The sequence below is a fragment of the Marinobacter sp. genome, assembly GCF_048266785.1.
Taxonomy (GTDB): domain Bacteria; phylum Pseudomonadota; class Gammaproteobacteria; order Pseudomonadales; family Oleiphilaceae; genus Marinobacter.
Map to the genome: position 1 here is coordinate 57,672 of NZ_JBLWYX010000009.1, position 56,607 is coordinate 114,278.

Consider the following 56,607-nt stretch of genomic DNA (forward strand, 5'->3'; position numbering starts at 1 on the left):
GGAGAGGTTATGAAATCCGGAAATACGGGAACTTGGGGTAGACATGGAATCAATCTCCGCGATTAAGGAATCAGGAAACCAGACGCTGGGACAGCTGATTTGGCAGCCAGGTCACCAGGTCCGGGAACAACATGAACAGAATCAGTGCCATTATCTGCAGTACGAGGAACGGCAGGATTGCGCGATACACGGTCTCCATTCCTATACCTGGCGGCAGTACGCCTTTGATGTAGAAAAGGGTGTAACCGAATGGCGGCGTTATGTACGCCATTTGTGCGGTAATCAGGAACAGCACACCAAACCACACCGGATCAAAGCCAAAGGCAGAGATGATTGGCATGAACACAGGTACACACAGCAGAATGATGCCAATCTCATCCAGGAACAGGCCCAGCAGAACGAGAATGCCCATCATCGAAAGCAGCACCAGCCAGCGGTTAACCTCGAGGTTTTCGATAAACATCAACAGTGAATCGGCGCCACCGGTTCCGGTGAATATCGAGACAAAGATCTTGGCACCGATGGTGATCCACATAATCATCGTTGTTACGCGGAGCGTATCCATGGCCGCATCGCTGAGATTTGCAGTGGTGAACTGGCCCTGCAGCATTGCCGACAGCATAGCCCCCACTACCCCAACCGCTGCGGCTTCCGTCGGCGTGGCGATTCCGGCGTAGATGCTGCCCAGAACACTGAACACAATCAGAGTGGGCAAGAACAGAGATTTGAGTGACCCGAACATCTCGAGCCAGCCTATTTCGATGTTGTCCGGAGCAGGCGCAAGGCTGGGTTTAAGCATGGTGCGGATCACTACGTAACTCACGTAAAGACCGGATAACACCATGCCCGGCACTATCCCGGCGGCAAACATTTTGCCTACGGATATCTGCGCCGTAGCGGCGTAGACGATGGTGATTATCGAAGGTGGAATCAGAATGCCCAGAGTGCCGCCGGCACAGATTACTCCCAGTGCCAGCTTCTCATCATAGCCACGACGCAGCATGGACGGTAGCGCAAGAATCCCCATGGCGGCGACTGCAGCCCCAACGATGCCGGTCATGGCGGCCATCACGGTGCAAATGGCTATAGTCCCGACTGCAAGGCCACCGGGCAGACGCCGGAACCAGAGCTCCATCGCTTTGTACAAGGCTTCGATAATTCCGGAACGCTGAAGAATGCTGGCCATCAGCACGTAGAGAGGAATTGCAAGCAACACATCAGACGTCATGACGTCGTAGGTCTGTAAAACCGTCAGCACCAGTGCGTCCAGCCCCCACAACAAAATGGTGAACAACACGGCAAGCGAGATCAGCACAAAGGCGAGGGGCATGCCACTCAACAACAGGAGCAGGAGCGAAAAAAACATGGCGGAGAAAACAAGTGTGGAGCTCATGCTCTTGCCTCTTCGCGACCGCCGATACGTTGAATTGCGGTAAGCAACTCAGCGATGGACTGAAGCAGCAGCAGGCTGAATGCCACCGGTATTACAGTCTTCACAGGCCAGATAGCCGGGTTCCAGGATGAAAACGAGGTTTCGCCGGAATCGATGGAGTTTTGAGCGATTGGAATGCTCTGATAGATAAGAATGCAACTGATCAACACAATCACGGCGTAAATGCCTGTGTCTGCGATCGCTGCTATACGTGGTGACAATTTGCTATACAGAATGTCGACGTTCACATGGCCGGCGGTATGCAAAAAATGGGGCCCAGCGAGTAGAAAGTAAGGGCCGAGCAGCAGAGTTGATAACTCCAGTGCCCAGATCGTTGGCGCATCAAAAAAATAACGAGCCACGACTTCATAGGAAATAACGGCGACCATTATGAAAACCAGCGAAGACGCGGCAATGGCCAGCCAACGGTTCACCTGCGTAACAGTTTGGCAGTAGCCGTCAAGAATCTGCATAAGGAAGCCTCAAATGGAGGGAGCATCAGCCCGGCTGATCCGGGCTGATCAAAGCACATCTGATCTGGAGCGCTACTTAATAAGGCCCAGTTCCTTCATGAAGTCGATCTGACTTTGCAGTACTTTGTTGGCGAGTTCATCATCGCCTGCTGCTTCCTTCCAGGCTTCCATGGCGGTTGGGCGGGCACTGGCTATCACAGCCGGGTCAAGATGGATTATTTCAGCACCCTGCTCCTGGAACTTTTTCAGTGCTATCGCATCCTGCGCAATAATGTGTTGCCGCAGCGAACCCGAGATTTCCCTCGCGGACACTTCAAGAGCCGCTTTGTAGGAGTCTGGCAGCTTGTCGTAGGCTCTCTGGTTTGCCACATAGCTGGTCGCGGTCGTGGGCTGATGGAAGCCAGGCACAATGACGTACTTGGCCACTTCTCCCAGGCCTGCTTCCAGGTTGGCAGTCAGATCACCCCGGTCTGCAAAATCGATCACGCCCTTTTCAAGCGCCTGGTATACCTCGGCAGTCGGGAGTGGCGTAACGGCAACACCAAATTTGCTCATCACTGTGCTGGCAAGTCCGACAAAACGGCCTTTCTTGCCTTTTACATCATCAGGCTTGTTTATCGGGAATTTTGAGTGGATCGGCTCTTGGCCATAAACGGTGGGAGCAATGTAAAAGAGCCCTGCCTGGGCGTAAGCTTCCCTCGCAAATTCCAGACCGCCTTTTTCGTAAAACCAGGCTTCATACTGGTCCGACTCGGGAAAACCAAAAGGAATCGTGCTGGTGAAAGCAAATGTTGGGATAGCACCCGCTTTATACCCGTCGAAGGTCTTCATCATTTCAAAAGCACCGCCCCGAACCGCTTCAAACGCTTGTGCTGACGGAGCCAGCTGGCCGCCGCCGAACAAACGGATGGTGAACTTGCCATCGGTAAGTTGGGAAACTCGCTCCACAAACTTCTTCTCGTATTCGTAGGGTGTTGTGCCAGCATCCCAGAGGGCCTGCATGCGCCAGTTTACGTTAGGCTGTTCTGCTGCCAGGGTAACGCCGGAAGCAAGCGCCGCCGCTACTATAACGCCGCTTATCGTGCGCCGGATGTAACCATGAGCCTTGGGTTTTATGTGCAGTTTCATCTCGCTCTCCAATTTTGTTTTTATGTACTCATTGACGTTATTCGCCAAAAAATCCACCGCATTATTTTGTTTAGTGTTGCCTGTACAAACTAGGCCAGACAATTAGAATCAACAAGGGACAGTTAGCCGATGTGTACCACGGACTGTACCAGTGTGATAGCTGGTACACTTTTAAGGTTGATATAAAAGTGAGCATTTCTCGCGGACAACAAATTGCAGACAGCCTGATTCAGCAAATTGAGTCTGGCCGGTTACTTCCAGGTGCCCGTTTGCCTCCCATACGTGTAGCGGCCGAAGGTCATGGGGTTTCCAAGAATACCGTTACCGATGCCTACGACCGGTTGGTTGCAACCGGCTACATTCACCCTCGTCGCGGTTCCGGGTTCTATGTACAGTCGGCGAGCTTTGCCCCGTCCATTTCCCGTTCCGAACATGTGATCGAGGCAGTAGATGTGGTGTCTTTATTGCGGGAACAACTCAACCAGCACTACGAAGTGCGTGCCGGCGATGGGCGGCTGCCCGCCACCTGGATGGAAAGCTCCGAAATTGGCAGGTATCTGAAGCGCACTTCCAACGCCACCGATTATTCTGATGATTTTGAATATGGTCGGCCACAGGGCCTTGAGGTACTGCGGGAGGATGTGGCCCGGGCTTTGAACGACCGATCGATCAACACCAGCCCGGACCAGGTGTTGATGACCTTTGGCGCAAATCATGCTCTGGACCTGATTGTTCGGCATTTTGTGCAGGCGGGCGATACGGTTCTCGTCGAAACACCGGGCTACTACCCGATGTTCAGCAAACTGAAGCTCCAAAAAGCGAAAGTTGTGGGCGTAAACCGGCAATCGGACGGACCGGATCTGGACATGCTGGAAGAGAAAATCCGTGCCCACAGGCCCAAGTTGTTTTTCGTACAGCCAATGGCCCATAACCCGACCGGGACGTCCATGTCGCTGCAAAAGATGCACCGGTTGCTTACTTTGGCAGAAAAGTACGACCTGGTGATCATCGAAGATGACCCTTTCGCTGACATTCTGCCGAAAGCGACACCACACCTTGCGTCACTGGACGCACTCAACCGGGTTATCTACGTGGGTACGTTTTCAAAAACCCTGTCAGCGAGCTTGCGTTGTGGCTATATCGCGGCGAGTCCGGAACTTATCGCGTCGCTGACAGATATCAAAATGCTGACGGTAGTAAGCAGTTCGGGTATTACCGAGCGACTGGTTCATGAAATGATTGTTCGCGGGCGTTATCGCCGACACTTGAAACGTCTCAGAGACAGGGTTGTCAATGCCAGTATTGACGCCGTATCTGCCCTGCACGGGATAGGGCTTGACCGGGTGGAAAGCCCTACCGGAGGCTATTACATCTGGTGCCCGCTGCCCGAGGGTGTCGATTCCATGGAACTGACCGTTCAGGCTGCGCGGCAAGGCATCTTCCTTGCGCCGAGCCGGCTATTCGAGCTGACCAGCAGCGCAGGAAACGAAGCGCTGCGGGTCAATATTGCCCACGCCAATAATCATAAGTTCCTGAACTTCATGAAAGGCGCACTGGGTATTTAATATGGATCAGGTTGTTTCATTAGCCTTGATGATTTTGGCCTGATGTTCCTCAACCAGTTCTTCCAGGCTCATGTACTCGCACTCTTTAGTAGCGATAAAGCTGTCTGCGGAGTCAATCAATATGTTGTCATCCCTCATGAACCTGCGACCGAGTAGCACTGGGTAGGAAAAGTTGCCGCGATCTGTCAATGAGAACTGGGTTTTGTGGCTGGTGCCGGAAATGCAGAAATCCATGATCACTACGTAGCGTCTCTGTGATGGCGCACCTTTGCGCTTTATGAGGACAGTGCGCTCTACCGGCCGCTCAAGCTCAAGAATGATTTCTTCATGGTCAATGTCGCCTTCCGACGGTTGGTCCTTGTGATCCGCCAGCGGAATCTGGAACTTCACCCATTTCTGGTCATCCTTCTTGAATCCCTCCACGTTAACGGCGTGCAGAGATGAGGTTTTTGCGCCGGTGTCCAATCGCGCTTTAAGCCTCAGGCCCGTATCGTTCATCACAACCCACTCTACGAAGCCGAGCGTCTCGGGAACCGAGGCCTGGTTTTCTGGCGCTGTTTCTGCCAATGCTGCTGTTGGGAAAATGAGCGCCGTAGCCAGTGAAAAAGGGATCAGAAACTTCATTCAATTCCTCCTGCAAATTCCTGTAAATCAGGGAAAAATGATAAAAAATGTGCTTCAAGCTCGGAACGCAATGGGCGTATTTCGTGAATAATTCCGGCAAACGAATTCTGGAACCGAATGCGCGCTGCGACCCTGTCCAGCGCATAACCGATGTTGTTGAGATCGCGGTAGGATCCAAACCAATCGTGAGAAACCATGTGTCGTGTGGTTCTGCTCATATCAGGCGTCATTAATGCTTCGTTGTCCTGCAGCTCCGAATAGACCCTGGTGATAAACGTGCTTTGGTCGGCATCGGTAAATTCGGTCCAGTGCTGGAGAAGAAAATGGTCGTACAAGACATCCAGCGCAACGCCCGCGAACTTACGGCGTTGGCCTGAGAATAGCCGTTTGCTGGCCAGAACATCCGGATGCTTGTCGGTGTAACTGTCTACCGCCAGATGGTGGCGAACGCCCAGCCTTACGGAATATGGAAGTGCTGCGAGATCCACGCCACGGGTAAAATCGCCCAGAAGGCTACCGACTCGTGCCTCGGGCGAGTCAGGAGCAAGAAACAGATGGGCAAGATGATTCAACGTAGAGTTCCCGGGTCGGTCAATTTGTTTGCTATGAGTTACTGAGATTGCATTAATCTGTATCGCTTTTCCACATTCAGAACCGTGATTACGCCTTTACTGACGGTGTTTTAATGCCTGTGTAATATAGCGGCAAGCCACTTGTAACCTTGCGGTTGGGGGTCCCCACAGGTATTCTGACGCCCTCTCTCGGTTCAGCTAGCTCGAGCATTCATTGAGAAACCTTTATCCAGTTATCTTTATTGTAAGCATCATGTTTGTGCTGTTAAGCATATTCATGACGCTACCGATATTTCTCCTGCTTGGCTCGGAAGCGCCGAATACTGTGTCGTTTGTGGAGTCCGCTGCGATTGTTTTCGGCATTGGTGTGTTTGGTATTGTTTCCACCTACCGGAAACCCAGGGATTTGAAACCGCGCTACATGTTCGTGCTCACGGTGTCCTCCTGGTTCATTATCTCCCTGCTATCCGCACTTCCTTTTTACCTTAGCGACCATGGCATTTCTGCTGCGGATGCGTTTTTTGAGGGTGCGTCAGGCATAACAACCACAGGTGCGACGGTATTCAGTGGCCTGGATACCATGGACAGAGATTTACTCCTCTGGCGTTCTATACTGCAGTGGATCGGCGGGATCGGGATAATCGGTATGTTCGTAGCCGTGCTGCCGTTCCTGCGAGTTGGTGGTATGCGGCTATTCGCCACAGAATCATCGGAATGGACAGATAAAGCCCTCCCCAGAATGAAAACCCTGAGCCGCGGCCTGCTCGTTGTGTACGTGTTTTTCTCCGTCACAGCAGTAGTAACTTACTGGTTTTCGGGAATGACACTGTTTGATGCGTTCAATCACGGCTTGACCAGTATCGCCACCGGCGGTTTCTCAACCTCTGATCAGAGCATGGGCAAGTTCAATGATCTGATCCTGGCGGAAGCTTCGTTTTTCATGATGATCGGCAGCTTGCCGTTCTTTCTCTTTGTACGCGAACTCCACGGCCAGCGTGGGGTGTTATTCAGAGACCAGCAAGTAAGACTGTTTTTAACCATCCTGCTTGTCATACCTGCGCTGCTCACGCTGTACCGCTGGGCTGTGTCCCCTGTGCCTTTTGACCCGGCCCATAACTACGTAGCCACCTTGTTTAATGTTACATCTGTTGTAACGACTACTGGTTACGCCTCTGAGGATTATTCAGCCTGGGGGCCGTTGACGTTCGTGTTGTTTTTCTTCCTTATGTTTATCGGTGGGTGTTCCGGATCAACCTCCGGCGGCATGAAGATTTTCCGGTTCCAGTTGTCCCTGATCATACTTCGCGAGCAAATGATCCGGTTGCTGCACCCACGAGCCGTGTTAACCCGGAACTACAATGGCCGTGCAGTCAGTGACGATATTATCGCGTCCATGATTGCTTATACCTTTATCTTCCTGCTCTGCCTGCTGTTAATTACTGTATCGCTTGCCGCCATGCAACTGGACTTCGTCACCTCTTTGTCCGGTGCGCTTACCGCGTTGACCAACGTTGGGCCAGGGTTGGGTGACATCATCGGGCCGGCTGGAAACTTCGGCCCCCTGCCCGACCCTGCCAAATGGATTCTGGCGGTGGGCATGTTGATGGGGCGTTTGGAGATTCTGAGCGTGGTGATCGTACTCTCTCCGGCATTCTGGCGCAGCTGAACGCCGCAAATGCCCCCTATTGGCCGGCCTGAATAGAGGCGATGGAATCAACCACATGACGTGCTGCCGAATTGATCTTTGCGACGATTGATTTAACGCTGCTAACCTGCCCTTGCCCTTCTTTGGCCACATCAGCGACTTCTTCAATTCGCCAAAGCACCTCAGTCGACAGTTTAAGATTGTCGTGAATCACCGTTTCGATCTCAGAGGTTGCTTCACCGGTACGGCTGGCAAGTTGTCGTACCTCATCAGCGACAACTGCGAAACCGCGTCCCTGTTCGCCAGCGCGGGCCGCCTCTATGGCAGCGTTCAGCGCGAGAAGATTCGTTTGTTTGGCGATACTGGTGATTGTTCCCACAATTCGCTCGATATTCTGGGATTGGTCGTTTAACTGCTCGATGACCTGTCGGGCATGTGTGACTCTTTCCCGGATCTCCTCCGATGTGGCCATTGACTTGGCGAGAGAAGCTTCGACTTCCTCAACGCTCCTTGCTGTTTCCTGAGCCGTTGAGTAGGCAACATCAGCTGCTTCAGTGGTGCGCTCGCTTTGTTTAATACGATGGGTGATATCGCTGGCGAACTTGATGATCTTGAGCGTTTTCCCGTGTTCATCAATAATCGGGTTATAGGATGCTTCTAGCCAGATAACGGTGCCATCGGCGGCTATGCGTTTGAACTGACCGGACTTGAAATAGCCGTTCGCCAGATCTGACCAAAAGGTTGGATTGTCCGCATAGAATTCGCCCGGGCAAAGCATTTTGTGATGTTTACCTTTCAGGTCTTTAAGGCGATAGCCCACCGCGTCCAGGAAATTATCGTTGGCGGATAGAATGAAACCATCAGGACTGAATTCAATGACCGCCATGGATCGACTTATCGCATTAGACACGGCGTACTGGTCGGTAATGGTTTCATGCTCTTTGGTAACATCTGACGCAATTTTCAGAATTTTGAAAACCCGACCGTCAGCATCCTTGACGGGAAAATAGGTCGCTTCCAGCCAGATTTTGGATCCGTCTTTAGCAATTCTGGAGAAATGACCTCTATGGCTTTTGCCACCCCGGAGCTGGCTCCAGAAGTTGAGGTACTCATTACTCTTGCGGTAACTGGCTTCGCAAAATAAGCGGTGATGCTTCCCCTCGATCTCAGAAGCATCGTAGCCGATGGTTTCAAGAAATCGACCGTTGGCTGCCAGAATTAGACCTTCAGGTGTAAACTCAATGACAGCGAGTGATTCATTGATAGCATTGAGTGTCGAGTTCAATTCTACGTTCTGCTTTCGGTACAGCTCGACTTCTTGCTTGTACTTGCGAAAAATCATTACATATTTGCCTTGTGGACGTTGATGTTTTGGTGAAAAAACAGTCACTCGGCAAATATACGATCAGTGCATACCGTCGGATTCAGAAAAATAGTCAAAAAATGTTAAAAATTCTCTTTGGATCAATCTAAACTATCGAGCCTGGAGTCTTATCAGCGTGTTTACAGGGCGTGCTTTCGGATGAAACGCCCGATTTCCTGAACTTCTTCAAGGCACACGCTGTGCTCCATGGGGAACGTCATATAAGCCGGCTCGAAGCCCATTTCCTTTAACGTCTCCACACTACGAACACCAAGCGCCTCCGGCACCATCGGATCAAACGTTCCGTGATAGATATTAATTGGGATGCCTGCGTTTGCTTTCGAAGGCTGCACCGTTTTCGCAGTGGCGAAGTAGGTTGAAAGCGCCAGAATCCCGGCGAGCCGTTTCGGGTAGGTCAGGCCGATTTCAAAAGCAACCGCCCCACCCTGTGAGAACCCGGCAATAACGATGTTTTCGGAAGGAATGCCGCGTTCGATTTCCCGGTCAATCAGTTTTCCAATAGCGCGGGCAGAATCCATCAACTGCTCGGTGTCCACAATCCGGTCAATGTCCATCGCTTTGATGTCATACCAGGCTGGCATGGTCATACCGCCATTGATGGTAACCGGCAGGTTAGGGGCGTGCGGAAATATAAAGCGTACGGCAGCGTCGTCTGGTAAACCGAGCTCCGGAACGACAGGTTCAAAATCGTGCCCACTGGCCCCGAGACCGTGCAGCCAGATTACGGCGGCTGTCGGGTTGGCTCCTGTTTCCAGCTCAATGTATTTAAGATCCTGCACGCGATACCTCTTTTTTGTGAAAATGATTGTCCGGATTAATCCGGAGTGTTTTGCCTGGTGTTTGCATCCAGCGCGGTCTGAACCGGGTTGGCGTACATGTCCAATAGGTAGGGGCGAATAGCAGGATCGCCAGCCTCCAGCCTTTGTTCCATTTCCAGGCGGGCGATCTGTATGTCTTCCGCTGACCAGTTTCCAGCAGTCACTACGGAGTCGCGGATCGCTTCAAGGCCGTTAACCTCCTGCGCAGAGTCGTGCGCAAAAAGGAGCCCCCGTTTTTCATAAGCTATGAGATTGGATGCGTGCAGGTGGTAATTGGCGTGCACTTCCCTGTCGATCCGCGTTGCAAGCTCTTTTGCGTTTTCGGGAGCATCGGTAATGGGGGCGCCGAAGTGCACATGCACATGGCCTTTGAAGCCCGTGAGGCCTTTCATTATCTGTTCAGTGTCTTCACCTTCTGCTTTCTTGTAGCTGCCAGCACGGGCCTTGGTTTCCAGCTCACGGGCTTTGTCACCGTCGCACGGGTCGTACTCGTAGGATATGGAAACCGGAACAATGCGGAGCTTGTTCATTGCTTCAGCAAAGCTAAGACCGCTTTTTTTGCAGCTCATGTAAAACATCTTGATGATCGCGGGATCGGTGAAATCCAGGCCATCTTTGGCGCGCCCCTCACGCTGAGCGATCCAGATATTTTCATTTTTGGCAACGCTGTGATTGATAAAGCCCGAAAGCGTAATGTAGGCGTCACGCATCTCACGAGGGCTGGTCATGTTGCGACGAACAATAAAGCTCTTGTTCAGGCGCATCATTTCAGCAAACACCCGATTGGCAAGCAGGTTGTCGCCAATGGCTATTCTTGTAGTGCGCAAGTTGTTTCGAAACAACAGGTAATTGACCACCATGGGATCAAATACAATGTCCCGGTGATTAGATATAAACAGGTAAGCGCCCTGCTTGCTGAGGTTTTCTACGCCGCTTGTTGTAACGCGCGTGGTGGTGCTTTCAATCAGATCACCAATGTACCCGGAGAGCCCGGCCTGCAGGTCGTCCACCTGTGTGAAGTGGCCAAAGTGGCCAGAAAGCCAGCGGCGGGTGTAAAAACGCAAGAGTGCTGGCGCCCAGCGTGCCAGTGTCGGCGACTTGAAGCGCCCCACCATGTCCAGAAACTCCTGATCGTTGAGCAACCGTTGAATTGCGGGTCCGGTTTCTTCGTCCGAATAGGGACGGATGGTGTCAAATTCCTGCATGGATACCCTGTTCTTGTAAGTAACGAATATGATGAGCCACGAAGCGGTGGCCTAAAGGCGCAATATTGTATCGTTTCTTCCCCCGCTTTGCCTCCCAAAAGACAGCCTGTGCGGCCATTCCTTGCGTTGAATCTGGTATGATCCGCTACCAGATTTCACCTCAGCTTAGCGATTAACCGGTTAATCTATGTATCCCGACCAGGACTTTGAACAACTTTCTGCTCACCGACCAACCACCTCAGGCAGAAGCCCCGAGCAGGTTTTGCATGAGGTGTTCGGGTATGAATCCTTTCGACCGCTGCAGGGGGAGATTATCCACGAGGTAGCCTCCGGCGGTGATGCGCTGGTGCTGATGCCCACTGGCGGCGGTAAATCGCTTTGCTATCAGGTTCCTGCGCTCGTTCGCTCGGGCACGGCCATCGTAATTTCCCCATTGATTGCACTGATGCAGGACCAGGTTGCGGCGCTCCGGGAGCTGGGTGTCCGCGCTGCGTTTCTGAACTCGACCATGGATTTTGAGCAGGCCCGCGCGACCGAGTATGCCCTGAGTACAGGCGAACTCGACCTCTTGTATTGCGCGCCAGAGCGGTTGATTCAGCCTCGCACTCTCGAGCTGCTGCACGATGCTTCCATCTCGCTGTTTGCTATTGACGAGGCCCACTGTGTTTCCCAGTGGGGGCATGATTTCCGTTCAGATTATTTGCAACTGGCAGTGCTGGCTAACGAATTCCCGTCGATTCCCCGAATTGCACTGACGGCCACTGCCGACGAGCGCACCCGCAAGGAGATCGCCGAAAGGCTTTCGCTCACAGAAGCACGGCACTTTATAAGTGGTTTTGACCGCCCGAATATTCAGTACCGTATTGCACCAAAGACCAATGCAAACAAACAGTTGTTAGACTTTATTAAAGCTGAGCACGAAGGCGACTGCGGCATCGTATATTGCCTGTCCCGCAACAAGGTTGATGCCACAGCAAAGATGCTGGCACAGAAAGGCTATACCGCACTGCCCTATCACGCTGGGCTGCCGTCCAACGATCGCGCTCACAACCAGGAGCGTTTTCTTCGGCAAGACGGAGTGATTATAGTTGCGACTATTGCTTTTGGCATGGGCATTGATAAACCCGATGTGCGTTTTGTGGCGCATCTGGATCTGCCTAAAAGCCTGGAAGCCTATTACCAGGAAACCGGCCGTGCTGGCCGTGACGGCAAACCTTCCACCGCGTGGATGGTTTATGGCCTGCAGGACGTCATCAAGCTGCGGCAGATGCTGGAGGCATCCCAGGGGAACGATCATTTCAAGCGGGTAGAACGGCAGAAGCTGGACGCCATGCTGGGCTTGTGCGAAGTGACAAAATGCCGCCGCCAGGTTCTGTTGAACTATTTCGGTGACGAGCTTGAGGTTCCCTGCGGTAACTGCGATACCTGTCTGAATCCGCCTGAAACCTGGGATGGCACGGTTGCCGTGCAAAAAGCACTGTCCTGTGTGTTTCGTACCGGCCAACGGTTTGGCGTCACTTACCTGATCGATGTTTTGCGGGGCTCGGAAAACGAGCGGGTTCGGCAATCGGGGCACCATCAGGTTTCGACCTATGGCATTGGGATAGAGCTCTCCGTTACCGAATGGAAGTCGGTATTCCGGCAACTGGTGGCAAATGGCTACCTGCGAGCAGACCCTGAAGGCTATGGTGCGTTGCAACTGACCGAGCAATGCAGGCCATTGCTGAAGGGCGAACATAAGGTTGAACTGCGAAAAGATCCGGTGGTTAAAAAATCAGCAGGCCGGTCGTCAGGTGGTCGAACCGGCAGTGCGGTCAAAGATCAGGTTACAGACCGCGTTGGTTGGGAGGCGTTGCGGGCTTGTCGTAAGGAGCTTGCAGACAAACAAGGGGTGCCGCCCTACGTAATCTTCCACGACACCACTCTGTTCGATATGCTTGAACGCAAGCCGCAAACGCTCGATGAACTTGCTGGCGTAAGCGGCGTGGGCGCTGCCAAGTTGGAGAAATACGGGGAGCTTTTCCTCGCTGCCATTGCCCGGCTGAATCAGGCATAAGGGCCTGCCTTCTGTCATATTCTACACTGCAGGCTGAAAACCTTTCTTGCGAACCCGGTACTGCGCGATGGATGTCGCGACGTGGTTACCCTCCATGTCACGCAACTCCCCCTCCAAAGTGAACTTTGCCCGACCGGTGGCGTCGGCATCTACGAGAATTGCAGCAACGTCTTCCGGTGACAGGGAGAACTCCACGGTGACATCGGAATTGGCGGGCTGCAGAAACTGAAGGGTCATTTCCTTCAGGATCGGCGTGTACGCCGGGCCCAGATCAAACAGTGCTAACACCCCTCCGGGAATTTCCGCCACGAGAAAATATGCACCTGCATACAGGCTGCCAAAATGATTCTTGTTGCCTTTGAGCCGAATGCGGGCGCGTACGTAGCCGGGACGAACTTCCTCAACGCTGAACCGGTTTCGGGGTGCGAACGGGATAGACAGCCCTATGATGCGGTTGACAGCCGCATAGCCGCCCATTTTTTTTAACCACTCCACCGGTTGTGCCAGTGTCGCCTTGGGGTCAGTGGATGAAACCCACTGCCCGGTTGCCCCGATAATGCGGTCAATTAACGCCATCACTCCGCTCCTGGATTTTCGTAGAGCCGGATCATTACAACGCCCGGCCCATATCGCAACACTCTCTTACAATATTTTTGAAGGATTAACATTCATGGGATTCATTCTGATCTAAAGTAATAGGGTTTTCGAATGAACAGGCAGCAATGGTGCTTTGGAATAGAGAGCGATGACCATGCAGTCATGCTGACAGGCTGCAAGAATGGATTCGGAGAAGACAGACAAAAGGATTCGGAAATTGCGATATACCGACGGCTCATTAATGTGTTTCAACACGAGTTTCAGGCCGTTGGCCTATCTGGGTTTTTTGCTCGTGTTTTTATCAGCGCCGCTATGGGGCCGCGTTGATGAGATAGATGATGCCAGCGATATCATTGAAGTGCCCTCGATACCGCAAAATTCCTCTGCCTTTCCCGTTCCGATAAATCCCCCTTCCCAGGACTATGTGCTTTGGTACCGGAATTACGACAGTCCGCCAATTCACGCCTTGGTTAGCCTTGCGCTGGAGAAAACACCCGAGTATGGAGAATTTCGCATTCTTCGAAGCGGGGAACTCAGTCAGGGGCGTGCCCTACGTGAGCTCGCGCGAAACAGCAATCGCATGGTGGATATCGCCAATGTGGCTACATCGGTAGAGCGCGAGACCTTTCTTACGTCGATACCGATTCCCGTGGATGGCGGGTTACTCGGTTTTCGTGTGTGCGTTGTTACACCTGAAAGCCTTCCATTGTTTGCTGACATTCTTTCTCTTGAGGATCTTCGCGATAGCGGCGTGAGAATTGGTCAAGGTACGCACTGGCCCGACACGTTGGTTTTGAAAGAGAACCACATCCCGGTGATAACCCATTCACGTTATGAAATTCTGTTTGGAATGTTGAGGAACCATCGTTTCGACTGCTTCGCCAGGGGCGTGAGCGAGGTTGTGAATGACCTCGCGGTGGAGAACGACTCGGAGCTGGTGATAGAGCCAAGCCTGGTACTGGCTTATCCCATGCCTTCGTATCTGTTTGTGGGGCCTGATGATCATCTAACCGCCCATCGACTGCAACTGGGGATGGAGCGCGCCATCCGGGATGGCAGTTTTGGTGCTTTTCTCCAACGGTATTACGGTGCTGCGGTTGAAGCTCTGGATCTGGATAAACGCACGGTGATCGTTCTGGAGAATCCTTTCCTGACGGACGAGTCCGCCAGCCTCGGGCGCCAGACACTGAACAATCTGCGCAGGCGCCTTGAGTTACTTAATCGCTGATTATCAGCCCATAAAAATCAGACCCGGAAGCGTGATACGTTGCCGTCGAGGGTTTGTCCGATCTGCTCGATTTGGCCGCTGTAAACATCGTTTTCACTTGCCGCAGCTGCAGCCTCCTGGCCCAGGTCAGCAATCCGGGTAATCGAGGAGTTCAGCTCTTCCGTAACCGACGTTTGCTCTTCCGATGCCGTGGCAATCTGGGATGTCATCTGGCTTATCGAAGTGATTGCGTCCGCAATCCGATTCAGCGACTCCATCGCATCCTGTGCCTTCTCCATACTGACATTGGAGACAGCAGTGGACGCTTTCATAACGTCAACGGCATCTTTGGCGCCTTTTTGCAGGCGTTCAATCATGTTATTGATTTCTTCAGTGCTGCTTTGAGTGCGTTGGGCGAGGTTTCTCACCTCATCAGCAACAACCGCAAACCCCCGCCCGGCATCACCGGCTCGAGCTGCTTCAATCGCCGCATTCAGGGCCAGCAGGTTCGTCTGCTGGGCAATGCCCTGGATGACTTCGAGCACGGACGTTATGGACGTAACATCTCTACCCAGTGTGTCGATTACCTCTGCAGCGGCACTGACTTCATGGGACAGTTTCTGGACGGCATCCCGCGATGCCGCAACAGTTTCCAGAGAGGCGCGGCTGTCTTCATCGGCCGTATTCGCCGCGTCAGCTGTTTGCTGGGCGTTCTGGGCGATTTCGTTGGCGGCTGCGGACATTTCGTTAATGGCCGCAGCGACCATATCCACTTCCGCCTGCTGGCTATCAACACTGTTGCGGCTGGTTTTCGCCGTATTTCGAAGTGAAGTTACGTTTGTTGCCAGCTCTGTGCTGCCCTGCTGCACTTCAAGAACAACATCGTGAATCTTCTTCACAAACTGATTGAAGCTTGCCGCAAGCTCGCCAAACTCATCACGGGCACTGTCGTCAAGCCGTTGAGTCAGGTCCGCATCGTTTGAGCCGATATCTGCCATCGCAGCATTCAGGCGCCGAACCGGGACCATCAGAGCACGTATGCCCATATGAAGAACAACAAGAGATACCAAAAGCCCGACAATCGCGATAATCAGGCCCGTCATGATTGCGCTGCGAACCGGGGCATTCAGCTTGTCTTCATTAACGAAGGTTCCCAGGTACCAGTCCACACCGCGAGCCTGACTGATGCGATGGAAACTGGCGCTCCAGGGAGTGTCATCTTTCTGGTAGGCATGCTCGCCCCCGTCCAGTTTCGGGGATTGGCCGAGCAGCGAGCTGATGTTTTTACCGATAAGATCCCGTTCCGGATGGTAAAGCACAGTGCCCTCGCGGTTGATAAGTGCGGCATAGCCCGTGCCGGCCAGATTGATTACAGACAGCATGTCATCAATGGCTTTCAGCGTAATATCACCACCTGCAACACCCGTATTTTCGCCGCGTGCAATGGGCGCAAGTGTGGAAATGACGATCTCACCGGTGGCTGCATCAAGGTATGGCTCGGTAAATGATGAGCGCCCGAGCTCTATAGCTTTCTTGTACCATGGGCGCACTCGAGGATCGTAGTCTGATGGCAGAGAAGCCTCATCCGCTTCTGTTTTCATGAGCATGTAGCCATCGTTACGGCCGACATACACATCCTTGAAGTTACCCCCGGTCGAAATTGCCCCGAGCAAGGTGCGGGCTTGCTGATCCCCCGTCACCGTTTCCAGTGCCTTGGCTGTGGCTTCGGTCATCTTTAGCCGAGTATTGAGCCAATCGGCAATACTCGACGTATTCTGCTCCGCCGTGTTTTCAATCAAGGCATCGACATAGGTTTCAGTCGTGTTCTGCAACCTGAGATTGCCGGAAATGGTGAAGGCAGCCATCACCAGAACAAGCAGGATACTGAAGGTGACCAACAGCTTTTGACCAAAGTTTAGAGGCACAGTTTACTCCCGATGGTTGTTGCACTGGTTTTCGGCAGCTTGTGCGAACTCTTTAGTTCCTTCTGATAAACTTGGTCGTTAATTCCATTCCCCGCCGTACAGGAGCCCCGCTGAATGGCCCATGAAGAACTGCATCTCAATCTGCGCAACCTGACACTTGATGATTACGAGCAACTTCAGGTGTTAATGGATCGTGTTTATGACGATATTGGCGGCGCCTGGCCAAAGGACACCATCAAGGCACTGGTTGAACAGTTCCCGGATGGCCAGATTTGCATTGAGGACAAAGGCCAGCTCGTTGCCGTCGCGCTCACCGTGTCTGTTAAATATGAGCGATTCAGCAACCCTCATACTTATGACGATCTGATTAAACGGAACGAACAGATCAGGCATGACCCGAAAGGTGACTCCCTTTATGGGCTGGATGTATTCATTCACCCGGAGTACCGCGGCTACCGCCTTGGGCGGCGATTGTATGAAGCTCGCAAAGAGCTGTGCCGGTCCATAAACTTGCGCGCCATCCTTGCTGGTGGGCGCATACCTGGGTATTTCAAGTATTCAGATCAGTATTCACCTGCTGAATACATTGACCGGGTTGATCGCAGAGATATTTACGATCCGATTCTGAGCTTCCAATTGTCGAACGACTTTCAGGTCACCCGACTGATGCACAAATACCTCCCGGAGGATGAAAAATCCCAGGGGTACGCCACCTTGCTGGAATGGCGGAACATCCTCTATACCCCGCCCTCGTCGGTGCTGAACGAAAAGAAAACGCAGGTCCGGATGGGCGCAGTTCAGTGGCAGATGCGTGAATTCGGTTCCGTTGAAGAGGTGCTGGAACAGGTTGAGTACTTCGTGGATGCGCTGTCTGATTACAAGAGCGACTTCGCACTCTTCCCTGAGTTTTTTAATGCACCGTTGATGGGACTGACCGATCAGGTGGATCAGACCCGCGCTATTCGGTTCCTTGCAGGGTTTACCCAGCAATTCCGGGACAGAATGTCTGATATGGCGGTCAGCTATAACATCAACATCATCACTGGCTCCATGCCGCTGCTTGAGAACGACCGGGTTTATAATGTGTCTTATCTGTGCCACCGCGATGGCCGAGTGGACGAGCAACGCAAGATCCACATTACGCCCCACGAACGTCGTGACTGGGTTGTTGAAGGCGGGAACAAGTTTGAAGTCTTCGATACAGATTCCGGGCGCGTTGCGATTCTCATCTGTTATGACATTGAGTTCCCTGAGCTGGGCCGAATTGCCGCAATTAATGAAGTTGACATTATTTGTGTGCCCTTCTGGACAGACACCAAAAACGGCTATTTGCGGGTTCGTCATTGCGCCCAGGCCCGGGCCATTGAAAACGAATGTTATGTGGTGATCACCGGCAGTGTCGGGAACCTGCCAAAAGTGGAAAACCTTGACGTGCAATATGCGCAATCGTCGGTGTTCTCGCCATCTGATTTCGCTTTCCCTCACGACGCAGTAATGGCAGAGACAACGCCCAATACCGAGATGATCATGTTCTCGGATATGGACCTGGAAAAGCTCACATTGGTAAGGAACGAAGGGTCAGTAACCAACCTTAAAGACCGAAGAATTGACATGTACGAAATTATCACCCGTTAGGTGTTGAAGAACCGCCGTATGGCACTGATGGCGTTGCAAAACCTTTGGCCAGTGTCTATTGTTTAATCAATATCAAGTCAGCCTTTGCAGAGACTCAGTATTCATGAAAGAAGCGTTGCCCGATCTTGTCGCCCGTTTCAGAATCCGGCAGGGCCTGTTCCGCAAGGAGCAGGTCGAGGCCGCGCTTTTTGAATTGGATGCTTACGGTTGCGTTATGAAGACGGACAAGATGTTCAATCCCGGCGATACCGTTGTGCTTGATCTGATTATGGACATGCCGTTTGATAACATTCGTGCTGAAAATATTACAGGTTTAATTACCGAGCGTAGAAAGCACTGCAGCAACTTCTTCTATTCTATTGATTTTGTTGAGTTAAACTCTGATGGCGGCACGGCACTCGAAGAAAAGCTGCGCCGTATCAGAGAGGTACTTTCAAAAAAGCAGTCGTTGAAATCACGTCGTTCTTCAGGTTCCATGCCCGGCTTCCGGCAGATGGCCTGATCACTATTTTCGTTCTACCTGCCTGCAAGGAGACAATCTCATGGCGAAGAAAGCCAAGGCGAGTGTTGAAAAGATCGTAAAAAAAGTTAACAAGGAATTTGAGAAAACCTCATCCCAGATCGAAGGTCTGGTCAGCGATGCGATGAAGCAGCTCGATACACTGCAACATCAGGTTCAGGAGCCGATTCGCAAACTTCTTAAAGAAGTTGATGAAGTGCGCGAGCGGGAAATGAAACGTTTTAATGACGAATTCGAGCGTCGTCTGGACGAGTTCCATGAACTGCAATCCAACATTCTTGAACGTCTGGGCGTTGCTTCGAAAGAAGACATCCGCAAGGCTGAAAAAGAAAGTAAAAAAGACAGCAACAAAGTGAAAGCGGCTAAGGCAAGCACCCCTGCCAAGAAGCCTGCAGCGAAAAAACCAACGCCTAAAAAAGCGCCGGCCAAAAAGCCTGCTGCAAAAAAAGCACCCGCTGCCAAGACTCCAAAGCCCGTGGATAAAAGCGATCTCACGCTGGTTAAAGGCGTCGGACCGGCTACCGCCAAAAAGATGAAAGAAGCCGGAATCACGTCCATCGATCAGATTGCCAACCCATCGGCGGCTGATCAGGAAAAGCTGAATGCTTTCTCGAATATCAAAGGATTTGATCAACTCAGTGCCGAAGCCAAGAAAATTAACTGATGCGAACGCCTGACCAGCCTGTTTTACGGGACATTGTCCTGATTGGCGGCGGGCACAGCCACGTCGGGGTACTCAAACGGTTTGCAATGAAACCGGTGCCCGGCGTTCGGCTGACCCTCATTTGCCGCGATACCCACACGCCCTACTCCGGAATGCTGCCTGGCTACGTGGCAGGACACTACAGCTACGACGATGTGCACATCGATCTTAGCCGCCTGGCAGAGTATGCAGGTGCACGCTTTTACCGGGCCGAAGCCTATGGTATTGATCGCTCCAGCAAGCGGGTAATCTGTAAAGGCCGTCCGGATGTGCCTTACGACATACTGTCGATCAATATCGGTTCATCCCCCAGAGTGAATGAAGTGGACGGGGCGTCGCAGTACGCGGTGCCGGTCAAGCCAATTACAGGTTTCAATAACCGCTGGCTCGCCCTTCTTTCACGCATTGAAAATCATGAAGGGCCGCTCACGATTGGTGTTGTGGGCGCGGGTGCTGGTGGTGTTGAGCTGACGCTGGCAATGCAGTACCGACTCAGAAACGAGTTGGAACAGCGCGGCCGGGATCCCGGCCAACTGCATTTCCACTTATTTGATGCTGCCAATGAAATTCTCCCCACTCACAATGAAAAAGTGCGCGAGATCTTTCGGAAGACCCTCTCCGAGCGTGGGGTAAAGCTACATCTCGGCTCACCAGTAGAAAAAGTCAGTGAAGGGTTTTTACGCACAGCCGCTGGCGAATCCTTGCAGACAGACGAAGTTCTCTGGGTAACCCGAGCCGGCGGCCCGGCATGGTTGGAGGAAACAGGGCTGGCACTGGATGACGGCCAGTTCCTCAGAGTGCGGGACACCCTGCAGGTTGAAAATGATGACAATATATTCGCGGCGGGCGATATTGCTAATGTAGTCAATCACCCCCGCGAAAAAGCCGGTGTGTTTGCGGTGCGCCAGGGCCCGCCTCTGGCAGATAACCTCAAACGCATGGCTTTGGGCCAAACGCCCAAAGATTTCCACCCTCAGAAAAAGTGGCTGGCACTGATCAGCACCGGCGACAAATACGCTGTTGCCTCTCGCGGTGATATGCAATTTGATGGCGCCCTGGTGTGGCGCTGGAAGGACTGGATAGACCGTCGCTTCATGCAGAAATTTACAGACCTCCCGGCTATGGATGATGGGGGTGTGCTGCCCGATACTGCCGCAGCACAAAATCCGGAGGAAGCGTCTCAGGCTATTTCTGCCGTTGCCATGCGTTGTGGTGGTTGCGGCGCAAAGGTTGGCAGTACGGTTCTTTCAAGGGCGTTGGGTGAGCTCCGGCCCATTGAGCGAGACGATATTCTTATTGGCCTGCACGCACCGGATGATGCCGCCGTTCTGCGGGTTCCACCCGGCAAAGCCGTAGTACATACCGTGGATTTCTTCCGCGCCTTTATTGATGACCCTTACACGTTTGGTCGCGTTGCTGCCAACCACGCCTTGGGTGACGTCTTTGCCATGGGCGCTGAAGCACAAAGTGCGACCGCAGTGGCCACGGTACCATATGGCATTGAGTCCAAAGTGGAGGACGTGGTTTTCCAGATGATGTCGGGTGCAGTGGATGTATTAAATGAAGCCGGTTGTGCTTTAGTCGGTGGCCACACGGGTGAAGGCCGCGAGCTTGCCTTGGGTTTTGCGGTGAATGGCCTTATTGACCCCGATGAAGTGATGAGCAAAGGCGGTTTGCGGGCCGGTGATGTTCTGATCCTCACCAAACCCATTGGCACCGGAACTTTGTTTGCCGCTCACGCACGCCTGGCAGCCAAAGGCCGCTGGATTGATTCCGCCCTCGCTTCCATGGTGCAGTCGAATAAGAAAGCCGCAGATTGCCTGCGCAGTTTCGGCTCCAAAGCCTGTACGGATGTGACCGGTTTCGGCTTGCTGGGCCATCTGGTGGAAATGACGCGGCCGTCCGGTGTGGACGCCGAGTTGGATCTATCAGCAATCCCCATTCTGCCGGGTGCGGAAGAAACGGCCGCAGCAGGCATTCTCAGTTCCCTGCAACCGGCCAACATACGGCTGCGCCGGGGTATCCGGGATCAGGAAAAGTGGGTGAAGCACCCGCGCTACGCCCTGATCTTTGATCCACAGACTGCCGGCGGCTTGCTGGCGAGTGTCTCGGCCGATAAGGCGGAAAACTGTGTCCGGGAGCTCAAAGCCCTGGGTTATCCACACACCGCAGTCATCGGGCGGGTTTTGCCCCAGGATGAAAGCGGGCCGATTGAGCCGATTACTCTAAGAGAATGAGCTTAAAGGGTGCTTCTCTCGGAGCTGCGCTGCACCGCAAGGGACAGCGCCTGCTCCAGGGATTCCCGCTCTTTTTCCGGCGTAAACAGGCTGGCAAGCTGAGCAACCTGTTTACGTAACGTCTCCAAAAACTCCGTATCACTTTCCGCACGCAAGAGTAGCTCGGCGAGTGCCTGGGTGTCCCCAACCGGGTAGTAGCCGGCGTAATCCTCACCAAGTAACCCGGTATTCCCGGAAATATCCGAGGCAATAACCGGCAGGCCGGCACGACAGGCTTCCGAAACAACGTTCGCCCCACCCTCCATCACCGAGCTCATCACCAGCAATTGGCTTTCAACCATCAACTGGTCTATCTGCCCTTTTTCCAGTTCGCCGAGCCATCTGAAACGGGGGTTCTCCTGCATTTCCTGTTTCGCGAGATTTTCCCAATATGCATCGTGGGGTTTGCCCGCACACGAGACGCGGATGCGAGATTTGGAGGGTAACAACCTGGACGCCAGAGCTGCCCGCAGCGAATCTTTTTCATCCCGTAGATGGCCGATGACGCAAACATCAAAACAAGATGAGTCAGAAACTGCTGTTCCAGCGGGGCCGTCAGACTGTTCAGCCGACTGAAAAAGCGTAACCAGTTTGTCCCGAACATGCTCTGGAATATCGCGGCCAACCTGTGCGTGCAAACCAATCAACGCATCGGCCGCCTGCATGGAATAGAGGGTTTGTTCAGGATATTCGTACTGGTGCCGGTAGATATCCGTTCCTGTGAGCGCCACAACCAAGGGCTTGCCGGGCCATGTGTCCCTGAATAGGCGAACGGCCTCATGGCTGCGCCACGCATGCAGAGCTATAAAAAGATCACAAGGCTCACCGTTATAGGCGGTCACAACAGAGACCTTATGCCCCGCCTGCTCCAGCAACGTTTGCCAACGCTCTGCGGTTGCCCGGTTGCCGGCTTTCGAGCCCGGGCCTGCCGGCGTGATCATGATGATATCCATAGCGCCCTTTGGTATAACGAGGCCCTTTCAGAGCCGGGACAGAATTTTGATAGACTTGCATGGAATTTCATGGGAATAGTGCCCGGATACTTGACCTATTTATACCCGTAATCCGTATAGCTGTTCAGGGTTGGGGGGAATCAGAGTATCCTGCACCTTTGCTTTATCAATCACATAACCGGTCGAGGATTTCAAATGGCTTTGAATCTTATACGGAAGTTGATGGTTTCCAGCTTGTTCTGTTTCACCGCTGCTTCGGCAACGGCAGAGACGTTTGTGTTCACTGCGATCCCCGATGAAGATGAAACAAAACTCGTAGAGCGGTTTCGCGGTGTAGCGGCTTATCTCTCTGAGCAACTGGATGTGGATGTTCGCTACATTCCGGTCAAGTCTTACGCGGCGGCTGTTTCAGCGTTCCGTAACAACCAGGTTCAGTTGGCTTGGTTCGGTGGCCTTTCAGGCGTTCAGGCGCGCCGATTGGTGCCGGGCTCTGAAGCCATCGCCCAAGGTGTGGAAGACGAAGCATTTGAGACCTACTTTATTGCCAATACCAATACGGGTATCGAGCCAGCCGACGAACTCTCCGGGCTGAAAGACCAGCTGCAGGGCAAAACCTTTACCTTTGGCTCCAAAGGTTCAACCTCTGGCCGGCTCATGCCGGAATTCTACGTTCGGGATACCTTTGGTGAGAAGCCAGAAGACTTCTTCTCGCGCGTTGGTTTCAGCGGCAATCACACCCGCACCCTTCGTCTGGTTGAAGCCGGCACCTACGAGGTAGGCGCACTCAACTTCCAGGTTTGGGAGAAAGAGCTGAGTGATGGAAACATTGATACCGACGCAGTCCAGGTTATCTGGAAAACACCCGCCTACCCTGATTATCAGTGGACAATCCGTGGCGACGTGGACGAGCGCTTTGGTGAAGGCTTCAAACAGCGTGTTACCGAGGCACTGTTGAATCTTGATAACCCGGAGCTTCTGGAAAGCTTTCCGCGTTCGGGCTTTATTCCTGCCTCCAATGACGACTATGAGCCGATTCGTAAAACAGCCGAAGAGATTGGAATCCTCGATTAATGTCAGGCTTCGATCTTTCCGGCCTTACGGCCTCATTCAGCGGCAAGCGGGTCATTGGCCCGCTGTCGCTGAACGTTAATCCGGGCGACAAGATTGCACTGGTTGGTAAAAGCGGTGCGGGTAAATCCACCCTTATACGGCTGATTCACGAACGGGTTGACCGGGATTCTTCCCTGATTCCTCAGGATCTGGGGTTGGTGAATGCCCTTTCCGTGTTTCATAACGTATTCATGGGGCAGTTGGACAAGCATTCAACCTGGTACAACACCGTAACGCTTGCGCGCCCGTTCGCGAAAGACCGTGCCGAGGTACACACTCTGCTGCAGTCCCTCGGAATGACAGAAAAGCTATGGATTCCCACAGCCTCTCTTTCTGGCGGGCAACGCCAGCGTGTCGCCATTGCACGGGCCCTCTATCGGAACGCGCCGGTACTGCTTGCCGATGAGCCGGTTTCAGCTCTTGATGGCCCCATGGCTAACTCGGTTATGACGGATCTTCGGGATCGCTTTTCAACCAGCATTATTGCTCTGCACGATGTGGACCTGGCGCTGAGTTATTGCACCAGAATCGTTGGCATACAGGACGGTCAGATTGCTCTGGATCAGCCCAGTGAAAATCTTGCAGCCTCAGACATTATGTCTCTTTACTAGGTAACACGGCCCGTTTCATGTTCTCTTCCCCAACGGTTCGTACCAGCCTTGTTTTCCTCGCCATTGCTTTGGTGGGTTTACTGTTCGCGGATATTGCCATTACCGCATCAAACCCATGGCGGGATCTGGGTAACTTTTTCCTTGGCATCGTAACACCCAACTTTTTCAGCACTGAAGGCCTGATGACCGCGCTGTTGAGAACAGTAGCGTTCGCCTTTGTGGGGGTTGCTCTTGGCAGCATCTGCGGGTTCCTGCTGGCGCTGGTTTATAAATCGTTACCCGTGCGAATTTTCTCCGCTTTTATTCGCGCCATTCACGAGCTCTTCTGGGCTCTGATCTTCCTGCAGTTTTTCGGATTTCATCCGCTGACAGGCGTGCTGGCCATCGCCATTCCTTACGCAGGCATCTTTGCCAAGGTTTATTCCGAGATTCTGGAAGAAGCCGATCCGGAACCGGGCCGTGTCCTGCCGCCTGGCACGGGGAATATCACGGCGTTTCTCTACACGCGTATCCCGGATTGTTGGGTGAAAATGCGCACCTATACGTCCTACAGGCTGGAGTGTGGCCTGCGTTCAAGTGCGATACTTGGTTTCGTTGGTCTGCCAACACTCGGTTTCTACCTCGAGGCGTCGTTTTCTCAAGGTCTGTATTCCGACGCCGGTGCCATGCTGATTCTGTTTTATGTGTTGATCGCCACCATGCCATTCTGGGTGCGGCCAAAGCTTCTGCCGGTGTACGTATTGGGAGCCCCCTTCTTTCTGGGCGAGGGCCTTCCGATTGTGTGGGGCAACGTAGAGCGCTTTTTCACCGAAGACATTGTGCCCGCGCCGCTGCGGAACGGTGAAGGTCTGACGGGGCTTATGCCCTGGCTGAATGATCTGATGATCAACGAGGCCATGCCGGGAATCTGGAACACCATTGTGCTCACCCAGATTGCACTCGTGGCTACGGGGGTTCTCTCGTTGTTGGCGTTCCCTCTGATCTCCAACCACTTTGGTGGCCCTATGCGGCGCAACGCAGGGCACGTCGCTCTGGTGATTGCCCGGTCTACGCCTGAATACATCTTGGCGTACATCCTGCTGCAGCTCTGGGGGCCATCAATGCTGCCTGCGGTTGTTGCACTGGCGCTGCATAATGGTGGGATTATCGGCCACCTGATTGGCCGACAAACCAATTCCATCAAGCTCCGGGCCGATGCAGCAACCGGGTTTAACCGGTATAGCTGGGAGTTGGTGCCTCGTGTTTACCGCTCGTTTCTGGCGTTTCTGTTCTACCGCTGGGAAATCATCATGCGGGAAACAGCCATTCTGGGGATTCTGGGCATCTACACGCTGGGGTTCTATGTCGACAGCGCCATACAGAACATCCGGTTTGATCGCGCCATGGTGTTGATCCTGGTAACCGCCCTGCTCAACATTGGCGTCGATACGCTTGGTCGCTACATCCGTCGCAAGCTCGCTCTGCAAACCATGCCAACCTGCTGAAACCCGTTCCCGGTGGCCTTGGTTTTAAAGAACCGGGCCGATGGTTGCGATAACGTTGTGCCATATTCTTTCGTGGTAGTGCCAGGCAAGAACCGTTGGCAAGGTGACCACTTCAGAGCGGCTGAGGTAAGTCTGCTGCCGTTCTTCAATTGCCAGGGTCGTGGCCTCGTCCTGCAGAAGGATGTTGTTTTCATAATTCAGATCAAAGCTGCGCAAATCGAGATTTGAAGACCCGATCAGACTGATCTTTCCATCGATCGTGAGGGTTTTGGCATGAAGGAGTCCGCCCTTGAACTCATGGATGATGCAGCCTGCATCAAGTAGTCGGTGGTAATAACTGCGGCTGGCAGCGGCGACAATCAAGCTGTCATTTACCTTGGGAAATATCAACGAAACCGACACGCCCCGGTAGGCGGTTGCGCACAGTGCTTCCAGAACCGTTGCATCAGGCACGAAGTATGGTGTGGTTAGTGTCAGTCTGTCCTGGGCACAGGCGATCAGGTTGGCAAAGAGCTGTGGTGTGGCTCCGTGACGCTCGGTTGGCCCAACACCCATAACCTGTGCCGGGAATCCTCCATCGGTGGGCCCGCGAGATAACGCAATGCCATCCAGGGATTCATTGGTTGCCTGCATCCAGTCACTGGCAAACAGCAACTGGTTCTGAACCACCACCGGCCCCGTAAAGCGGAGCATGATGTCTACCCAGGGTGCGTATTTCGCTTTAACCAGAAATTCCGGATCAGCAGAATTTCGGCTGCCGCAATAGGTGACGCGTGAATCAATCACCGTGATCTTGCGGTGGTTACGAAGATCCAGCCGGCTGGTCAGAATGGTGCGGATCGGGTGCTTCAGCGATAGAGCTACAGCAAGATGAACGCCTGCCTCTCTCATGCGCTGCCAGAGCGCGGAGTTAATCATCGCACGTGACCCCAGCCCATCCGCCATAGCGCGGCATGTAATGCCTCTGTGGGCTGCGCGGATCAGTGCTTCGGCGATGGCATGGCCGGTATTGTCATCAATCCATATGTAATACAGCACGTGCACATGATCAATGGCGGCATCAATGTCGGCAACCATCCGGGTAAGGGTTTCGTTGCCGTCAGCCATCAATTCGGCGGCATTTCCCATGGATGGATGAAAGCCATTAATCGAACCCGCATACCGGAATGCCGAGAGGTAAACCGGGTCGATCAGTTTCCCTGTGCTGGTCGCCTCGCCCATAAACCAGGAGGCTTTGGCTCTTATTTCTTCGAAGATTTCTTTGTGTCGCTTATCCGCACGGTTGCCAAGGTCTGTTTCGCCAAAGAGGAAATACATTGCACTACCGAAATAGGGCAAAAGGTTAAGTATGACGAACCAAGCCAGTCTTCCCGGAGGCGAAAGGTCATCGCGCAGAAGAATCCGGATCGTGAATAAAAGGACCAGAAGTGTGTGGAGTAAAAGAATAACGCCCATCAAGCTTCCTTTGAGGATACAAAACCCGAACAACTATCAGACGTGCTATCCAGAATGCTCTCGAGGGTGCTATTGAGAGTACTATTGAGAGTGCTCTCATCAATCTTCGCGACTTTGCTCCAGCACCCAATCAGTTCCAAGTTCAATCGCCTCTGCTCCATCCGGCGTGTCTGCAGAAACTCCAGCGACCCTCGGGCGTGTGAACCCGCCCTCTTCTGTGGTTGCCATGGACTCCACATCAACAGACAGAACCAGATATGTAATGCCGCCTGAAATAACTCTGGCCCGGTGAGTAAGGCCAAAAACAAACCGGCAGTAGTCCAGCTTTAATTGAAGAAGATCCTGTTCCGCTTTTCGGATTTTTCGCAAAAGCACTTTTTGTACACTTTCCCCGTAATCCATCACGATTTCTCTGAAGTTGGCTTCAAGTCCGGCAGGATTCTACACCTTCCCGCCAGCTTTAGTGATCCCTTGCCTGGAAGATAAGCTTCAGTGGGACCGTTTCTGAAAGTGGCTGTTGGCCTCGTTGAAAGTCCATGCGCCAGACCATCTCGGAGCCAGTTGTACAAAGCGGAGCAGCAAAATGCGCGGAATACCGGCCATCATCTTCCCGTCGAAGTGGTACCGGATACTCCCCCATATACATGGACTCACCGCGCAATACCGCCAGAAACCGCTCCGGTGTTTTAGGTGCGTGAACGCTTAGCAGGTATTCTGTGCCCTTCTCCCCGTTGACCATAACGTCCAGATCCACTTTCCAGAGCCCGGTTTCCGTTTGCCACTCACAGGGTCCTGCCAGAAGATCACAAACGGGATAGTCATTACCAGGCGCGTCGGAATCTGCGGTTTGCAGCCATTGTGAGCCCAAAAAAACCACTGAAATCACCCCCACAATGATACCTGCAACCACTATTGCTCGTAACATACCCACACCCAGTTGAAACCGATGAGGCATTATGGACACTATCGGCCTCAAGGCAAAATTTCTAAACCGGCGCCAGACATGAGAAAATGCTGCGCTTTCATATCCGACCCACTTTCAGGAACAGGATACACCCGTGCAACCGGATATTTCTGTCAAGAACCTCAACAAGGTTTACGAGGGCGGCTTCCAGGCCCTCAAAAATATCAACCTGGAAATAAACCGGGGCGAGATTTTTGCCCTGCTTGGCCCAAACGGGGCGGGCAAAACCACGATGATCAGTATCATTTGCGGCATCACCAACCTGTCTTCCGGTGAAGTCAGAGCGGCTGGCCACGATATCGTAAAAGATTACCGCAAAGCCCGCGAAACCATTGGCTTGGTGCCGCAGGAACTCAATACCGATTCGTTCGAAACCGTCTGGAACGCCGTATCTTTCAGCCGCGGCCTGTTCGGTAAGGCACCCAATCCCGCACACATTGAAAAGGTGCTCAGGGATCTGTCTCTGTGGGACAAACGCAATAATCGCATCATGACCCTTTCGGGCGGTATGAAACGCCGACTGATGATCGCCAAGGCGCTCTCTCACGAACCCCGGATACTGTTCCTGGACGAGCCCACCGCGGGCGTCGACGTAGAGCTGCGCCGGGATATGTGGGAGATGGTCCGTAAGCTACGGGAAGACGGCGTAACCATCATTCTTACAACCCATTACATCGAAGAAGCCGAAGAAATGGCGGATCGTATCGGGGTTATTCGCCAGGGCGAGATCATTCTGGTGGAAGATAAAGATCGGCTGATGAGCAAACTGGGCAAGAAAGAGCTTCGCCTGCAGCTGCAAAACAAACTCGACAAAGTGCCCGGAGAGCTCATCCTGGAGCCCGTGGAACTTTCCGAAGATGGCTACGAGCTGATCTACACGTTCGATTCCCAGCAGGAACAGGCCGGCGTGGCCCGTTTGCTGCGCACCCTCGGGGATATTGGTATTGAATACCGTGATCTGCGCACCCGGGAGAGTTCCCTGGAAGAGATTTTTGTCGGCCTGGTGCATGAACAAGCCGCGGGCTAACTGGAGAAACGCATGAATTTTTACGGTGTAAAAGCCATCTACAATTTTGAAATGTCGCGCATGCGCCGCACTCTTATGCAAAGCGTGCTCTCGCCCGTTATCTCTACTTGCCTGTATTTTGTTGTCTTCGGATCGGCCATTGGCTCGCGCATGGGCAATATCGATAGCATCGAATACGCCGCGTACATCATTCCCGGGCTGGTTATGCTTTCCCTGTTGATGCAAAGCATCTCCAACGCTTCATTTGGCATCTATATGCCGAAATTCTCCGGCACGATTTACGAAGTTTTGTCTGCTCCTGTGTCATACGTTGAGGTGGTGCTGGGCTATGTGGGCGCTGCGGCCACCAAGTCGGTGATACTGGGGCTAATCATCCTGGCCACTGCAAGACTGTTTGTGGATTACAGCGTTCTGCACCCGTTCTGGATGCTGTCCTTCCTGATACTGACCGCTGTAACCTTCAGCATGTTCGGGTTCATCATCGGAATATGGGCCGACGGCTTCGAAAAGCTTCAGATTGTGCCCATGATGATTGTGACCCCACTGACTTTTCTCGGCGGTACTTTCTATTCCATCGATATGCTCCCGGAAATCTGGCAAACCATCAGCCTTTTCAACCCGGTGGTGTACCTGATCAGTGGATTTCGCTGGGCATTTTATGGCGTTTCGGATGTGCATGTGGGAATTAGCGTGGGTATGACCCTGCTGTTTCTACTCGCTTGCATGAGCGGTATCTGGTGGATATTCAAAACCGGCTACAGGCTGCGTACCTGATGCGAGCCAGCTGCGCCCTACTCTGTCTTTCAGCCATGCTGGCAGGATGTTCTGCTGGCACTGGGGCCGAAGAGCCGGCAGCCGGATTGCCGATTGTCGCAGGGTGCTTCGTGACCGGATCCAGCGCAGTCAATGTCAGCCTTGAGCTCGCAAAGGCTCCGAAGGAAAGACAGAAAGGGTTGATGGGCAGAGAATTCCTCGCGGCCAATTCAGGCATGCTGTTTCAGTACCAGGAGCAGCAACGTCCGGATCATGGCTTCTGGATGTACCAGACACTCATCCCGCTTGATATTGCTTACCTGGATGAGAACGGTGTAATCGGCAACATTCGCCAGATGAAGCCGTGTACATCATCCAATGGCGCCAGGTGCCCGAGCTATCCTGCGGGTGTTGAGTTTGTCTCTGCCGTGGAGATGAATGCCGGTTTTTTCGAGATGCACGGAATTGCTTCCGGAGACCGCCTCGATCCAGGGCAACAGAACTGTAAAGCCCGTTAGCTGTCCTTCCATTCCGGTTGGCGCTTATCCAGAAACGCACAGATACCCTCCCGCGCATCGTCTGCTCGCAGGTTTTCTGCCATCACTTTGGCCGTGTATTCATAAGCGCCCGCCAGTGGCATCTCCAACTGCTTATAGAACGCGCCCTTACCGATCTTCAGCGTATGCCCGGATTTCTCAGCAATCGTGCGAGCCATTGTATAGACCGTTTCGTCCAGCAACGACTCATCAACGACCCTGTTTACCAAGCCAAGCTGCTCCGCACGAGCGGCGCTGATCATCTCACCGGTGAGCAACATTTCCATCGCATGCTTGCGAGACACATTACGGGACAGCGCTACCATAGGGGTTGAGCAAAACAGCCCGATATTTACGCCCGGCGTCGCGAAACGCGAAGAATCTGTTGCCACCGCAAGATCGCAGCTTGCCACCAACTGACACCCAGCCGCAGTTGCGACACCGGCTACCCTGGCAATCACCGGCTTTGGCAGATTCACAATCTGCTGCATTACCTCACTGCACCGGTTAAACAGTGCCAGTTGAAACTCATGGCTATCCAACTGATCACGGATCTCTTTGAGGTCGTGCCCCGCACAAAACACCTTGCCCGCTGCAGCAAGAACCACAACCCTCGTGGCGTCGTCCGTTACAATATCCGCCAGCGCCTCAGACAACGCATCAAGCATGGCCATGGAAAGACTGTTGCGCCGGTCGGGCTGATTCAGTGTGAGCGTGGTAATGCCGTTCTCGTCGGTATTTCGTGTTAGCAGGTCTGTCATGTTTAACTACCTCGTATCGCCGGAACTCGTGGGCGTCTGATAGCAATCAGTATCAGGCAGAACGCTTCGGTTGTCGAAGCGACTTTTGTAGAGAGGACAGAGTGACGGGTTGTTATACCCGGGCTGTGACCGTAGGCTCTGTACCAGAACCGACGAACTCAGAAGCAGGAGGAGCCATGTTCAACTCCAATATATTAAAAGCCATCGTTGCTATCGCAATCATCGCAGGTGGGATTTACGTGATCATGATCGATGAGCCTGCGGTACCGACTGGCGATATCAACAGAATTGAGCCGCGTCCAGCCCAGGATAGTCGTTGAGGAAGAAGGGCTGTGGCTGTGCTTGCTGCACGTTGAATGCGTTACAGCAGGCACAGGTGACTATTATCTTGTACCTTTGAACATCCACGCAGGATTATCGCTACCACAGCCGCCACACGCGCCGAGCGTGAGCGCAGAGAAGACAGTGAGAATTCCGATAGTGGCTTTCTTGATTTCCGTCAACATTCGAATACCTCTTGGTAAAAGTCCTTTTTCAGCTTAGGTCATACCGTTGTAATCGCAATGACCAAGAAATCTGCCAATATTTCTGATTATTAGCCAGCGCCTTATGCTTTAGGTATACGTAATTGAATTTAATTAGGTTTTTTGATTAAAAACTGAGACCGCATAGAAATTCTACCCAAGAAACGAGGATTCAGAGCCTATTCAAAAGCGGGGAGCAGGGCATTGGTTGATGACCTGTGTGTCAGGAAAGGCAGGATCGTCCGCCTGGAGGTATAACTTACTGACATATATGGTGCTCCGGGCCGGAATCGAACCGGCACGACCGTGAGGTCGAGAGATTTTAAGTCTCTTGTGTCTACCAATTCCACCACCGGAGCATTCGGGGAGGTTTTGTGGGCCGGAATTGTATAAGGCCATGGGCGATAACGCAATTCAAAACACCGTCAACTGGCGGTGCTGACGGCGTTTTGGGTTTATTTGCTGGCAACTCCGGGGTTTTCGCCGTAGTTGTCGTGATCCCCCAATCGTTTGCCTTCTACTTCCTTGCCATAGAAGCCATCGTGGTTATGAAAGGTGTTGGCGGTGCTGTCCAGTGAGTCCTGATTGCGGCGGCGTGGGTCCTGAGGGCGCTCATGGCTGTTGACGAAGGCGGCCAGGTCCCAAGCATCCTGATTACTCAGGGAGTCGGGCTTGCCCAATGGCATATTGGCTTTGATAAATCCGGCAGCGGTATTTACGCGGTGCATACCTGCTCCCCAGTTGTAAGCTCCATCACCCCATAGAGGCGGGAAGACCACCTGCCCTGCCACCTCTTGGCCGCGGCCATCATCACCATGGCACACAGCACATTGCTCGGTGTAGAGCTTGGCGCCGTGCTCCCGGTCATAACCGCCTTCCGGCTTTTCAAGTTTGGTGTAACCACGGCCAGGCAGGGCCTGGTTGATGGGCGCGCCCGTTGATAGCCAGTGGAAATAGGTTTCCATCGCCACCACGGTTTCATCACCGGCTTCTGGGGGAATGCCGTTCATGGAGTAGGTAAAGCAACCCTGGAGGCGTTCACTCAGGGTATTGACCTTGTCATTTTTACCTCGGTACGCGGGATACATGCCAAAAGCTGCCCACATGGGGGCGGAGCTGGCTATACGGCCGGCGTCCAGGTGGCAGTTGACGCAGTTCTGGCCGTTAAACACGTTTTTGCCACGCAACTGCTGTGTATTTACGAACAGGTCTCGCCCCTTGCGTACCATGTCGCCGTACTGGTTGTCAGGTATATCCCGCTCTTGTGGCGGTTCAAAGGTGATCTGGCCTTCAGGTGCTGCAGGCAGCTGTTTCTGGTAGTCCACTTCAGGTTCTGCGGCGTGAACCAGTGTTGATACCATCAACACCGACAAGGAGCTCGCTGCAACCGACAAAAATGATTTGCACAAGTTCATTAACGATTCTCCTTTTCTTCGGCCTGCCCAGCCAGTTGCTCTGGCAGAGCTGCGTAGTATTCGGTGATGGCTGAGATCTGTTGTTCGCTGAGTCGGTCGGCGATTCCCTTCATCAAATGATTAGGGTCGTTATTGCGGGTGCCGTTACGCCAGGCAAGAATCTGGCTCTTCAGATAACTGGCATGTTGCCCTGCGAGGGCCGGAAACGAATTTCCCACGCCCATACCGTTGGGGCCGTGACACTGGTTGCAAGCCGGTATGAGATTATCCCAGTCACCCCGCAAGGCCAGCCACTCGCCTGGGTTGGCCGGGTCTGGCGCTTGATAAGCAACGGCGGAAACTGGTGACTGAAGGCTCTGGTAGTAGGCTGATACCGACTGGATATCGTCTTCTGTTAACGCTGTGGCAAAAGGTTGCATAATCGGGTTTTTACGTGTGCCTTTGGCGTAATCATGAAGTTGCTTGCTCAGATAATCGGCGTTAAGGCCAGCAATGTCCGGAAAGCCAGCCGCAGCATTGCCCTTGCCATCCGGTCCATGACAGGTAGTACAAGCCAGAGCGCCTGCCCCATTACCCTGTGTTGCAATGTTTTCACCGCGTGCTGTATCTCCGGCGGCAACCGCTACACCTGTACTTAGCGCAACGGTGACTGCAAGCAGAGATAAAGCAGCTCTCGTCATTTTGGTCATTGGTGTGCTCCTGCCTTTGGCATATTCACGCTGAAGCATTTAGCTGGGCTTCCGTGCGATCCCTTTGTAAATATAGCCGGCTATTTTCGGTGCGCTGGGCATGTAAAAATTTTCCAGTGCCGTTAGCTCAAATCCTGCATGTCGGATCAGGTCTGCGATACGGCGGTTCAGGTGGCAACCACCGGCGAGCTTTTTCCAGCCAGGTGTAATTCGGTGTTGCCATTTGCGGATGTTTTCATGGGGTGCTTCGCCGTGTTCCAGAAACAGAAGCTCCCCTCCGGGCTTCAGTACCCGCTTCATTTGCAGAAGCGCAGTGTTCCAGTCGGATATGGTGCACAGGGTGAAGGTAAGCAAAACGGTATCCACGCTGTTGTCATCCAGAGGGATTTGCTCGCCCGGCAGGCTCAGCCACTCTACGCGTATTGGCGAGCGCTTCAGGTTTGGTAACGCTTTGCGCCGCATCCCCTCAGAAGGCTCCAGCCCGTAGACGAACTCAACAGTGTCCGGATTGTAGAACTCCAGATTAATACCCGAGCCCATTCCCACCTCAAGCACGCGGCCTTTTGCCAATGGCACAAGTTGGCTGCGCAACTTCATAACCTGGCCCATTGAGCAGGCACGATCTATGATGTGTGGCAGGATTCGTTCTTCGTAAAAGCTCATGCTTTTCACCATAATTGTTTTAAATCAATGGGTGCGACAATCTGCCCTATCGGTTTTGCTACCATAACCAGTAGCATGTATTTTATCTGTCGGTAATAACAATATAACAATTAAAGCTAAGGCAGCGGCTGAACGGGTTTTCTTAGCTCGTTTATTGTGACGTTTACATTACCGGAGTGTTCCTATGGAACTAGATCCTCTCATCCTATCGCGAATCCAGTTCGCGTTCGTCGTGTCATTTCACGCCATTTTCCCGGTGTTTACCATCGGCCTCGCCTCCTATATTGCAGTACTTGAGGGGCTTTCGTTCAAAACGAAAAACCCGGTATGGATGAAGCTTTCTTCGTTCTGGACCAAGGTGTTCGCCGTAGTCTTTGGCATGGGCGTTGTCTCGGGTATTGTGATGTCGTTCCAGTTCGGCACCAACTGGAGTAACTTCGCCCAGGCTTCGGCTAACTTTCTCGGCCCGATGCTGAGCTATGAGGTAATTACGGCCTTCTTCCTCGAAGCAGCTTTCCTCGGCGTACTACTGTTCGGTCGGGATCGTGTCCCTGCGGGTGTTCACCTGTTTGCGGCGGTTATGGTCGCGACCGGTACATTCATTTCTTCGTTCTGGATTCTTTCAGCAAACAGCTGGATGCACACACCTGCCGGCACTGAACTGCGGGATGGGGTGTTCTTCGTGACCTCCTGGAGCGAGGCAATCTTTAACCCGTCCTTCAAGTACCGTTTTACCCACATGGTTATGGCCTCGTTCCTTACCGGCGGCTTCGTCGTCGCTGGCGTTAGCGCCTGGTATTTGCTGAAAGGGCGTGAAGTAGAAGCCAACCGCAAGGCACTCTCGATGTGCCTGTGGTTACTCTTGTTTCTTGCCCCCACGCAGGCGGTCGTTGGTGATTTCCACGGGCTTAATACCCTTGAACACCAGCCCATGAAAGTGGCCGCAATGGAAGGCAACTGGGAAACGTCCCGGAATGTTCCTTTGCTGTTGTTCGCCATTCCTGACCAGGAAAACCAGACTAACCTTTTTGAAATTGGTATTCCGAGCGTCGCCAGTCTTATTCTGACGCACGACTGGAATGGAGAGGTGCCAGGCCTTGAGGAGGTTTCCATAGAAAATCAGCCACCTGTGGCCATTGTGTTCTGGTCGTTCCGGGTTATGGTCGGCCTCGGATTGCTGATGATCCTGTTCGCCGTTGTTGGTCTGGCACTGCGGGGTGGCGATCGTTTTTGGCGAACCCGCTGGTTCCTTCAGGGGATGCGTTTTATGAGCGTTGCGCCCTTCATTGCAGTGCTCGCGGGCTGGTTTGTGACCGAAACTGGTCGTGCGCCGTGGCTGGTGTACGGCATGATGACCCAGGCGGAAGCGGTAACACCGTCGCTCACCGGCGGCATGGCACTGTTCACTCTGATTGGTTATGTGGTGGTTTACTCTATGGTGTTCTCAGCCGGCGTTTACTACCTGATGCGCGTGCTCTATGTAGGGCTTGAGGATGATTACGACGAAGCGCCGGAACAGGCCGAACGGCCGAAGCGGCCTCTTTCTGCCAGTCATGTGCCCTTTGAAGTGCGTGAAGGCTCAAAATCCAATCCAGCCAATCAGGGAGATCACTAATTATGGAACACTTTGATCTTGTTTTGATCTGGGCATTTATCATCGGTTTTGGCGTGATCATGTATGTCTTGATGGACGGCTTCGATCTGGGCGTGGGAATCCTGTTCCCTTTCGCTCCATCGGAGCAGGATCGGGATACGATGATGAACACTGTTGCACCCGTATGGGACGGCAATGAAACCTGGCTGGTGCTCGGCGGCGCAGGGCTTCTGGGAGCCTTCCCTTTGGTCTACAGCATTTTGCTGCCGGCCTTGTACATTGGCGTGTTCCTGATGCTGTCAGGCCTGATTTTCCGCGGCATTGCGTTCGAGTTCCGCTTTAAGGCGCGCAGCTCGCGTTATCTGTGGAACTGGGCTTTCGCCGGAGGCTCCACTCTTGCAGCGTTTGCACAGGGTGTGGTCGTGGGCACCTACATTCAGGGTTATGAGACAGCTAATGGCGTGTTCACCGGCGGCGCTCTGGACTGGCTCACTCCCTTTACGGTGCTGACGGGTCTCGGGCTAATTGCGGGTTACGCTTTGCTGGGCTCTACCTGGCTGATCCTGAAGACTGAAGGCCGGCTACAGGAATGGGCTTACAAGATCACCTTGCCCCTGCTCACAGCAGTGCTGGTGGTCTTCGGTATTATCAGCGTATGGACTCCGTTCATTGACGATATGGTGCGTGACCGCTGGTTCAGCAACCTGAGTGTAATCTGGGTGCTGCCAATACTGACTCTGCTGTGTGCTTTCCAGATTTTTCGGACTGTTCGCAAAAGGAAGGAAGGCATGCCTTTTGTAGCCACTATGGGGCTGTTTATAACCACCTATCTGGGGCTTATTGTCAGTCGCTGGCCATACCTGGTGCCGCCTGATTATACCGTGTGGGATGCCGCCTCGGCTTACAACTCGCAGATGTTCCTGCTGATAGGCCTGGTGATTGTGATTCCTTTTGTGCTGGCTTACACAGCCTGGACCTATTGGGTATTCCGGGGCAAGGTACGTGCTGGCGAAGGTTATCACTAAGTGACCGAAATGCAGGTCGAGAGCAGTGCTGTAAAGCGCTGGCTCTCGGGGCTTGCCAGCGGAAACCGGCGCTGGATTCAGGGCTCAGTTGCTGCCGGCACCGTCGCCGGCGTCGCTACCATCGTTCAGATGATATTTCTGGCCCGGATTGTTCATCTTGGTGTCATTGAGAAAGCGTCAGCCACAGTACTGGCGCCTCTTTTTGCCGGCCTTGTTCTGGCAATCGTTTCTCGCGCAGTTGCCCAGGGCGTCCAGACCCACCTCGCGGCAAGATGCAGTGAACAGGTGCGTCGCACCGCACGCCGGCAGATTCACCGGCACTGGCGCAACAGCGGCCCCCTCTTACTGGGGCAAACGTCTGCTGGCAGTCTGGCGCGGGAGTGGATTGATCACGTTGATGCCCTGCACGGCTACTTTTCCCGCTTCCTTCCGCAGATGACGCTGTCTCTTATTGTGCCTTTGATGATTCTGGCGCTTGTGTTCTATCTGGACTGGCTCGCTGGAATTTTCCTGCTACTTTCGGCCCCGCTGATTCCCCTTTTTATGGCGCTTGTAGGAATGGGAGCTGAGAAGCTTAACCAGCAGCATTTCGAGATCATCAGCCGGCTGTCTGGCCAGTTCCTGGATAAGGTTCGAGGGCTGACCACGTTACAGTTGTTCGGGCAAACTGACAGCGCTGCAGACTTGATCCAACAGCGGTCAGATCACTACCGCAGGATTACGCTGAAAACGCTTCGTATTGCGTTTCTGTCATCGGCGGTTCTGGAGTTTTTCGCATCAGTGGCCATCGCCGTTATTGCCATTTATATCGGTTTTGGTCTTCTGGGGTATATTACCTATGGGCCATCCTCGGATCTCACGCTGTTTTCCGGCCTGTTGATTCTGCTGCTTGCGCCAGAGTTCTTTCAGCCGTTGCGCACGCTTTCCCAGTACTATCACGACCGCGCTGCTGCTCTTGGCGCTGGTGCAGAGATTCTCGCAAGGCTAGGTGATAAACCAGAACCCAATCCCTTGGCGGGCGGCAACGAAGACACAATCGACTACAGGCCTTCAGTCAGCAATAAGGTTACGCGCCGCGAGGGGATTGAACTGAATTCTGTATCGCTTGCACTCCGCGCAGACCACCCAATCCTCAGTGATGTCTCGCTGACCATCGGTAAAGGTGAGGTTATTGCTCTCACTGGCCCTTCGGGGAGTGGCAAGTCCACCCTCTTGCATCTTCTGGCGGGTTTTCTTACGCCGGATAACGGCGACATCGATCTATTTGGTAAACAGCCGGGATGCTTCGCCTTTGGCTGGCTTGGCCAGAGTGGTTTTCTCGTTCACGGAACCTGGGCCGATAACCTTCGGCTCACCAGCCCGGATGTATCCGATGTGGCTATTGAAACCGCGCTGCGCAACGTCGGTCTTGGCCCTCTGCTGGATAGCCGCAAGGAAGGTATTTTCAGCAAGGTTTCAGAGGATGGCCAGGGTCTTTCCGGAGGCCAGGCACGACGCCTGAGCCTGGCGAGAATTTTCGTGGCGGATTACGACATTATCCTTCTCGATGAACCCACGGCCGGGCTCGACTGCGACAGTGAGATCTTTGTGCTGGAGGCGCTGCACAAGCTGGCGCTGGCAGGCAAAACACTGATTTTCTCCACCCATCACCACGCGCTTTTGGCTTTGGCTAACCGGGTGCTTTTGGTCTCTGGCGGGGAGGTGACAGATGTCTGAACTAAAACCCTGGCTAAAGTTGATCTATGCACGCCCTGGAAGGCTTTTTATCGGCGCCTTGCTGATGCTGGCCGCCCTGCTCTCGGGTCTGGGGCTGTTGGCGCTCTCTGGCTGGTTTATCACTGAAACGGCACTGGTTGGCCTTATGCTAGCGGCCAGCCTGCCAGCCACCATCAACTTGTATGTACCTGGCGGCGGCATACGGTTTTTTGCGGTTTCGCGTACGGTCTCCCGTTATCTGGAGCGGCTGTATAACCACGATACGGTGTTGAGGCTCTTAACCGATATTCGTGTTGCGCTGTTCCGCAAACTGGCCGCTGCCGGCCGCGGCCAAAGGCGCGAACTGACGGGCGCTCAGTGGCTGTCCCGGTTGACCAACGATGTTGATGCGCTGGATACACTGTACTTGCGCCTGATCGCTCCCGCTGCGCTTGCCGCATTTGTCACCCTGCTCATAATTGTTCTGGCAGCGGTACTTTTTGATAGTGTGATCGCGATCGGAATCGCGCTGATACTCGGAGTCGCATTTCTGTTGGCGACGCTGGCTGTCTACCTGCGTACCGCAAAGATTGCGTCGCGCCAGAGTGATCAGCAAGAATCTCTGCGTACCGCAGTTATTGAACACCTGGAGGGCTTTGCTGAACTGACCGCCGCTGGCCGCACCGGCAAACACGGTGCATGGCTTCTGCGTCAGGCGCACCAGTCCTCATCCGAGCAGGTAAAGGCAGATTCCCGCGTTGGCTGGCACCAGGCCGGTTCGAATTTGCTGATTAACCTGGCCGCAGTATTTGCGCTCTGGAGCGGCTTTGCGCTGTTTCGCTTGGGCGTGATTTCCGGGCCGGTCCTGGTTCTACTGCCTATCGCACTGCTTGGGCTCGCTGAAGTCTACGGCATGCTGCCGGAAGCTTTTGGTAGGCTGGGTGCTACGCAAGCTTCTGCCGCTCGCCTGAACCGGGATTGCAGGGAAGATGATTCCAAAGTTTCCGCAGGGAGCATTGACCTGCCTGAGGGCTCCGCCCTGGTGGCGAACGATCTAACGGTGAAATATCCTCAAAACGCGCCGCTTTTCACGCACTTTGATTTGCAGATAAAAACAGGCGAACGAGTGGGTATTCTGGGGCATTCCGGAAGTGGCAAATCGTCCCTGGCAGATGTTTTCTCAGGACTTTTGGCACCTTCAGGTGGGGCCTGCGCCAACATACCCTGCGCCTATCTCACACAGAAAACCGTGTTGTTTGAAGATACCTTGCGGGCCAATCTGTTATTGGGTTCGCCCGATGCAAGCGAAGCGGAACTTTGGCGGATTCTGGAAATGGTTGACCTGGCTGAACGGTTTCGTTCAGAGCTTGATCAACTCGATACCTGGCTGGGGAGTTCCGGTAGCCGGCTTTCCGGCGGCGAGGCACGACGTGTTGCCCTTGCCCGGGTGCTTTTGAGCCCTGCCCCTCTGCTGCTTCTGGACGAACCGTTTACCGGGGTGGATAAGGTCACAAGAGAAAAGATTACCTGGCAAATTGATGCCTGGCTTGAAGGCAGAACAGTTATCAGCCTGGCACACGGTCCAGATGCCCTGCCGGGCACCGACCGCGTGATTCAGTTGGGGGTTTAAAACGCCACCGTTAGCGGGTTTCAACCACCTCAAAAGTCAAACCTGCTTTGCTGGTCAGTCGCTCCAGCAATTTGTCCTTCAGCACTGACGCAGGAGTCCAGAAACCACCAGCTTGATCAGCCGGGATATCGAACGCCAGGCACATGCCGGCCTCGCCAAGCATCTTGCTGGTGGAACCGTAGCCCGGGTCCGCATCACCAGTCACTTTCGTGATCATGGTTTTTCCATCCTGGGTGCGCCCTACAAAGCGCAGATCGTAGAACCCGGCCTTCTGGGCTTCCGGGGTTGGGCCCTCACCTGGCTGGGGTACAAACTTCTCAACCAGCCAGCGCGAGGGTTTGATAGCAGATGCTGTGAAAAAACCTGCCAGCGCAGCGGTAATACCGTAAGCCGTCAGGCGCCCTTTGGTTCCACTGCCCGTCATCATGGCTTCGTCGTAGGTAAATTCCTTGCCGTAACGAGCACTTTGCATGGCGTTAGAACGGTGCACGACGCGGGTGTTGATGGCGCCCATTACAAACGGCGCCAGCCACACGTTAAATGTTTTGTCGAACTCTGCCCCCTTCAGGCTTGGCTGGCGCACCGTTGAACGGTGCTCCGGCGGGCAGATAGAGAACGGGTTGGCCAGCTCTTTGCGCAGTTTCGGATCTGCTGCGGCTTCTTTGGCTACATTCATCATTGAAGCAACGGTGCCGCCGGAAAGACCGCCTTTCGCGACTTTCACCCGCATGCGCACATCCAGGCAGGGCTCACCGAATGTTTTTTCAGCCTGTTGCTGCAGGAACCACACGCCCATATCCGACGGAATGGAGTCAAAGCCGCAACAATGCACAATTCTTGCTCCCGATTTTTTTGCCTGGTCCTCATAGCGATCCACCATGCGGCGAATCCACTGCACTTCTCCCGTCAGATCGCAGTAGTCGGTGCCTGTCTCTACGCAGGCTTTAACGAGAGGCTCGCCATACAAGGCGTAGGGCCCAACCGTAGAGATAACGACGCGAGTCTGCTCACACATTGCCTTCAGTGCATGGTCGTCAGTGGCATCTGCCAGAATGATCGGCAGTTCACCTGCATTGCTGCCCAAACCGGACTTCAGCTCGCCGAGCTTGGATTCAGAACGTCCGGCAATGGCCCACTTGACCTCACCTGCAACACCGTATGAATCGAACAAATAGTGCGTAAGTATCTGGCCAACGAAGCTGGTAGCTCCGAAGACAACCAGATCGTAGGTGGTGTCTGTTGGTTTAGTCATTACCCGTCCTTCGGTCTGAGGAATGTCGATTTTGAATCAGCGCACGTTGAAGAGCGCAGATAAGTCGTAATGATCTGATCTTAACAGCTTTGCACCCGGGTTCTAACTTCACGCTGATAACCTGGTCGACGTCGTCACGGCCAATCGCACAGCCTGGTGTATCAGGCACACTGATAAACACCGATCCAAACCGCTTGTCAGTTCTTTCTGATGCGCCTGAGTATGACATCAACCGTAACGGTAAGTGATTCAAGTTCTGCTGCATGGGCCAAGCCGTCTGCACTGGCGCGATAAAGATGCGGCGTCATGGCCAGCAGATCGGCGATGGAGCCCTTGTCGGGCAGCGCCAGGGTGTAGCGAATAACCGATGTATCGAGGTTCGTGAACCCTTCGGGCATCGCCTTCTGATCTGACCGTGGTGCCCGCAGTTCCGGATAAATGATTTCCCGCAGCTCACGAAGATGGTCTACCCCGGCATCCATCTGGACGATCTCCCCACCTGATTTCAGCACTCGTGCGAACTCCGGATATACCGGGAAGCCAAACAGGCACAGAATGCGATCCAGTGTTTCCGACAGCATCGGCAGGTTGGCGTTACTCCCGACAACCCAGGAGGAGCGCTTGTCCTGTTTAGCGGCTGATAATACGGCCCATTTGGATATATCCAGCCCCATCAGGGCAAGATCTATTGTTTCCGATGCGCTGTGAGCGAGTTGGCGCATGTAATACCCCTCCCCGCACCCCGCATCCAGGCAGTTTATGGAGGGTTCATTGAATTCTTCGTGGAACACTGCGCGGCTCATAGCGTCCGCCAGGGGTTGATAAAACCCCGAACTCAAAAAGCGCTGGCGCGCCGCCACCATTTCCTTGTTGTCGCCCGGATCTTTGGAGCGTTTATTTTGGACAGGCAGCAGATGAACGTAACCCTGGCGGGCAATGTCAAAACTGTGGCCGTTAGGGCAGCGCCAACTCCTGCCAGAGATCTGCAGCGCAGAACCGTCAAGTGGACAAGCAAAAGCTTCAAACGAACTGATGGTCATTGCAATATATCCGGTAGAACAAAAGGCGTGCGGGTTTGCTTCAACAGTTTAAGTCTCTGCAACAAAAAAGACACCCGAAGGTGCCTTTTTTGTTGCCTGACAGAAAGTTACAGAACTTTCTTCAGCTCTTCTTCAAGTTGCGGTACTGCTTCAAACAGATCCGCGACCAGGCCGTAATCGGCAACCTGGAAGATCGGCGCTTCTTCATCCTTGTTGATCGCAACGATCACCTTGGAATCGGACATGCCGGCCAGGTGCTGAATGGCACCGGAGATACCTACCGCCACATACAGCTGCGGCGCAACAATCTTACCGGTCTGGCCTACCTGCATGTCGTTGGGCACAAAACCTGCGTCAACAGCGGCACGGGATGCACCCATACCGGCACCCAGCAGATCAGCAATCTTTTCCAGCATCTTGAAGTTCTCGCCGTTCTGCATACCGCGACCACCGGAGATAACAATGCCGGCACTGGCCAGATCCGGGCGGTCAGACTTGGCTTTTTCCTCGCTGACAAACGAGGAGAGGCCAGCGTCTTTCACAACGTCCAGCTGCTCTACAGAAGCGGAACCACCTTCAGCGGCGACCGGGTCGAAACCTGTCGGGCGCACGGTGATTACCTTGATGCTGTCGCTGGCCTTAACCGTTGCGATGGCGTTACCGGCGTAGATCGGACGAACAAAGGTGTCTTCCGACTCAACGCGGATAATGTCGGATACCTGGGCAACGTCCAGCAGCGCAGCAACGCGCGGCATGAAGTCCTTACCCGTAGTACCTGCAGATGAAAGGATGTGGCTGTAGCCTTTGCCCAGCTCAGCAACCAGCTCGCCCAGGTTCTCACCCAGGAAGTGGCCATAAACTGCGTTGTCAGCAACCAATACCTTTGCGACACCTTCGGCCTTGGCTGCTGCTTCTGCAACGGCACCACAGTTTTCACCGGCAACCAGCACATCAATATCGCCGCCGATGGCTTTGGCAGCCGCTACAACACTCAGGGTCGCCTGCTTCAGGCTGCTGTTGTCGTGTTCAGCAATTACAAGGATGCTCATCAGATCACCTTCGCTTCATTCTTCAGTTTATCGACCAGCTCGGCAACATCAGCCACTTTCACACCTGCCTGGCGGGCAGCCGGTGCTTCAACTTTCAAAGTGGTCAGGCGCGGCTTGATTTCAACACCAAGGTCGGCCGGGCTCATAACATCAAGTGGCTTTTTCTTGGCTTTCATGATGTTCGGCAAAGACGCGTAGCGCGGCTCGTTCAAACGCAGGTCTGTGGTTACAACCGCTGGCAGGTTCAGGGAAACGGTCATAAGACCACCGTCTACCTCACGGGTAACATTCACTTTTTCGCCATCAACAACAACTTCTGACGCGAAAGTGCCTTGGGCCATGCCGGTCAGTGCGGCCAACATCTGGCCTGTCTGATTGTTATCAGAGTCGATGGACTGTTTGCCGAGAATGACGAGCTTTGGCTCTTCTTTCTCAACAACGGCCTTAAGTAACTTGGCCGCCTCAAGAGACTGAACTTCCTCATCGGCTTCAATGTGGATACCACGGTCAGCGCCCAGCGCCAGTGCAGTACGAATCTGCTCCTGACAGGCTTTGGGACCAATGGAAACCACGACGATTTCGCTGGCAACACCCTTTTCTTTCAGGCGAACCGCTTCTTCAACAGCGATTTCGCAGAATGGGTTCATTGCCATTTTGACGTTGGCAAGATCAACACCAGTGTTATCCGGCTTGACGCGTACCTTTACGTTGTAGTCGATTACTCGTTTTACAGCGACCAGAACCTTCATAGATTCCTCGTTCTTCTACGATGGGTTAATGACTCTCAATCAAAAACACTCCAAGACTGGCCCTGCATGGGCGGGTTACAGAGCATTCTCGATTGCTGCGTCTCGGCAAGATACCGGAATTATGGGTATTCAGACCGAACGTTACAAACAGCGGCCTCGCACTGGGGCCATCCGTCACGGCGCACTAATACTGAAGGCAAAGGCAAGGTGGGTCAATAGTCCAATTAGACGCCCAACGCATGGTTCCCGGGCCAATCAGCCTTTATTAAAGCACAAAACCACAATGCCAAAGCTGCGGCCAGATTTCAAACAAACGTTTGTTTGATTACTTGAATACGCTATCCTTTGATTGTATAAAACTGGAGTATTCAGCTAAGGGTAGTCGTCTGAGGATACTTTTAACGGTATGATGACACACCAGAAATTAAGCCTGCGGGCACATAATATCCATTAAAGATGTTTGAGGAGACCAACGTGGAACGCGAATCGATGGAATTTGATGTTCTTATCGTCGGCGGCGGCCCTGCTGGCTTGTCGGCAGCTTGCCGAGTTATGCAGTTGGCACAGGAAGCCGGCGAAGAACTGACCGTATGTGTTGTAGAGAAAGGATCTGAAATCGGCGCTCACATACTGGCCGGTACTGTATTTGAGCCTACCGCCCTTAACGAACTTTTTCCGGACTGGAAAGAGAAAGGCGCACCGCTGAATACGCCCGTTACCCGCGACGATATTTTCCTGCTGAAAAACCAGGAAAAAGCCACGAAGATTCCGAACGCCTTTGTGCCCAAGAACATGCACAACCACGGCAACTATATTATCAGCCTCGGTAACCTTTGCCGCTGGCTTGCCGAGCAGGCTGAAGCGCTGGGCGTTGAAGTTTACCCAGGTTTTGCCGCAGCTGAGACCATCATTGAAGATGGTCAGGTAAAAGGTATTCTTACCGGAGACATGGGTGTCGCTCGCGACGGCTCTGAAAAAGAAGGCTATATGCCGGGCATGGAGCTGCGTGCAAAGTACACGCTGTTCTCGGAAGGCTGTCGTGGGCACCTGGGTAAGCGCCTGATCAGTGAGTTCAAACTGGATGAAGGCAAAGACCCCCAGCACTACGGCATTGGTATCAAGGAACTGTGGGACATCGACCCGGCCAAGCATGAGCCAGGCCTGGTTGTTCACACGACCGGCTGGCCCCTGAATGAAAGTGGTTCCACTGGTGGTTCTTTCCTTTATCACCTTGAGAACGGCCAGGTTTATGTAGGCCTGATTTCAGATCTTTCCTACAGCAACCCACACTTGAACCCCTTCGAAGAATTCCAGCGCCTGAAATTGCACCCGGAAATCCGTAAGTATCTGGAAGGAGGTAAGCGTGTTTCTTACGGCGCTCGTGCTCTGACCAAGGGTGGCTACAATGCTCTTCCAAAAATGAGCTTCCCGGGTGGTTTGCTGCTGGGTTGTGATGCGGGCACTCTGAACAGTTCCAAGATCAAAGGCTCACATACTGCGATGAAATCCGGTCTGCTAGGCGCAGAAGCCGTGTTTGAAGCTCTGAAAAGTGGCCAGTCTGGCGAGGAAATTACCAGCTTTGGTGATCGCTTCAAGGAAAGTTGGCTCTACAAAGAGCTGTACGATGAGCGCAACTTTGGCCCAGGAATGCACAAGTTCGGCAACATCATCGGTGGTGCGATCGCGTACTTTGAGCAGAACATTCTGCACAGAAGCCTGCCGTTTACTCTCCGTGATCTGACGCCAGACTACGCGACGATGAAGCCGGCATCTGAGTGCAAAAAGATTAATTATCCGAAGCCGGATAACAAGCTGACCTTCGATCGCCTGACGTCGGTGTTTGTTTCCAACACCAACCACGCGGAAAATCAGCCGATTCATCTCAAGCTGACGGATCCCGATATTCCCATCGACGTAAACCTGCCGAAATACGATGAGCCTGCTCAGCGTTATTGCCCTGCCGGGGTTTATGAGGTGGTTGAGAAGGATGACGGAAGCGGTAAGCAATTCCAGATCAACGCGCAGAACTGTGTTCACTGCAAGACGTGTGACATCAAGGATCCTTCCCAGAATATTACCTGGGTAACGCCGGAAGGTGGCGGTGGACCGAACTACCCCAACATGTAGTTTCGGAATCAGGATCAAAAACGGCCCCGTGTGGGCCGTTTTTTTATGTCGTTTATTCTATCAGTCATAAAAAAACGACTCCCGTGGGAGCCGTTTTCGATGACGCGTTAAAGCAACTTAGTGAGCGTGGCCGTGCTCTTGCTCTTCATCGGTCGCGTCGCGAGCTTCGATAACCTCTACATCAAAGTGCAGAGTTTCGCCCGCCAATGGGTGGTTCGCGTCGATGGTAACGGTTTCTTCGTTCACTTCAACAACACGAACAACCTGAGGGCCGCCCGGAGTTTGTGCCTGGAACTGCATACCCGGCTCAATGGTTTCTACACCTTCGAAGGCAGTACGCGGAACGGGCTGAACCAGTTCTTCGTTGACTTCACCGTAGCCTTCAGCCGGCTCTACAGAAACCTTAACCTGGTCGCCTGCGTTCTTTTCATTCAGTGCACTTTCCAGTCCACCGATGATGTTCTGTGAACCTTCCAGATAAGACAACGGCTCACGACCTTCTCCGCGAGAGGAGTCCAGCTCTTCTCCCTGGTTGTTGGTGAGCGTGTAATGGATGGTAACAACGCGAGGTTGGGCCATGTGATCTCCTTGAGTGTCGCAATGACTGTTTGATTGATTAAGGGTAATCGAAAGTAATCATGAACAGCCAGACTGAACAGAGGGACTAACGACCACCGGGCCTCGTTTGAGAGCCAGGCTCGTAACAAGTATGAAAACACAGTTTAACAAGTGACATAATGTGTTTTCTACCGTCATTTCTGGGGGCACCCAAAAGCTTTTCAACCGCCCTGCCCGATTTTGTAGAAATTTCCGTGGCTGTATACGCCCAGTACCGGCTCTCCGCCGATGGTTTGCTCCACAACATGCTCCGCCAGGTCGTAATACGCGGCGGTCACCAGCCGGGCAACAACACCGTGGCGCACGCGAACTATGGGCCGGGGCTGCCCCGAGCCCTCATAGTTATCGACTTCCAGAGGGTGCTCATTGCCAACTTCCAGGGTTTCTCCCACGTTGGTGATCAGCTTTATGACCTGCTGCTCGCCGCTCCCTTCAACTGTAAGGGAGTGGGCCAGCAAAGGCGTGTCCTCGACCTGAATTCGCCATTTCTCTACCGGTGTTACCAGGTAATATTGCTCGTCGTCCTCACGGCGAAGAATGGTCGAGAACAGCTTTACGATAGCTTCGCGGCCCAGTGGTTTACCCTTGTGAATCCACTGCCCATCACGACTTATGCGCAGATCCATGTCTCCGGATAGTTCCGGATGCCACTTATCAAGCGGTGGCTGATCGAGGTTCTTTGCGGTTTTATTAACTTGCTCGACTAGATTTTCCGGGCTCTGGCTCATATCTATGCTCCGCAAACCGGTAATTTATAAACCACGTTGCCACTCAGGCCGCAGTGGCACTGCGCCCGGGCTTGTGATGGCAAGATTAACCTGGTCCAACAGCTTCTGTTTGTCGCGTCCCAGGTTTCCTTTCAGAACAAGGTAATTCGAGGCGTGGTCACTCCTGAACACCGTTCGCTCCAGATTCAGGTGTTCCAGAAACGTTCGAATCTCCTCAAACAAACCTTGCTGCGAAAGAGACACAAAATCCTCTCCAAAGCCTTCGCGGAAACGCTCTTCGCCCTGCGGAAAGCTGACCACCAGCGTAGACAGATAGTCCGGCTGGGTTTCGTTGCACAAGGTTGCAGTGTTGATGGCGTGTTGGCGAGAAAGTGTCTCACCGCCCAAGCCATTGAGCACCATAACGGAACTGGTTAGCCCGGCTTCCCGGATTTTCAGCAGTGCTGACCGAGTGGACTCCCAGGTTTCTCCTTTGTTAATGCGCCGCAACACCTCGTCGTCCCCGGATTCCATGCCCACGTAGAGAATCTTTAGCCCGGCTTCGCGCAGCTGTGCAAGCTCTTCTACGGTTTTTTTGACAAGATTTTTGGGGAGGCAGTAACTGGATACTCGCTGCAGATCCGGGAAGGCAGCGTTCAGCTCTCCCAGAATCTCCAGCAACCGCCGGGTTGGCAGCACCATGGCGTCACCATCCGCCAGAAAAACCCGTTTTACGCCGCTCAGGTTTTTGGCAGCATTCTCAATATCCTGGCGAACATCTTCTGGCTTACGGGCCCGGAATTTTTTCTGAGGCTGTGTGTACATTTCGCAGAAGGTACATTTATTCCATGAACAACCATTGGTAACCGGCAGGATCAGTGACTTCGCTTCACTGGGCGGTCGGAAAACCGGCTCGACATAATCAATAGGAAAGCTGTACATAATCTGTACTCAATCAATAGAAGTGACCCTGATCATAAACTAATCAGGGCAAAAACTGGGTTTTCAAGTCTGCGCAGCCTGGGCCAACCACGGGCATATCGAGAACCACCGCCTGCGCGGTCATAAAAGGAATACCGCGACGATGCCCGTCAACCAGCAGCGTTGCGAGGCTTCCGACCAAGGGCATATGGGAGACAAGCATGAGCGGTGAATGCTGATTTTCAAGGAGGGCGTCCAGACACAACCCGGGGTCGTCTTCCGGTGTAATGAATATCTTCTCTTCTACGGGGCAGTTCAGGATCTCGGAGACAATCGCCGCTGTTTGCCTTGCTCGAGTATAAGGACTGCTCCAGATTTGTACCGGCCGCCAGGGTGAGGCGGCAATTTGAGCCGCGCACTCCGCGACCTGGTGCCGACCGGTTTCAGTGAGCATGCGCTCCTGATCAAGCGAGTGCCAACCAGCTTCTCCGTGGCGCATAATGAGCAGTTGCACAGCTAACCTCCGGTGGTGATTCCCGTTACTCGGCGATTGTCCGTGGCAGAATGAACTCTACATCAGAGTTCTGCACAGACATCATAAGGCTGTTGATGACTGCGGTGATGGAAGCACCTTCGTAGAGGATTTCATAAAGGCCGCGGACCAGAGGCATATATATGCCGATAGACTCTGCTTTCTCTTTCACCAGCTCAAGAGTATAGATCCCCTCCGCCACCTGGCCCAATTCAGCGACCGCGTCATCCAGATTCTGGCCCTGCCCAACGGCATAGCCAATCCTGAAGTTACGGCTTTTTGAAGATGTGCAGGTAACGATCAGATCCCCTACACCCGCCAGCCCCATAAAGGTCATGGGATTAGCGCCCAGGCTTACTGCGAACCGGCTCATTTCTGCCAACCCGCGCGTAATCAACATCGCCTTGGCGTTTTCGCCCATGCTCAGAGCCGAGGCAAGGCCGGCCACAATGGCATAGATGTTCTTGAGGGCCCCGGCAAGTTCCACTCCGTAAATGTCTACGTTGGCATAGACACGAAAGTACTGGCAGCTAACCAGATCCTGAACGGTTCGGCGCACGTCCGGATCCTTGGCCGCAATTACGGTTGCGGTCAGGTCACGGCTTACAATTTCACTCGCCAGGTTTGGACCACTTAACACGCCAATGCGGCAGCGGGGTATCTCTTCCTGGAGAATTTCACTCATAAGCTTGAAGCCGTGAGCCTCAATGCCCTTGGTCAGGCTAACAACAATCTGCCCGTCCCGGAATTTGCTGCTATTTTCACGAATAACCGCGCGGAAGGCCTTACTTGGAATGGCAACAAGTACGAGTTCGGCTTTATCTAAGGCGCTAGCGAAATCGGTGGTAGGCTGGATGTCGCCTTTAATCTCTACGCCAGGCATGTAACGGCTGTTTATGCGGGTTGTGCGGATTTCTTCAACCTGCGCGTCATCACGCATCCAGAAATGGACCCGGTGGCCGTTCTCCCCGAGTACTTTTGCCATGGCAGAACCGAAGCTGCCTCCGCCGAGAACCGCTACATCGTGTACCGGCTCTTTGGCCCCATTCGCAAAGGGCTCATTTTTTTCAGGCATAGTCATTCCGTCTGTTTTGAATCAGCTCTGAATCAGCGGGCCCGGGATTATAAACGCGGCGTCTCAGCCGGGCTCTTCACATTCCAGCGCGCGCACCAGATTTTTGAACTCTTCCCGATTTTGTTTATTCAGCCCCATAAGCACTTTATGGGCGGCCAGAACTCTGTCGCGAACGTCTTGCTCACTAGCCCTCAGCACGGGTATTTCTTCGAGTTCTTCGATACGGGAGGCAGGCTCGCGGACAATAATGAAGATTTTGTCGAAGCCCATGGAGGTGACAATACGGGTAATGTCCGGGTTGGTCGTAATCAGCGTAGGCAAAAAGTTGCTTTGCTTCTGGGCCGCCATCGCGATTTTAGCGATGAGACCAAGAGTCGTGCTATCGATGATTTCGGTTTCTGTAAGATCAATCACCACGGTCTTGAATAGCGGATCCAAGGTGATGGAATCAACCAGATTATCCAGCGTACAGCAAAGGTTAAGCCGGATTTCTCCAATGAACTTCAGGACGTAAATGCCCTGTTTTTCAGCCTGCAGAATTTTATAACCAGCCATGTCTCTCACACTGCTACTATTTCAACGACGTGTTGTCTGACACCAAAACCGTATCAGTAACCGTCACAATACCGATGTCGTCCGGTAACTCTGTGATCTCGTCGAGGTTCAGAGCCTCGCTAAGAGATGCGACAGTGTGACGACCTCCAGATACGAGTTCAAGTAGTCTCTGCTCCTTTTCATCAAGACTCTTTTGTCGGATGACTTCAAGAATTCCATCTGAAAACAGAATCAGGTGAAAAGGTTTATCCAGCGGGACTTCGTACACTTCCCACTTCGGTGATTCAAAAAGACCGACAGGAAGGCCGCTGCCCTTCAGAAATGCCGTCTCCCCATCTTCAAAGGAGAGAACTGGCATCGGGAAATGAGCACCCACCGAATAAGTTAATTTACGCTCACTAAGGGAAATGATGCCAACAAATATTGTAACGTGTTTGCCCAGGCCGGTATCGAGCAACTCCGAGTTAATTCGCTCAAGAAATCTGTCGGGGTAGAGAATGTCGTCAGTGGATCCACGGCGAAGGTTGCGCTGCAACCGATTGCTGAGGTTTTTCAGGAGCACGGTCACAAACGCGGAACTGGCCCCATGCCCGGATACATCGGCAATATATACCAGCGTCTTGTCTTCAGTGAGTGGAAAATAATCGAGGAAGTCGCCGCTCAGGTATAAAGAGGGTTTAATCAGGTGATCCACATAAAGGCCGCCGGTAAACTGCTCCTTTTCCGGTAACATTCGCAACTGTACTTTGCGCCCTGCCCTCTGATCCGCGCGCAACTCGGCGATTCCGTCTCTCAGATCACGATTGGCATCTTCCAGTTCCTGGCGGTAGAGCTGGTTCAAGCGCCCCAGCCGAACCCGGTCAAGGAGCTTGCGTATGACGTCGCCAATGGCTTTTTTGTCTCTACCGCAGGGTTTGAGCACAAAGTCAGAAGCCCCTGCGCGAAGCGCATCAACAACGTCTTTACTGGATTGGGTAACGGAACAGGCAACGATTGGAGTGAGTGACTCTGATTCTTCCAGACGGTCAGCAAGACCCTCGATTTCGGGGGGCGGGAGATCTGCAAAGATAACGTCGGGCATGTTATCGTCAATCATTTCGCCGGCAGACGCGAGATCGCGATAACCAGAGACGTAAAATCCTCTCGTTTCCAGGTAGCGCGCAAGGTCAGCGCGAGCCTTTTCGTCTGAGTCAATAATCAGTATGCGAATTAGTAGGCGCCTGTTGCGCGAGGTCATGGCTACTGCCCTAAACTACCAGCGATAAACGAAAAATGGGGTTTCAGAGCCTATTTTGGCACGCCCCCGTGATATAACAAGGCCAGTTTGGCGAAATCCGGAGATTCCTGCGAATGAGACGAGCGGTAAATGACCTGTTAGGTGCTTATGACAAGCTGATCATGGATCCCGTTCATGGGGCCATTCCGCTATACCGCCATGAGGTTCAGGTTATCGACCACCCTTTGTTCCAGCGGCTGCGCAACATCTGCCAGAACGACATTCTTAGCCTTGTCTTCCCAGGCGCCACCCATTCCCGATTCCTGCACAGCATTGGTGTGATGCATGTGGGCACGCGCATGTTCCGTTCGATGATTGACGCCTATCTCAGGGAGCGTCAGCTCAGCGACCAGACGGATCTGAGCCTCAGCCAACTCGATGCCATCGATTATCTGGCCAAGACCATCCGCCTTGGCTGCCTGCTTCACGACAGCGGCCACTCCAGCTTCTCGCACCAGTTTACCCAGGCGCAGCGCATTCGCGATCTTATGTCGCGCTCTGGCCGGTTTGCAGATCTATGGGAAGGCGTGGACTATTCCGCTTACCACAACGCAGAACCCGAAGAACTCGAACATGAACATTATTCAGTCCGGGTTGCCCACGATGTGCTGTCGGCGGTCGACCTGGACAGCGCCGGGCTCTATGCCCAGGACGTTATCGGCATTATGGAGACAACCGAGGTTACGCCCAGCGACACCTTCTGCCGCCATGCCCGTACTTTCTGGGGGTTTATTGCGGGTAAGGATGCCGAGGCAGAATCACTGATCAGTGAGAATATTCCCCGGCTGGTACTGGACCTTCTGTCCTCAATAGTTTCCGGGGAAATTGATGCCGACCGCGCCGATTACATGCTGCGCGACGGATTTCACTCGTCTGTCACCATTGGCGGGTTCAACCTTGACCACCTGCTCAGCAACTTGCGCATCGGCTGGGATGAATCAGAGCCTTGGCTGGGGCTGGCAATCACGCAAAAAGGCCTGGGGGCGCTGGAGGATTTTGTTTACAGCCGCTATCAGATGTATCGCAAGGTTTATGCTCACAAAACGGCTCTGGGTTTCGACTGGCTGTTGCGTGAAGCCATCAACGAAGTTCTGGAAGACCCGGAAAGCTTTGAATGGATCGACACCTGCCTGAGCAACATGCGTTATTTTGCGGAACTCACCGACAACTTCTTTTGGGAAGCCTTCCGGAAAGTTGCGCGCCAACGCCCGGAGAGCTTTTCCTTCTGCATTGTTAACCGGGTGAAACTGAATCACCTCGATACCCGCGAAGATTTGTCAGCTAGCGGCATTGCCAGCCACAGTGCCTGGCTGGCCGGGGCCATGAACTTCAATCCCGCCCATGTTGTTACCTGTTCCATGCGAGCTCGTTTCTCGAACATTCAGGACAACTTCAACGGTATCAAGGTGCTGATACGGGATCCGGTCAATCGTACGCGTTCACTGAAAAAGATCACCGACGTCAGTGCCTTCTTCAGCAAATTCAGCGACGGTACGATTACGCATTTCTATACGCGCCCGGATATCACCAACGATCCAGGGCCAGGCATTAGCATTACCGGTTGAGAGAGTTTGCTGAACGCGCAGTCACCAGGCTACAGGCGCTATCGAAGGCGCCTTCAACACGGCCGCCGCTGAGCCAGTCTCCGGCAACACCAATTCGATGTTCTGGAAACCACAGGTGACCGGGGTTGGCGCCACCCTCAGAGCGGGCATACAGCCAGCGGTGCGATAATGCTTCCGTAACCTCGACCTCTGTACCTGTGAGCTCCCTGAATGCAGCAATCAGCTCTGATTTCACCCGGTCTGGCGAGGCGTCCACATTGCGCTCAGTCCACTCGGGATTCGCATGCAGAACCCACCATATACCCTTTTCAACCTGATCCGCGCTCGCGCGGCCCGGTTTGCTGGAGTTGTTTGCGACCCAGAAAAGCACTGGATTATCGCAGCGCATGCCCTCATGGCGGGGCCACGGGTTTTCGGTGAAATGCGCCGCCACGGCCCAACACGGCAGCACTCGGCTTACCGCATCATCAAGCTGGGCTGCGGGTTCTGGCAGGTCGCTCTGGGCAAGTAGGTCTTGAGCCTGGGCGGGAGGGGTCGTGATAATGACCTCGTCAAATACGCCCACCTCGTCCTCATTACTGTTAGTCAGAACCCAACCTTTGTCAGTTCGGACCATGCTTTCAATACGTGTTTCCGCAATCACCGTGGCGTGGGCAGACAGCGCACGGGAAATTGCGGTCATTCTTGGCGTGCCCACATACCGGGGCTCATCCGGAAACCCCTGCCACTGGTTATCTTTGCCTTGAAACCCGAACTGGCCATTCCAGGTGGCAAAGCTGCCGTCGCCCGCAAACTCTTTCAGGAATGGCAAGAAATCCGGATTGCGTGAAGTAAAGTATTGCGCCCCTATGTCCACGGACCCATCGACAATCCGTTTTGCGGCCAATCGACCACCTGGGCCCCGGCTTTTTTCAAACACAATGACATCGTGGCCCTCGTGCTTCAGTTTGATTGCGGCAGTCAGACCCGCAAGGCCTGAACCAACAATTGCTATGCGGCGTATATCAGTTGTATGAAATGTCTCATTAAGCATGGCTATGGTGCATCCAAGTACTGTGGTATGAGCGTACAAACTGTCAAGCAACAAGGCCCGGCTTCTTTTAAAACCTAGCCGAAGACCGCGCCCTTCACGTTCAATTCAGAGAAAAAGGGCAATGAGGGTATGACCCGAGTGCATAACGTGTTTATTAATATCTTGAGGTGGTTCGATTCGGATGCCGGTTCGGATCACATTGACGCGACCTCCCGTTCGTTCAATTTTGTGCGTGTCATACCGTTTCTGGTGCTTCATTTAACTTGCCTGCTGGCATTTTACACCGGCGTAAGTGCGTTTGCGGCTGGTTTCGCCCTCGTCTTCTTCGTGGTTCGGATGTTTGCCATTACCGGATTCTACCATCGGTACTTTGCACACAAGACCTTCAAAACGAGCCGTCCGGCCCGGTTTGTGTTCGCACTGCTCGGCGCCAGCGCCGCTCAGCGTGGCCCACTTTGGTGGGCTGCGCATCACAGGCATCATCATCAGCATTCTGATAGGGAGCAAGATCTGCATTCACCTCATCAGGGGGGCTTCTGGTGGTCCCACATGGGATGGTTTACCTGCGACGCCGGATTCGTAACCGATGAGCGTCGCATTCGCGACTGGCTCAAGTTTCCTGAACTCAAGCTTATCAACCGGTTTGATGCACTGATTCCGGCAGCTGCGGCCATTGTGATTTACGGCCTGGGTGAAGCGCTGGCTGCCTGGGCACCGGGGCTTGGCACCAACGGTTTACAAATGCTGATATGGGGCTTTTTTGTTTCCACTGTGGTGCTGTTTCATGCCACCGTTTCGATAAATTCGCTATCGCACGTCTGGGGTAAGCGTCGTTTTGAAACCTCAGACGACAGCCGAAACAACTTTTGGCTTGCCCTCCTGACCCTTGGTGAAGGATGGCACAACAACCATCATCGCTGGCCCCAGTCTGTAAGGCAGGGTTTTCGCTGGTATGAGATAGATGTGACCTGGTACGGGCTCTGGGTGCTGTCGAAACTGGGCATCATCTGGGATTTAAACCCGATACCCGAGCATATTCAGGAAGAAACCCGCCAACTTGACCAAATGAGGAGGGCGCAGAAATGAAACCTGCCCCGACTATCGAAGTAGGACATCCGAATTCGATCGTGCCTGCAACACTGGCGCAATTCAGGGTTCTATTTAACCAGCTTGATAAAGGCAACCTGAACAAGCTTCCGGCAGTTTACAGTGAGGACATCCATTTTCAGGACCCCTTTGGTTCTGTGGAAGGTCTCGACGCTTTGACCCGCTATTTTGCTGGCGCTTACGAAAACGTTATTTCCTGCCACTTCGCTTTTGAAGATTCCGTTGTTCAGGACTGTTCTGCGAGCATCCCCTGGATAATGCATTTGCGCCACAAGCGCATTCGCGGGGGGAGCGAGATACAGGTAGCCGGCATCAGCCATCTGACAGTCCGGGACGGCAAAATTTGC

At 53.4% G+C, this 56,607-nt stretch carries 53 protein-coding genes, 1 tRNA gene and 1 pseudogene (2 of these 55 running past the window's edge); 23 read left to right on the plus strand and 32 right to left on the minus strand.

What is annotated here, in order from left to right; translation table 11 throughout:
• The 4 genes from ACN0V1_RS13460 to dctP form a co-directional block, all read right to left on the minus strand.
• Nucleotides 1–45, minus strand: partial view of a hydroxymethylglutaryl-CoA reductase, degradative gene (locus ACN0V1_RS13460; RefSeq protein ID WP_417545476.1) — the 5' end (the start) only. The gene continues 1,227 nt to the left of window position 1, outside the view; the window shows 45 of its 1,272 coding nt (coding positions 1–45); its start codon is at nt 43–45; the stop codon falls past the left edge of the window.
• A 25-nt stretch (nt 46–70) separates the two neighbouring features.
• Nucleotides 71–1,393, minus strand: coding sequence for a TRAP transporter large permease (locus tag ACN0V1_RS13465; protein ID WP_417545477.1), 1,323 nt, complete (start codon nt 1,391–1,393; stop codon nt 71–73).
• Nucleotides 1,390–1,905 (minus strand): TRAP transporter small permease subunit, encoded by a 516-nt coding sequence (locus ACN0V1_RS13470; protein ID WP_417545478.1) that lies wholly within the window; start codon nt 1,903–1,905, stop codon nt 1,390–1,392. The genes ACN0V1_RS13465 and ACN0V1_RS13470 overlap by 4 nt, the downstream gene beginning before the upstream one ends.
• A 72-nt stretch (nt 1,906–1,977) precedes the next feature.
• Nucleotides 1,978–3,033, minus strand: a complete 1,056-nt coding sequence (dctP, locus tag ACN0V1_RS13475; protein ID WP_417545479.1) for a TRAP transporter substrate-binding protein DctP — start codon at nt 3,031–3,033, stop codon at nt 1,978–1,980.
• Nucleotides 3,034–3,221: 188 nt separating this feature from the next.
• On the opposite strand from dctP, the gene ACN0V1_RS13480 reads away from it, so the two are divergent.
• The gene (locus tag ACN0V1_RS13480; RefSeq protein WP_417545480.1) at nt 3,222–4,598 is read left to right on the plus strand and encodes a PLP-dependent aminotransferase family protein; all 1,377 of its coding nucleotides are present in this window, start codon (nt 3,222–3,224) and stop codon (nt 4,596–4,598) included.
• 6 nt (nt 4,599–4,604) lie between these two features.
• Here ACN0V1_RS13480 and ACN0V1_RS13485 read toward each other — a convergent pair whose 3' ends face one another.
• Both ACN0V1_RS13485 and ACN0V1_RS13490 read right to left on the minus strand, forming a co-directional pair.
• Nucleotides 4,605–5,222 carry an ATP-dependent zinc protease gene (locus ACN0V1_RS13485; RefSeq protein ID WP_417545481.1) on the minus strand — a complete coding sequence of 206 codons (618 nt, stop codon included), beginning with the start codon at nt 5,220–5,222 and terminating at the stop codon, nt 4,605–4,607.
• Nucleotides 5,219–5,794 carry an ACP phosphodiesterase gene (locus ACN0V1_RS13490; RefSeq protein WP_417545482.1) on the minus strand — a complete coding sequence of 192 codons (576 nt, stop codon included), beginning with the start codon at nt 5,792–5,794 and terminating at the stop codon, nt 5,219–5,221. The genes ACN0V1_RS13485 and ACN0V1_RS13490 overlap by 4 nt, the downstream gene beginning before the upstream one ends.
• A 253-nt stretch (nt 5,795–6,047) precedes the next feature.
• Between ACN0V1_RS13490 and ACN0V1_RS13495 the strand changes: the two genes are divergently transcribed.
• The gene (locus ACN0V1_RS13495; protein ID WP_417545483.1) at nt 6,048–7,460 is read left to right on the plus strand and encodes a TrkH family potassium uptake protein; all 1,413 of its coding nucleotides are present in this window, start codon (nt 6,048–6,050) and stop codon (nt 7,458–7,460) included.
• A gap of 85 nt (nt 7,461–7,545) precedes the next feature.
• On the opposite strand, the pseudogene ACN0V1_RS13500 reads toward ACN0V1_RS13495, so the two are convergent.
• From ACN0V1_RS13500 to ACN0V1_RS13510, 3 genes and pseudogenes are all read right to left on the minus strand, one after another.
• A pseudogene (locus ACN0V1_RS13500) lies at nt 7,546–8,694 on the minus strand (methyl-accepting chemotaxis protein); the annotation flags it as partial.
• A gap of 248 nt (nt 8,695–8,942) precedes the next feature.
• Complete coding sequence (locus ACN0V1_RS13505; RefSeq protein ID WP_291946143.1) at nt 8,943–9,602, minus strand: alpha/beta hydrolase; 660 nt, start codon at nt 9,600–9,602, stop codon at nt 8,943–8,945.
• A 35-nt stretch (nt 9,603–9,637) separates the two neighbouring features.
• Nucleotides 9,638–10,846, minus strand: a complete 1,209-nt coding sequence (locus ACN0V1_RS13510; RefSeq protein WP_417545484.1) for a lysophospholipid acyltransferase family protein — start codon at nt 10,844–10,846, stop codon at nt 9,638–9,640.
• A gap of 187 nt (nt 10,847–11,033) precedes the next feature.
• Here ACN0V1_RS13510 and recQ point away from each other — a divergent pair, with 187 nt between their 5' ends.
• Nucleotides 11,034–12,902: a DNA helicase RecQ gene (gene recQ, locus ACN0V1_RS13515; RefSeq protein WP_417545485.1), complete on the plus strand. Its 1,869-nt coding sequence runs from the start codon at nt 11,034–11,036 to the stop codon at nt 12,900–12,902.
• A gap of 21 nt (nt 12,903–12,923) precedes the next feature.
• Here recQ and ACN0V1_RS13520 read toward each other — a convergent pair whose 3' ends face one another.
• Nucleotides 12,924–13,478 (minus strand): DUF4442 domain-containing protein, encoded by a 555-nt coding sequence (locus tag ACN0V1_RS13520; protein WP_417545486.1) that lies wholly within the window; start codon nt 13,476–13,478, stop codon nt 12,924–12,926.
• A 238-nt stretch (nt 13,479–13,716) separates the two neighbouring features.
• Here ACN0V1_RS13520 and ACN0V1_RS13525 point away from each other — a divergent pair, with 238 nt between their 5' ends.
• The gene (locus tag ACN0V1_RS13525; RefSeq protein WP_417545487.1) at nt 13,717–14,727 is read left to right on the plus strand and encodes a hypothetical protein; all 1,011 of its coding nucleotides are present in this window, start codon (nt 13,717–13,719) and stop codon (nt 14,725–14,727) included.
• 17 nt (nt 14,728–14,744) lie between these two features.
• Here the strand turns inward: ACN0V1_RS13525 and ACN0V1_RS13530 are convergent, their stop codons facing one another.
• Nucleotides 14,745–16,631, minus strand: coding sequence for a methyl-accepting chemotaxis protein (locus ACN0V1_RS13530; RefSeq protein ID WP_417545488.1), 1,887 nt, complete (start codon nt 16,629–16,631; stop codon nt 14,745–14,747).
• Between the two features lie 114 nt (nt 16,632–16,745).
• Between ACN0V1_RS13530 and ACN0V1_RS13535 the strand changes: the two genes are divergently transcribed.
• The 4 genes from ACN0V1_RS13535 (at nt 16,746) to selD (ending at nt 21,726) form a co-directional block, all read left to right on the plus strand.
• On the plus strand, nt 16,746–18,266 hold the full coding sequence (locus tag ACN0V1_RS13535; protein WP_417545489.1) for a GNAT family N-acetyltransferase: 1,521 nt from the start codon (nt 16,746–16,748) through the stop codon (nt 18,264–18,266).
• 103 nt (nt 18,267–18,369) lie between these two features.
• Nucleotides 18,370–18,768, plus strand: a complete 399-nt coding sequence (locus ACN0V1_RS13540) for a hypothetical protein (protein WP_417545490.1) — start codon at nt 18,370–18,372, stop codon at nt 18,766–18,768.
• Between the two features lie 40 nt (nt 18,769–18,808).
• Nucleotides 18,809–19,450, plus strand: a complete 642-nt coding sequence (locus ACN0V1_RS13545) for a helix-hairpin-helix domain-containing protein (protein WP_417545491.1) — start codon at nt 18,809–18,811, stop codon at nt 19,448–19,450.
• Nucleotides 19,450–21,726: a selenide, water dikinase SelD gene (gene selD, locus ACN0V1_RS13550; protein ID WP_417545492.1), complete on the plus strand. Its 2,277-nt coding sequence runs from the start codon at nt 19,450–19,452 to the stop codon at nt 21,724–21,726. The genes ACN0V1_RS13545 and selD overlap by 1 nt, the downstream gene beginning before the upstream one ends.
• A 2-nt stretch (nt 21,727–21,728) precedes the next feature.
• Here selD and senB read toward each other — a convergent pair whose 3' ends face one another.
• A complete protein-coding gene (gene senB, locus ACN0V1_RS13555; RefSeq protein WP_417545493.1) occupies nt 21,729–22,706 on the minus strand; it encodes a selenoneine biosynthesis selenosugar synthase SenB in 978 nt (325 codons plus the stop codon).
• A gap of 207 nt (nt 22,707–22,913) precedes the next feature.
• Here senB and ACN0V1_RS13560 point away from each other — a divergent pair, with 207 nt between their 5' ends.
• Genes ACN0V1_RS13560 through ACN0V1_RS13570 form a run of 3 tightly spaced genes read left to right on the plus strand, consistent with a single transcriptional unit; the run spans nt 22,914 to nt 25,923 of the window.
• The gene (locus ACN0V1_RS13560) at nt 22,914–23,789 is read left to right on the plus strand and encodes a putative selenate ABC transporter substrate-binding protein (protein WP_417545494.1); all 876 of its coding nucleotides are present in this window, start codon (nt 22,914–22,916) and stop codon (nt 23,787–23,789) included.
• Entirely contained in the window at nt 23,789–24,439 is a 651-nt protein-coding gene (locus ACN0V1_RS13565; protein ID WP_417545495.1) for a phosphonate ABC transporter ATP-binding protein, read from the plus strand. The genes ACN0V1_RS13560 and ACN0V1_RS13565 overlap by 1 nt, the downstream gene beginning before the upstream one ends.
• A gap of 17 nt (nt 24,440–24,456) precedes the next feature.
• Nucleotides 24,457–25,923, plus strand: coding sequence for a PhnE/PtxC family ABC transporter permease (locus tag ACN0V1_RS13570; RefSeq protein ID WP_417545496.1), 1,467 nt, complete (start codon nt 24,457–24,459; stop codon nt 25,921–25,923).
• A 24-nt stretch (nt 25,924–25,947) separates the two neighbouring features.
• Here the strand turns inward: ACN0V1_RS13570 and cls are convergent, their stop codons facing one another.
• The 3 genes from cls to ACN0V1_RS13585 all read right to left on the minus strand — a co-directional run bounded on the left by cls (nt 25,948) and on the right by ACN0V1_RS13585 (nt 28,303).
• Entirely contained in the window at nt 25,948–27,378 is a 1,431-nt protein-coding gene (cls, locus tag ACN0V1_RS13575; RefSeq protein ID WP_417545497.1) for a cardiolipin synthase, read from the minus strand.
• A gap of 99 nt (nt 27,379–27,477) precedes the next feature.
• Nucleotides 27,478–27,780, minus strand: coding sequence for a hypothetical protein (locus tag ACN0V1_RS13580; protein WP_417545498.1), 303 nt, complete (start codon nt 27,778–27,780; stop codon nt 27,478–27,480).
• A 58-nt stretch (nt 27,781–27,838) separates the two neighbouring features.
• A complete protein-coding gene (locus tag ACN0V1_RS13585; protein ID WP_417545499.1) occupies nt 27,839–28,303 on the minus strand; it encodes a hypothetical protein in 465 nt (154 codons plus the stop codon).
• Nucleotides 28,304–28,436: 133 nt separating this feature from the next.
• Between ACN0V1_RS13585 and ACN0V1_RS13590 the strand changes: the two genes are divergently transcribed.
• Genes ACN0V1_RS13590 through ACN0V1_RS13600 form a run of 3 tightly spaced genes read left to right on the plus strand, consistent with a single transcriptional unit; the run spans nt 28,437 to nt 30,640 of the window.
• On the plus strand, nt 28,437–29,369 hold the full coding sequence (locus ACN0V1_RS13590) for an ABC transporter ATP-binding protein (RefSeq protein ID WP_417545500.1): 933 nt from the start codon (nt 28,437–28,439) through the stop codon (nt 29,367–29,369).
• Between the two features lie 12 nt (nt 29,370–29,381).
• A complete protein-coding gene (locus tag ACN0V1_RS13595) occupies nt 29,382–30,143 on the plus strand; it encodes an ABC transporter permease (protein ID WP_417545501.1) in 762 nt (253 codons plus the stop codon).
• Nucleotides 30,107–30,640: a DUF192 domain-containing protein gene (locus ACN0V1_RS13600; RefSeq protein ID WP_417545502.1), complete on the plus strand. Its 534-nt coding sequence runs from the start codon at nt 30,107–30,109 to the stop codon at nt 30,638–30,640. The genes ACN0V1_RS13595 and ACN0V1_RS13600 overlap by 37 nt, the downstream gene beginning before the upstream one ends.
• On the opposite strand, the gene ACN0V1_RS13605 is transcribed toward ACN0V1_RS13600, so the two are convergent.
• Nucleotides 30,637–31,419, minus strand: coding sequence for an enoyl-CoA hydratase (locus ACN0V1_RS13605; protein ID WP_417545503.1), 783 nt, complete (start codon nt 31,417–31,419; stop codon nt 30,637–30,639). The two genes, ACN0V1_RS13600 and ACN0V1_RS13605, sit on opposite strands and share 4 nt — an antisense overlap.
• Before the next feature lie 176 nt (nt 31,420–31,595).
• Here ACN0V1_RS13605 and ACN0V1_RS13610 point away from each other — a divergent pair, with 176 nt between their 5' ends.
• A complete protein-coding gene (locus ACN0V1_RS13610) occupies nt 31,596–31,739 on the plus strand; it encodes a hypothetical protein (RefSeq protein WP_417545504.1) in 144 nt (47 codons plus the stop codon).
• Between the two features lie 476 nt (nt 31,740–32,215).
• Here ACN0V1_RS13610 and ACN0V1_RS13615 read toward each other — a convergent pair.
• From ACN0V1_RS13615 to ACN0V1_RS13630, 4 genes are all read right to left on the minus strand, one after another.
• Nucleotides 32,216–32,302, minus strand: a tRNA-Leu gene (locus tag ACN0V1_RS13615).
• Nucleotides 32,303–32,398: 96 nt separating this feature from the next.
• The gene (locus tag ACN0V1_RS13620; protein ID WP_417545505.1) at nt 32,399–33,358 is read right to left on the minus strand and encodes a c-type cytochrome; all 960 of its coding nucleotides are present in this window, start codon (nt 33,356–33,358) and stop codon (nt 32,399–32,401) included.
• Entirely contained in the window at nt 33,358–34,047 is a 690-nt protein-coding gene (locus ACN0V1_RS13625) for a c-type cytochrome (RefSeq protein WP_417545506.1), read from the minus strand. Before ACN0V1_RS13625 ends, ACN0V1_RS13620 begins: the two co-directional genes overlap by 1 nt.
• A gap of 39 nt (nt 34,048–34,086) precedes the next feature.
• The gene (locus ACN0V1_RS13630; RefSeq protein ID WP_417545507.1) at nt 34,087–34,710 is read right to left on the minus strand and encodes a class I SAM-dependent methyltransferase; all 624 of its coding nucleotides are present in this window, start codon (nt 34,708–34,710) and stop codon (nt 34,087–34,089) included.
• Between the two features lie 184 nt (nt 34,711–34,894).
• Here ACN0V1_RS13630 and ACN0V1_RS13635 point away from each other — a divergent pair, with 184 nt between their 5' ends.
• Genes ACN0V1_RS13635 through cydC form a run of 4 tightly spaced genes read left to right on the plus strand, consistent with a single transcriptional unit; the run spans nt 34,895 to nt 40,654 of the window.
• The gene (locus ACN0V1_RS13635; protein WP_417545508.1) at nt 34,895–36,325 is read left to right on the plus strand and encodes a cytochrome ubiquinol oxidase subunit I; all 1,431 of its coding nucleotides are present in this window, start codon (nt 34,895–34,897) and stop codon (nt 36,323–36,325) included.
• Nucleotides 36,326–36,327: 2 nt separating this feature from the next.
• Nucleotides 36,328–37,329: a cytochrome d ubiquinol oxidase subunit II gene (gene cydB, locus ACN0V1_RS13640; protein ID WP_417545509.1), complete on the plus strand. Its 1,002-nt coding sequence runs from the start codon at nt 36,328–36,330 to the stop codon at nt 37,327–37,329.
• A 9-nt stretch (nt 37,330–37,338) separates the two neighbouring features.
• Nucleotides 37,339–39,045, plus strand: a complete 1,707-nt coding sequence (cydD, locus tag ACN0V1_RS13645) for a thiol reductant ABC exporter subunit CydD (protein ID WP_417545557.1) — start codon at nt 37,339–37,341, stop codon at nt 39,043–39,045.
• Nucleotides 39,038–40,654, plus strand: a complete 1,617-nt coding sequence (cydC, locus tag ACN0V1_RS13650; protein ID WP_417545510.1) for a thiol reductant ABC exporter subunit CydC — start codon at nt 39,038–39,040, stop codon at nt 40,652–40,654. The genes cydD and cydC overlap by 8 nt, the downstream gene beginning before the upstream one ends.
• A 10-nt stretch (nt 40,655–40,664) precedes the next feature.
• Here cydC and ACN0V1_RS13655 read toward each other — a convergent pair whose 3' ends face one another.
• From ACN0V1_RS13655 to ACN0V1_RS13670, 4 genes are all read right to left on the minus strand, one after another.
• Complete coding sequence (locus ACN0V1_RS13655) at nt 40,665–41,906, minus strand: saccharopine dehydrogenase family protein (protein WP_417545511.1); 1,242 nt, start codon at nt 41,904–41,906, stop codon at nt 40,665–40,667.
• A gap of 197 nt (nt 41,907–42,103) precedes the next feature.
• A complete protein-coding gene (locus ACN0V1_RS13660) occupies nt 42,104–42,946 on the minus strand; it encodes a putative RNA methyltransferase (RefSeq protein WP_417545512.1) in 843 nt (280 codons plus the stop codon).
• A gap of 107 nt (nt 42,947–43,053) precedes the next feature.
• Nucleotides 43,054–43,995: an electron transfer flavoprotein subunit alpha/FixB family protein gene (locus tag ACN0V1_RS13665; RefSeq protein WP_417545513.1), complete on the minus strand. Its 942-nt coding sequence runs from the start codon at nt 43,993–43,995 to the stop codon at nt 43,054–43,056.
• Nucleotides 43,995–44,744 (minus strand): electron transfer flavoprotein subunit beta/FixA family protein, encoded by a 750-nt coding sequence (locus tag ACN0V1_RS13670; protein WP_339780457.1) that lies wholly within the window; start codon nt 44,742–44,744, stop codon nt 43,995–43,997. Before ACN0V1_RS13670 ends, ACN0V1_RS13665 begins: the two co-directional genes overlap by 1 nt.
• 474 nt (nt 44,745–45,218) lie before the next feature.
• Between ACN0V1_RS13670 and ACN0V1_RS13675 the strand changes: the two genes are divergently transcribed.
• Complete coding sequence (locus tag ACN0V1_RS13675) at nt 45,219–46,871, plus strand: electron transfer flavoprotein-ubiquinone oxidoreductase (RefSeq protein WP_417545514.1); 1,653 nt, start codon at nt 45,219–45,221, stop codon at nt 46,869–46,871.
• 117 nt (nt 46,872–46,988) lie between these two features.
• On the opposite strand, the gene ACN0V1_RS13680 is transcribed toward ACN0V1_RS13675, so the two are convergent.
• The 7 genes from ACN0V1_RS13680 to ACN0V1_RS13710 form a co-directional block, all read right to left on the minus strand.
• On the minus strand, nt 46,989–47,450 hold the full coding sequence (locus tag ACN0V1_RS13680; protein ID WP_417545515.1) for an FKBP-type peptidyl-prolyl cis-trans isomerase: 462 nt from the start codon (nt 47,448–47,450) through the stop codon (nt 46,989–46,991).
• 200 nt (nt 47,451–47,650) lie between these two features.
• Nucleotides 47,651–48,217, minus strand: a complete 567-nt coding sequence (locus ACN0V1_RS13685) for a DUF1285 domain-containing protein (RefSeq protein WP_417545516.1) — start codon at nt 48,215–48,217, stop codon at nt 47,651–47,653.
• 24 nt (nt 48,218–48,241) lie between these two features.
• The gene (locus ACN0V1_RS13690) at nt 48,242–49,138 is read right to left on the minus strand and encodes a radical SAM protein (protein WP_417545517.1); all 897 of its coding nucleotides are present in this window, start codon (nt 49,136–49,138) and stop codon (nt 48,242–48,244) included.
• A 43-nt stretch (nt 49,139–49,181) separates the two neighbouring features.
• The gene (gene sixA / locus ACN0V1_RS13695; RefSeq protein WP_417545518.1) at nt 49,182–49,631 is read right to left on the minus strand and encodes a phosphohistidine phosphatase SixA; all 450 of its coding nucleotides are present in this window, start codon (nt 49,629–49,631) and stop codon (nt 49,182–49,184) included.
• A 25-nt stretch (nt 49,632–49,656) separates the two neighbouring features.
• Complete coding sequence (locus ACN0V1_RS13700) at nt 49,657–50,724, minus strand: NAD(P)H-dependent glycerol-3-phosphate dehydrogenase (RefSeq protein ID WP_417545519.1); 1,068 nt, start codon at nt 50,722–50,724, stop codon at nt 49,657–49,659.
• A gap of 63 nt (nt 50,725–50,787) precedes the next feature.
• Nucleotides 50,788–51,279, minus strand: a complete 492-nt coding sequence (locus ACN0V1_RS13705; protein WP_144776773.1) for an STAS domain-containing protein — start codon at nt 51,277–51,279, stop codon at nt 50,788–50,790.
• Between the two features lie 16 nt (nt 51,280–51,295).
• Nucleotides 51,296–52,516, minus strand: a complete 1,221-nt coding sequence (locus ACN0V1_RS13710) for a PP2C family protein-serine/threonine phosphatase (protein ID WP_417545520.1) — start codon at nt 52,514–52,516, stop codon at nt 51,296–51,298.
• Between the two features lie 113 nt (nt 52,517–52,629).
• On the opposite strand from ACN0V1_RS13710, the gene ACN0V1_RS13715 reads away from it, so the two are divergent.
• The gene (locus ACN0V1_RS13715; RefSeq protein WP_417545521.1) at nt 52,630–54,120 is read left to right on the plus strand and encodes an HD domain-containing protein; all 1,491 of its coding nucleotides are present in this window, start codon (nt 52,630–52,632) and stop codon (nt 54,118–54,120) included.
• Here ACN0V1_RS13715 and ACN0V1_RS13720 read toward each other — a convergent pair.
• Nucleotides 54,110–55,153: an NAD(P)/FAD-dependent oxidoreductase gene (locus ACN0V1_RS13720; RefSeq protein WP_417545522.1), complete on the minus strand. Its 1,044-nt coding sequence runs from the start codon at nt 55,151–55,153 to the stop codon at nt 54,110–54,112. The genes ACN0V1_RS13715 and ACN0V1_RS13720 overlap by 11 nt on opposite strands.
• A gap of 129 nt (nt 55,154–55,282) precedes the next feature.
• Here ACN0V1_RS13720 and ACN0V1_RS13725 point away from each other — a divergent pair, with 129 nt between their 5' ends.
• Nucleotides 55,283–56,239, plus strand: a complete 957-nt coding sequence (locus ACN0V1_RS13725) for an acyl-CoA desaturase (protein ID WP_417545523.1) — start codon at nt 55,283–55,285, stop codon at nt 56,237–56,239.
• Nucleotides 56,236–56,607, plus strand: partial view of a nuclear transport factor 2 family protein gene (locus ACN0V1_RS13730; protein ID WP_417545524.1) — the 5' portion only. 96 nt of this gene lie beyond the right edge of the window; 372 of the gene's 468 nt are visible here — the first part of the coding sequence; it begins with the start codon at nt 56,236–56,238; its stop codon lies beyond the right edge, outside the window. Before ACN0V1_RS13725 ends, ACN0V1_RS13730 begins: the two co-directional genes overlap by 4 nt.

What these genes read in the sequence shown, in the direction of transcription:
- ACN0V1_RS13465 (WP_417545477.1), bottom strand. Translation starts at nt 1,393, where the DNA reads ATGAGCTCCACACTTGTTTTCTCCGCCATGTTTTTTTCGCTCCTGCTC.
- ACN0V1_RS13470 (WP_417545478.1), bottom strand. Translation starts at nt 1,905, where the DNA reads ATGCAGATTCTTGACGGCTACTGCCAAACTGTTACGCAGGTGAACCGT.
- dctP (WP_417545479.1), bottom strand. Translation starts at nt 3,033, where the DNA reads ATGAAACTGCACATAAAACCCAAGGCTCATGGTTACATCCGGCGCACG.
- ACN0V1_RS13485 (WP_417545481.1), bottom strand. Translation starts at nt 5,222, where the DNA reads ATGAAGTTTCTGATCCCTTTTTCACTGGCTACGGCGCTCATTTTCCCA.
- ACN0V1_RS13495 (WP_417545483.1), top strand. Translation starts at nt 6,048, where the DNA reads ATGTTTGTGCTGTTAAGCATATTCATGACGCTACCGATATTTCTCCTG.
- ACN0V1_RS13510 (WP_417545484.1), bottom strand. Translation starts at nt 10,846, where the DNA reads ATGCAGGAATTTGACACCATCCGTCCCTATTCGGACGAAGAAACCGGA.
- recQ (WP_417545485.1), top strand. Translation starts at nt 11,034, where the DNA reads ATGTATCCCGACCAGGACTTTGAACAACTTTCTGCTCACCGACCAACC.
- ACN0V1_RS13520 (WP_417545486.1), bottom strand. Translation starts at nt 13,478, where the DNA reads ATGGCGTTAATTGACCGCATTATCGGGGCAACCGGGCAGTGGGTTTCA.
- ACN0V1_RS13535 (WP_417545489.1), top strand. Translation starts at nt 16,746, where the DNA reads ATGGCCCATGAAGAACTGCATCTCAATCTGCGCAACCTGACACTTGAT.
- ACN0V1_RS13540 (WP_417545490.1), top strand. Translation starts at nt 18,370, where the DNA reads ATGAAAGAAGCGTTGCCCGATCTTGTCGCCCGTTTCAGAATCCGGCAG.
- ACN0V1_RS13545 (WP_417545491.1), top strand. Translation starts at nt 18,809, where the DNA reads ATGGCGAAGAAAGCCAAGGCGAGTGTTGAAAAGATCGTAAAAAAAGTT.
- selD (WP_417545492.1), top strand. Translation starts at nt 19,450, where the DNA reads ATGCGAACGCCTGACCAGCCTGTTTTACGGGACATTGTCCTGATTGGC.
- senB (WP_417545493.1), bottom strand. Translation starts at nt 22,706, where the DNA reads ATGATCACGCCGGCAGGCCCGGGCTCGAAAGCCGGCAACCGGGCAACC.
- ACN0V1_RS13560 (WP_417545494.1), top strand. Translation starts at nt 22,914, where the DNA reads ATGGCTTTGAATCTTATACGGAAGTTGATGGTTTCCAGCTTGTTCTGT.
- ACN0V1_RS13565 (WP_417545495.1), top strand. Translation starts at nt 23,789, where the DNA reads ATGTCAGGCTTCGATCTTTCCGGCCTTACGGCCTCATTCAGCGGCAAG.
- ACN0V1_RS13570 (WP_417545496.1), top strand. Translation starts at nt 24,457, where the DNA reads ATGTTCTCTTCCCCAACGGTTCGTACCAGCCTTGTTTTCCTCGCCATT.
- cls (WP_417545497.1), bottom strand. Translation starts at nt 27,378, where the DNA reads ATGGGCGTTATTCTTTTACTCCACACACTTCTGGTCCTTTTATTCACG.
- ACN0V1_RS13580 (WP_417545498.1), bottom strand. Translation starts at nt 27,780, where the DNA reads ATGGATTACGGGGAAAGTGTACAAAAAGTGCTTTTGCGAAAAATCCGA.
- ACN0V1_RS13585 (WP_417545499.1), bottom strand. Translation starts at nt 28,303, where the DNA reads ATGTTACGAGCAATAGTGGTTGCAGGTATCATTGTGGGGGTGATTTCA.
- ACN0V1_RS13595 (WP_417545501.1), top strand. Translation starts at nt 29,382, where the DNA reads ATGAATTTTTACGGTGTAAAAGCCATCTACAATTTTGAAATGTCGCGC.
- ACN0V1_RS13605 (WP_417545503.1), bottom strand. Translation starts at nt 31,419, where the DNA reads ATGACAGACCTGCTAACACGAAATACCGACGAGAACGGCATTACCACG.
- ACN0V1_RS13610 (WP_417545504.1), top strand. Translation starts at nt 31,596, where the DNA reads ATGTTCAACTCCAATATATTAAAAGCCATCGTTGCTATCGCAATCATC.
- ACN0V1_RS13620 (WP_417545505.1), bottom strand. Translation starts at nt 33,358, where the DNA reads ATGAACTTGTGCAAATCATTTTTGTCGGTTGCAGCGAGCTCCTTGTCG.
- ACN0V1_RS13625 (WP_417545506.1), bottom strand. Translation starts at nt 34,047, where the DNA reads ATGACCAAAATGACGAGAGCTGCTTTATCTCTGCTTGCAGTCACCGTT.
- ACN0V1_RS13630 (WP_417545507.1), bottom strand. Translation starts at nt 34,710, where the DNA reads ATGAGCTTTTACGAAGAACGAATCCTGCCACACATCATAGATCGTGCC.
- ACN0V1_RS13635 (WP_417545508.1), top strand. Translation starts at nt 34,895, where the DNA reads ATGGAACTAGATCCTCTCATCCTATCGCGAATCCAGTTCGCGTTCGTC.
- cydB (WP_417545509.1), top strand. Translation starts at nt 36,328, where the DNA reads ATGGAACACTTTGATCTTGTTTTGATCTGGGCATTTATCATCGGTTTT.
- cydD (WP_417545557.1), top strand. Translation starts at nt 37,339, where the DNA reads ATGCAGGTCGAGAGCAGTGCTGTAAAGCGCTGGCTCTCGGGGCTTGCC.
- cydC (WP_417545510.1), top strand. Translation starts at nt 39,038, where the DNA reads ATGTCTGAACTAAAACCCTGGCTAAAGTTGATCTATGCACGCCCTGGA.
- ACN0V1_RS13655 (WP_417545511.1), bottom strand. Translation starts at nt 41,906, where the DNA reads ATGACTAAACCAACAGACACCACCTACGATCTGGTTGTCTTCGGAGCT.
- ACN0V1_RS13660 (WP_417545512.1), bottom strand. Translation starts at nt 42,946, where the DNA reads ATGACCATCAGTTCGTTTGAAGCTTTTGCTTGTCCACTTGACGGTTCT.
- ACN0V1_RS13665 (WP_417545513.1), bottom strand. Translation starts at nt 43,995, where the DNA reads ATGAGCATCCTTGTAATTGCTGAACACGACAACAGCAGCCTGAAGCAG.
- ACN0V1_RS13670 (WP_339780457.1), bottom strand. Translation starts at nt 44,744, where the DNA reads ATGAAGGTTCTGGTCGCTGTAAAACGAGTAATCGACTACAACGTAAAG.
- ACN0V1_RS13680 (WP_417545515.1), bottom strand. Translation starts at nt 47,450, where the DNA reads ATGGCCCAACCTCGCGTTGTTACCATCCATTACACGCTCACCAACAAC.
- ACN0V1_RS13685 (WP_417545516.1), bottom strand. Translation starts at nt 48,217, where the DNA reads ATGAGCCAGAGCCCGGAAAATCTAGTCGAGCAAGTTAATAAAACCGCA.
- ACN0V1_RS13690 (WP_417545517.1), bottom strand. Translation starts at nt 49,138, where the DNA reads ATGTACAGCTTTCCTATTGATTATGTCGAGCCGGTTTTCCGACCGCCC.
- ACN0V1_RS13700 (WP_417545519.1), bottom strand. Translation starts at nt 50,724, where the DNA reads ATGCCTGAAAAAAATGAGCCCTTTGCGAATGGGGCCAAAGAGCCGGTA.
- ACN0V1_RS13705 (WP_144776773.1), bottom strand. Translation starts at nt 51,279, where the DNA reads ATGGCTGGTTATAAAATTCTGCAGGCTGAAAAACAGGGCATTTACGTC.
- ACN0V1_RS13710 (WP_417545520.1), bottom strand. Translation starts at nt 52,516, where the DNA reads ATGACCTCGCGCAACAGGCGCCTACTAATTCGCATACTGATTATTGAC.
- ACN0V1_RS13715 (WP_417545521.1), top strand. Translation starts at nt 52,630, where the DNA reads ATGAGACGAGCGGTAAATGACCTGTTAGGTGCTTATGACAAGCTGATC.
- ACN0V1_RS13720 (WP_417545522.1), bottom strand. Translation starts at nt 55,153, where the DNA reads ATGCTTAATGAGACATTTCATACAACTGATATACGCCGCATAGCAATT.
- ACN0V1_RS13725 (WP_417545523.1), top strand. Translation starts at nt 55,283, where the DNA reads ATGACCCGAGTGCATAACGTGTTTATTAATATCTTGAGGTGGTTCGAT.